The 41,512-nt window shown below is 70.2% G+C and carries 39 protein-coding genes and 1 pseudogene (1 of these 40 running past the window's edge); 32 read left to right on the forward strand and 8 right to left on the reverse strand.

Annotated elements, in window-relative coordinates; all coding sequences use genetic code 11:
- The 6 genes from VT50_RS20805 to VT50_RS20830 all read left to right on the forward strand — a co-directional run.
- Positions 1-26, forward strand: the end of a protein-coding gene (locus VT50_RS20805; protein WP_046089997.1) for a phosphatase PAP2 family protein. Its footprint begins 823 nt before the window's first position; only the last 26 of its 849 coding nucleotides appear in the window; its start codon lies off the left edge, out of view; it ends in the stop codon at positions 24-26.
- A gap of 271 nt (positions 27-297) precedes the next feature.
- Complete coding sequence (locus VT50_RS20810; protein WP_046090009.1) at positions 298-1,086, forward strand: HAD family hydrolase; 789 nt, start codon at positions 298-300, stop codon at positions 1,084-1,086.
- Positions 1,087-1,184: 98 nt separating this feature from the next.
- Positions 1,185-2,327, forward strand: coding sequence for a threonine synthase (locus VT50_RS20815; RefSeq protein ID WP_107424850.1), 1,143 nt, complete (start codon positions 1,185-1,187; stop codon positions 2,325-2,327).
- Complete coding sequence (locus VT50_RS20820; RefSeq protein WP_046089998.1) at positions 2,324-2,983, forward strand: helix-turn-helix transcriptional regulator; 660 nt, start codon at positions 2,324-2,326, stop codon at positions 2,981-2,983. Before VT50_RS20815 ends, VT50_RS20820 begins: the two co-directional genes overlap by 4 nt.
- Before the next feature lie 52 nt (positions 2,984-3,035).
- Positions 3,036-4,064 (forward strand): S41 family peptidase, encoded by a 1,029-nt coding sequence (locus tag VT50_RS20825; protein WP_046089999.1) that lies wholly within the window; start codon positions 3,036-3,038, stop codon positions 4,062-4,064.
- Between the two features lie 117 nt (positions 4,065-4,181).
- Positions 4,182-4,883, forward strand: a complete 702-nt coding sequence (locus VT50_RS20830; RefSeq protein WP_046090011.1) for an MBL fold metallo-hydrolase — start codon at positions 4,182-4,184, stop codon at positions 4,881-4,883.
- A gap of 262 nt (positions 4,884-5,145) precedes the next feature.
- Here VT50_RS20830 and VT50_RS20835 read toward each other — a convergent pair whose 3' ends face one another.
- A complete protein-coding gene (locus tag VT50_RS20835) occupies positions 5,146-5,355 on the reverse strand; it encodes a DUF397 domain-containing protein (RefSeq protein WP_075200534.1) in 210 nt (69 codons plus the stop codon).
- A gap of 10 nt (positions 5,356-5,365) precedes the next feature.
- Positions 5,366-6,259 carry a helix-turn-helix domain-containing protein gene (locus VT50_RS20840; protein ID WP_046090000.1) on the reverse strand — a complete coding sequence of 298 codons (894 nt, stop codon included), beginning with the start codon at positions 6,257-6,259 and terminating at the stop codon, positions 5,366-5,368.
- A gap of 174 nt (positions 6,260-6,433) precedes the next feature.
- Between VT50_RS20840 and VT50_RS20845 the strand changes: the two genes are divergently transcribed.
- The 3 genes from VT50_RS20845 to VT50_RS20855 all read left to right on the forward strand — a co-directional run bounded on the left by VT50_RS20845 (position 6,434) and on the right by VT50_RS20855 (position 9,254).
- Positions 6,434-6,868 carry an ATP-binding protein gene (locus VT50_RS20845; protein ID WP_046090001.1) on the forward strand — a complete coding sequence of 145 codons (435 nt, stop codon included), beginning with the start codon at positions 6,434-6,436 and terminating at the stop codon, positions 6,866-6,868.
- Positions 6,869-6,951: 83 nt separating this feature from the next.
- Positions 6,952-8,052: a hypothetical protein gene (locus VT50_RS20850; RefSeq protein WP_053048815.1), complete on the forward strand. Its 1,101-nt coding sequence runs from the start codon at positions 6,952-6,954 to the stop codon at positions 8,050-8,052.
- Positions 8,049-9,254, forward strand: a complete 1,206-nt coding sequence (locus VT50_RS20855; protein ID WP_046090003.1) for a hypothetical protein — start codon at positions 8,049-8,051, stop codon at positions 9,252-9,254. The genes VT50_RS20850 and VT50_RS20855 overlap by 4 nt, the downstream gene beginning before the upstream one ends.
- Positions 9,255-9,322: 68 nt before the next feature.
- Here VT50_RS20855 and VT50_RS20860 read toward each other — a convergent pair whose 3' ends face one another.
- Positions 9,323-12,568: a bifunctional [glutamine synthetase] adenylyltransferase/[glutamine synthetase]-adenylyl-L-tyrosine phosphorylase gene (locus VT50_RS20860; protein WP_046090004.1), complete on the reverse strand. Its 3,246-nt coding sequence runs from the start codon at positions 12,566-12,568 to the stop codon at positions 9,323-9,325.
- Positions 12,569-12,758: 190 nt separating this feature from the next.
- Positions 12,759-13,013, reverse strand: a complete 255-nt coding sequence (locus VT50_RS41420; RefSeq protein ID WP_420822209.1) for a LysR family transcriptional regulator — start codon at positions 13,011-13,013, stop codon at positions 12,759-12,761.
- 276 nt (positions 13,014-13,289) lie between these two features.
- Here VT50_RS41420 and VT50_RS20870 point away from each other — a divergent pair, with 276 nt between their 5' ends.
- Positions 13,290-14,456, forward strand: a complete 1,167-nt coding sequence (locus VT50_RS20870) for an MFS transporter (RefSeq protein ID WP_240529241.1) — start codon at positions 13,290-13,292, stop codon at positions 14,454-14,456.
- A gap of 52 nt (positions 14,457-14,508) precedes the next feature.
- On the opposite strand, the pseudogene VT50_RS41425 reads toward VT50_RS20870, so the two are convergent.
- A pseudogene (locus VT50_RS41425) lies at positions 14,509-14,595 on the reverse strand (glutamine synthetase); the annotation flags it as partial.
- A gap of 382 nt (positions 14,596-14,977) precedes the next feature.
- Here VT50_RS41425 and VT50_RS20880 point away from each other — a divergent pair.
- The 3 genes from VT50_RS20880 (at position 14,978) to VT50_RS20890 (ending at position 18,584) form a co-directional block, all read left to right on the forward strand.
- Entirely contained in the window at positions 14,978-16,630 is a 1,653-nt protein-coding gene (locus VT50_RS20880; RefSeq protein ID WP_158083218.1) for a DUF6119 family protein, read from the forward strand.
- Positions 16,631-16,788: 158 nt separating this feature from the next.
- On the forward strand, positions 16,789-18,024 hold the full coding sequence (locus VT50_RS20885; RefSeq protein WP_046090005.1) for a helix-turn-helix domain-containing protein: 1,236 nt from the start codon (positions 16,789-16,791) through the stop codon (positions 18,022-18,024).
- A complete protein-coding gene (locus VT50_RS20890) occupies positions 18,021-18,584 on the forward strand; it encodes a flavoprotein (protein ID WP_240529239.1) in 564 nt (187 codons plus the stop codon). Before VT50_RS20885 ends, VT50_RS20890 begins: the two co-directional genes overlap by 4 nt.
- Before the next feature lie 216 nt (positions 18,585-18,800).
- Here VT50_RS20890 and VT50_RS20895 read toward each other — a convergent pair whose 3' ends face one another.
- Positions 18,801-19,187, reverse strand: a complete 387-nt coding sequence (locus VT50_RS20895) for a GntR family transcriptional regulator (protein ID WP_046090693.1) — start codon at positions 19,185-19,187, stop codon at positions 18,801-18,803.
- A gap of 1,059 nt (positions 19,188-20,246) precedes the next feature.
- Here VT50_RS20895 and VT50_RS20900 point away from each other — a divergent pair.
- The 17 genes from VT50_RS20900 to VT50_RS20975 all read left to right on the forward strand — a co-directional run bounded on the left by VT50_RS20900 (position 20,247) and on the right by VT50_RS20975 (position 34,875).
- Entirely contained in the window at positions 20,247-21,020 is a 774-nt protein-coding gene (locus VT50_RS20900) for a DUF4097 family beta strand repeat-containing protein (RefSeq protein ID WP_046090692.1), read from the forward strand.
- A gap of 97 nt (positions 21,021-21,117) precedes the next feature.
- Positions 21,118-21,423 (forward strand): hypothetical protein, encoded by a 306-nt coding sequence (locus tag VT50_RS20905; RefSeq protein ID WP_046090691.1) that lies wholly within the window; start codon positions 21,118-21,120, stop codon positions 21,421-21,423.
- Positions 21,420-21,791 carry a hypothetical protein gene (locus VT50_RS20910; RefSeq protein ID WP_046090690.1) on the forward strand — a complete coding sequence of 124 codons (372 nt, stop codon included), beginning with the start codon at positions 21,420-21,422 and terminating at the stop codon, positions 21,789-21,791. The genes VT50_RS20905 and VT50_RS20910 overlap by 4 nt, the downstream gene beginning before the upstream one ends.
- Positions 21,788-22,447, forward strand: coding sequence for a GGDEF domain-containing protein (locus VT50_RS20915; protein WP_046090689.1), 660 nt, complete (start codon positions 21,788-21,790; stop codon positions 22,445-22,447). Before VT50_RS20910 ends, VT50_RS20915 begins: the two co-directional genes overlap by 4 nt.
- Positions 22,448-22,458: 11 nt before the next feature.
- Positions 22,459-22,935: a Pycsar system effector family protein gene (locus tag VT50_RS20920; protein ID WP_046090696.1), complete on the forward strand. Its 477-nt coding sequence runs from the start codon at positions 22,459-22,461 to the stop codon at positions 22,933-22,935.
- Positions 22,932-24,569, forward strand: coding sequence for a hypothetical protein (locus tag VT50_RS20925; protein ID WP_046090688.1), 1,638 nt, complete (start codon positions 22,932-22,934; stop codon positions 24,567-24,569). Before VT50_RS20920 ends, VT50_RS20925 begins: the two co-directional genes overlap by 4 nt.
- Positions 24,566-24,901, forward strand: a complete 336-nt coding sequence (locus VT50_RS20930) for an RRQRL motif-containing zinc-binding protein (RefSeq protein ID WP_046090687.1) — start codon at positions 24,566-24,568, stop codon at positions 24,899-24,901. The genes VT50_RS20925 and VT50_RS20930 overlap by 4 nt, the downstream gene beginning before the upstream one ends.
- Positions 24,902-24,959: 58 nt before the next feature.
- Entirely contained in the window at positions 24,960-25,163 is a 204-nt protein-coding gene (locus VT50_RS20935; protein ID WP_046090686.1) for a hypothetical protein, read from the forward strand.
- A gap of 923 nt (positions 25,164-26,086) precedes the next feature.
- Positions 26,087-26,935 (forward strand): hypothetical protein, encoded by an 849-nt coding sequence (locus VT50_RS20940; RefSeq protein ID WP_143645243.1) that lies wholly within the window; start codon positions 26,087-26,089, stop codon positions 26,933-26,935.
- A gap of 78 nt (positions 26,936-27,013) precedes the next feature.
- Positions 27,014-29,347, forward strand: a complete 2,334-nt coding sequence (locus VT50_RS20945) for a P-loop NTPase family protein (RefSeq protein ID WP_079343866.1) — start codon at positions 27,014-27,016, stop codon at positions 29,345-29,347.
- A gap of 236 nt (positions 29,348-29,583) precedes the next feature.
- Positions 29,584-29,775: a hypothetical protein gene (locus VT50_RS20950; protein WP_046090685.1), complete on the forward strand. Its 192-nt coding sequence runs from the start codon at positions 29,584-29,586 to the stop codon at positions 29,773-29,775.
- Positions 29,776-29,816: 41 nt separating this feature from the next.
- On the forward strand, positions 29,817-30,140 hold the full coding sequence (locus VT50_RS20955; RefSeq protein ID WP_046090684.1) for a hypothetical protein: 324 nt from the start codon (positions 29,817-29,819) through the stop codon (positions 30,138-30,140).
- 14 nt (positions 30,141-30,154) lie between these two features.
- Positions 30,155-30,331: a hypothetical protein gene (locus tag VT50_RS39330; protein WP_158083219.1), complete on the forward strand. Its 177-nt coding sequence runs from the start codon at positions 30,155-30,157 to the stop codon at positions 30,329-30,331.
- Positions 30,332-30,417: 86 nt separating this feature from the next.
- Positions 30,418-31,293, forward strand: coding sequence for a bifunctional DNA primase/polymerase (locus VT50_RS20960; RefSeq protein WP_046090683.1), 876 nt, complete (start codon positions 30,418-30,420; stop codon positions 31,291-31,293).
- 2 nt (positions 31,294-31,295) lie between these two features.
- Positions 31,296-32,771, forward strand: coding sequence for a hypothetical protein (locus VT50_RS20965; protein ID WP_046090682.1), 1,476 nt, complete (start codon positions 31,296-31,298; stop codon positions 32,769-32,771).
- A 505-nt stretch (positions 32,772-33,276) separates the two neighbouring features.
- Positions 33,277-33,519: a helix-turn-helix domain-containing protein gene (locus tag VT50_RS20970; protein ID WP_046090681.1), complete on the forward strand. Its 243-nt coding sequence runs from the start codon at positions 33,277-33,279 to the stop codon at positions 33,517-33,519.
- A 90-nt stretch (positions 33,520-33,609) separates the two neighbouring features.
- Entirely contained in the window at positions 33,610-34,875 is a 1,266-nt protein-coding gene (locus VT50_RS20975) for a tyrosine-type recombinase/integrase (protein ID WP_046090680.1), read from the forward strand.
- A 75-nt stretch (positions 34,876-34,950) separates the two neighbouring features.
- Here VT50_RS20975 and VT50_RS20980 read toward each other — a convergent pair whose 3' ends face one another.
- A complete protein-coding gene (locus VT50_RS20980) occupies positions 34,951-36,312 on the reverse strand; it encodes a glutamine synthetase family protein (RefSeq protein WP_046090679.1) in 1,362 nt (453 codons plus the stop codon).
- A gap of 427 nt (positions 36,313-36,739) precedes the next feature.
- Here VT50_RS20980 and VT50_RS20985 point away from each other — a divergent pair, with 427 nt between their 5' ends.
- Both VT50_RS20985 and VT50_RS20990 read left to right on the forward strand, forming a co-directional pair.
- Positions 36,740-38,482 (forward strand): multicopper oxidase family protein, encoded by a 1,743-nt coding sequence (locus VT50_RS20985; RefSeq protein ID WP_046090678.1) that lies wholly within the window; start codon positions 36,740-36,742, stop codon positions 38,480-38,482.
- 111 nt (positions 38,483-38,593) lie between these two features.
- On the forward strand, positions 38,594-40,348 hold the full coding sequence (locus tag VT50_RS20990; protein ID WP_046090677.1) for an NAD+ synthase: 1,755 nt from the start codon (positions 38,594-38,596) through the stop codon (positions 40,346-40,348).
- Between the two features lie 56 nt (positions 40,349-40,404).
- On the opposite strand, the gene VT50_RS20995 is transcribed toward VT50_RS20990, so the two are convergent.
- Positions 40,405-41,190 carry an alpha/beta fold hydrolase gene (locus VT50_RS20995; protein WP_046090676.1) on the reverse strand — a complete coding sequence of 262 codons (786 nt, stop codon included), beginning with the start codon at positions 41,188-41,190 and terminating at the stop codon, positions 40,405-40,407.
- Between the last annotated feature and the right edge of the window lie 322 nt (positions 41,191-41,512).

Genomic DNA, 41,512 nt, shown 5'->3' on the forward strand with positions numbered 1-41,512 from the left:
AGGTGGCCGTGATCTGCACGGTTTGATCGTCTCCGGCGGAGCCGCCATTCTCTGTTCCGCAAGGTCGACATGGGCTGACGGGTCGACATGGGTTCAGGGGCTCCCTGTGTCGCGCTGATCGACGCGGAATGAGCACGATGAGCGTGACGAAAGGGACCACCGGCCACCGTGCACACCGCCGACGCCACTTCTTCCGTATCCACGTCGGGATCCGCGTCGGGATCCGCTTCCGGATCCCCGCCCGCTCCGCGCGCGCCGCTCCCCCGCCCCCGTACCGCCGGGCGGCCCCACTTCCCGCTGGTGGCCACCGACCTCGACGGCACCCTGCTGCGCGGGGATCTGACGGTCTCGCCGCGCAACCGCGCGGCGCTCGCCCTGGTCGGGGCCGCCGGGGCGCGGCATCTGGTGGTCACCGGGCGCCCGGCCGCGTCCTGCCGTGAGTTCCTGGTGGCGATCGGCTACCGGGGGCTCGCGGTGTGCGGACAGGGCGCGCAGTTGTACGACGCCTCCGCGGACCGGCTGCTGGTCTCGGCGTCGCTGGACCGGGAGCTGGCCCGGTCGGTGGTGGAGCGCACCGAGGAGGCGCTGGGCGCCGGGCCGCTGGAGCTCGCCGTGGTGACCGCGGCGCCCGAGAACCGCTTCGTCGTCACCGCCCGCTTCACCGACCGGATGCGCCCGGAGTGGGGGCTGGCCGAGCGGGAGGAGCTGTGGGCGGCGCCGATCGAGAAGGTGCTGATGCGTCACCGTACGGTGGCGGACGGGCTGGTCGCGGCGGCCGCGGAGCGGGTGGGCGGGGGCGAGGTGGCGGTGGCCCACTCCGAGAAGGGCATGATCGAGGTGCTTCCGGCCGGGACGGACAAGTCGGTGGGGCTCCAACTGGCCGCCGACCGCATGGGGTTCACCCCCGCCGGGACGGTCGCGTTCGGCGATATGCCCAATGACATCCCGCTGCTGGGCTGGGCCGGATACGGGGTCGCGATGGGCAACGCCCACCCGGATCTGAAGGCGATGGCCGACGAGGTGGCGCCCGCGAACGAGGACGACGGGGTCGCGGTGGTGCTTGAACGGCTGTTCGCCCACCCCTGAGCACACCCCTGAGGGGTTCTCGTACGGCACTCGCGGCGGCCTTGAGCCGCCCCCGCATGCCCTTGACTGACTATATACAACTAAACAAAATATCTAAGGTGCGAACCGAACCACGATCCGAAGCCCACTACCTCGACGAGCGCTCCGGCGCCACCTACCCGATCGATGACCCCCGCTGGTGCGGCGATGACGGGGCCCCGCTCACCGTCTCCGCGCTGCCCGGCATCACCCGCGAGCAGGTGGACACCGGGGCCCGGTCACTGTGGCGCTACCGAGCGGCCCTCCCGGTGCGCATCGACGCCCCGGTGTCACTGGGAGAAGGGTGCACCCCGCTGGTCGAGAAGGGCTGGGGGGAGGATCGGATTCACTTCAAGCTGGAGTGGTTCAGCCCCACCGGCAGCTTCAAGGACCGCGGCACCAGCGTGATGATCTCGCTCCTCGCCCAGCGGGGCGTACGCGAGGTCATCGAGGACAGCTCCGGCAACGGCGGGGCCTCCGTCTCCGCGTACTGCGCCGCCGCCGGTATCCGGGCCCGGATCCTCGCCCCCGCCGCCACCTCCCCCGCGAAGGTCCTCCAGAGCCGGGCCTACGGCGCCGAGGTCCAGCTGGTGCCGGGCGACCGGGACGCCACCGCCGCGGAGGCGCTGCGCCAGTCGGCCCATACGTACTACGCCAGCCACAACTGGCACCCCTTCTTCCTCCAGGGCACCAAGACCCTTGCGTACGAGCTGTGGGAGGACCTGGGCTTCACCGCACCGGACGCCGTGGTGACCGTGGCGGGCGCGGGCAGCACCGTACTCGGCTGTGACCTCGGCTTCTCCGAGCTGCTCGGCGCGGGCCAGATCGCCCGCCGCCCCCGGCTGCTGGTGGCCCAGCCCGCCCACTGCGCCCCGCTGCACGCCGCGTTCCGCGCGGGCGCCGAGGCCCCCGTACCGTCTCTCCACGCCCCGACCATCGCCGAGGGCACGGCCATCCGGGAGCCCGTCCGCCTCCCCGAAGTGCTGCGCGCCATCCGCCGCTCGGACGGCGACATGGCGGCCATCCCGGAGGACGCGATCGCCACGGCGGTCCGCCGGCTGGCCGCGATGGGGCTCTACGCGGAGCCCACCAGCGCGACCGCCGCCGCGGCGATCGAGGTCTTCCGCGCCCGGGGCGCGATCCGCCCCGGCGAGACCACGGTGGTGCTGCTGACCGGGTCGGGCCTGAAGGCGACCCCGACGATGACGGAACTCTTCGGATGACCGGGGAGGGCGTCCGGAAGACGACGGGAACCACCGAGGACGAACTACTGCTCCGCGAGGCCGAGAAGATCGTGGTCGCCCTCGGCCGGATGTTCCCCGGGCTGTGCGAGGTGGTCCTCCACGATCTGCGCGACCCCGACCAGTCCATCCGCGCCATCGAGAGCAATCTCTCCGGCCGCGAGGTGGGCCAGCCCGCCACCGAGCTGGGCCTGGCCCGGATGCGGGACCCCGGCTTCCCCGACATCGTCCAGAACTACGCCAACACCTTCCCCGACGGCCGCCCGGCGAAGAGCACCTCGGTCGGCATCAAGAACAGCGCGGGCCAGTACGTCGCCGCCATCTGCCTCAACCTGGACGTCTCCCTCTTCGCGAGCGCCGCCCGAAGCCTCACCAACCTCGTCCGCACCGATGAGCAGGAGCAGCCGCTCACCGAAACCCTCCGCGCCCGCACCGCCGCCGAGCTGCGCACCGTCATCGAGGAATTCGCCGCCGCCCGCGGCCAGACCTCGCGCAGCCTGGGCACCCCCGCCAAGAAGGAACTCGTCCGCACCCTCAAGACCAGCGGCTACCTCCAGGTGAAGCACTCCGTCCAGGTGGTCACCGAACTGCTGGGCGTCTCCCGCGCCACCGTCTACAACTACCTGCGCTCGCCCTAGACGTCGCTTTTCGCCTCCTCACCCGATGAATCCGCCTCTAGGCTGAGAACTCATGAAGCGCAGCAGTCGGTTACCACGGTGGGGCGCGCTGGCCCTGATCCTGCTCCTCGCGCTCGCGACCGCGTGCTCCCACCATGAGGAGACAGCGCCCGACGACCGGATCGCACCGAAGGCACGCACGTATCTCACGGCGGCACTGGACCTCGTCCAGAAGCGGGCGCTGAACCGGGGCGAGGTCGACTGGCCCGAGGTGCGGCGCGCGGCGTTCGCCCAGGCGGCGGGCGCCCGGAAGCCGAGCGACACCTATCCCGCGATCGAGGGGGTCCTCCACGCCCTCGGCGACGGCCACAGCCGGCTCCTCACTCCGGCCGCCGCCGAGCGGGCGCTGGGGACATCCCTGGACAGGATCCCCGGCCTGACCGCCAAGCGGCTGCGGGACGGCCCGGGGTACGTGGCCCTGCCGGGCGTACAGGGCTCGGCGCACACGTATGACACCTATGTGCGTCAGGGCCGGGGCGCGGTGGCGGCGGCCGACCGGAAGGGCGCCTGCGGCTGGGTGGTGGATCTGCGCGGGAACAGGGGCGGGAGCATGTATCCCATGTTCGCCGTCATAGCGGGAATCTTGGGCGATGGGGAGGTGGGCGCCTTCGTGGGGGCTGACGGCAAGCGCACCGTGTGGACGGTGAAGGACGGAACACTCAAGGTCGGCGCCAAGCCGCTCCCGTGGTCGGCGGCCAAGCCACTGTCGCTTACCCGCCCGGCCGTGGCCGTCCTCACCGACGACGGCACCGCGAGCGCCGGAGAAGCGGTTGCCGTGGCCTTCCGGGGGCGCCCCGCGACCCGGAGCTTCGGAATGGAGACGTCTGGCGTCCCCACCGGCAACAGCCCCCACCGCCTTTCCGACGGTGCGGAGCTGCTGCTCACCGAGGTGAAGGAAGCGGACCGAACCGGCCGCACCCACGACGGACCGATCGCGCCGGACGAGGAGTTCCTCGTCGAGCCCAAGGACATCGGCACCGCCCGCGACCGCGCCCTGGACGCGGCCGTCCAGTGGCTTACGAAGCAATCCGGCTGCCCGTGACCGGAGGCCCCGCGCGGTGCCGCCTCAACAGCGCCGCGATGGGAAGCGCCTTCTTGGCCGCTCTGCCCGCGGCAGAGCGCCGAGCGGGCTCGCCCCGTGCTGCGCGACCATGACGGGATGGCCAACGACATCTCCGTGCGCCGCCTCGACCTCGGCTACTTCGTCCGCCCGGCCTCGGAAACGGGCGGACCGCACCCACGAGTCGAACCCGTACTCGCCTACCTTGTACGGCACGACCGTGGGCTGATCCTCTTCGACACCGGCATCGGCGCCGCCGACCCCGAGACCGAGGCCCATTACCGCCCGCGTCGGCGCGCCCTGCCGGAGGCGCTGTCGGCGGCCGGGCTCGCCCTCGCGGACGTCTCCCTCGTGGTGAACTGCCACCTCCACTTCGACCACTGCGGCGGCAACCCCTTGCTGGCCGGTACGCCGATCCTGGTCCAGGACGTGGAGCTGGCCACCGCGCGCGGCGGCGACTACACGTTTGACGAGCTACTGGACTTCCCCGGCGCCAGCTACGAAGAACTCACCGGCGAGACCGAGATCTGGCCGGGCGTCCACATCGTCCCCACCCCCGGACACGCCGACGGCCATCAGTCCCTGGTCGTCCGCCAGTCCGACGGCACGGTGATCCTCGCCGGACAGGCACATGACTTCGCTTCCGAGTTCGCCTCGGACCACCTGGCGCGCAGGGCCGCCCTCGATGGCGTGGCGCGCCCCCTCCCGTACCGGAGTTGGCTGGACCGTCTCATCGACTTCGACCCCCGCCGCGTCCTCTTCGCCCACGACTGTGCGGTCTGGGAGCCGTCGGGCGACTGACGGGGCCGTCTCGCGCCTTCGGCGCCTTTGAGCATGGGGCCGGGGGTGCCGGGCTCGCGCCTTCGCCGCCGGGCGGCGGGCCGGTGGTGGCAGGGGCCGGTGGCGGCTTCCGTGCTCAGGGGCTTGTGCCGATGCCGGACTGCCGGGGGGTGGGGTACCCCCCTGGAAAACGTTTGATGGATGAGTTGCTTTAGATCAAGCGTTTTCGGGAGGGGTACTTGGAGGGGCGAAGCCCGCACCGGCCCCGCCGCCTCAGCCCCGGTCACGCGTTCCCCGACAGATGGTCGAAGTCCCCCCGCTTTATCCCCCGCACAAACGCGCCCCACCGGGTCGGGTGGGTGGCGATGACGACCGCCGGGTCATCGCTCTCGCGTAGGTGTATGCGGCCGTTCGGTGTTGCGGCGACTTCGACGCAGTCTTGGCCTCCGACTCCGCTGCTATAACTCGACTTCCGCCATTCGGACCCGGACATGAGGTTCTCCTCAGAGCGTGTACAGCAGATGCTGCACGAGCCTAAGTGAGTCGCTACGCATATAGGACTCGCGTTCGGGAGTCGGGTCAATCGGTGGCAGCGCCGCCGTCGTGAGACGTTCGAAAGCGGTGTCGTACTGCGCGAGATGCGCTTGGTTTCCGAGGAACGCCGAGGACACGGGGTGCTCCACGTAGACCGTGTTCAGCTCGGGCACCTCGGCCTCGAAGAGGATGAACGCCGCCGCAGGAGTCGCCGGGGAGAGGGCCGCCTTGAATGGCAGGAGCCGAATGTGGACATGCGGCAGCCGGGCCATCTCCACAAGGTGCTCGAGCTGGCGGCGCATGACGCCGTTCTCCACGAACTGCATGTGGAACGCCGCCTCGTGGATGACCGCGTGAAAGGCGGGTGGGGACTCCCCGGCCAAGACCTCCTGACGCTTCAGCCGGAACTCGACGTAGGTGTCCAGCAAGCTGCGATCGGCCTCTGGCTCAGCTCCGGTCGTGAGAGCTCGCGCGTACTCGGGGGTCTGGAGCACCCCGGGCACGTACATCCACTGGAACGAGCGGTGAGCAACCGCCGTGGCCTCGAGCTCCGCGAGATCATGTGCGCTCTGAGAGAGCGGGGATTTGCGGTAGTCCGACCACCACCCCTTCCCCTTGGACTCGCTCATGGCGACGAGAGCGTCAACAAGTGATTCATCTTGGCAACCGTATCCGGCGAGCAACGCGCGGAGCTTCGCCTCGGGAATGGCCGTTCGACCCGCCTCGATATGCCCGAGATGCGGCGAGCCGAGCCCGGCGAAGACTCCGGCTTCCGCTGCGGACAAGCCGCGCTCGTTGCGAAGCCTTCGCAGTTCCGACCCCAGACGCCGTTGCCGCTGCGTCGGGTTGGCCCGTAGCCCCATGACGACCTCCTCGTGATCGTGAGCAGTCTGCCCGCTGGGGGATCCCGAGGCCACTCGTTGGAGGTAATCCAGCCACATGGGTTGCAGTATGGAAACCCAAATCTCTATCGTCGAAGACGAATCACCCAACCGGCGTCCGCCCAACGGCCGCTGGCCGAAGGAGGCAACATCACCGTGAGCGCCCAGCTCCCCCGCGCCGACTTCTCCCTCGTCTTCCCGCCCGACCCCGGCTGGGTCCGTACCGCCCGGGAAGCCGTCCGCACCGCTCTGCACACCGCGAAGCGCACCGACTTAACGGACACCGCTCTGCTGCTGACCTCCGAGGCCGTCACCAATGCCGTCAACGCCTGCCGGGCCAACGGCTGCTCGGCACCCGTCACCCTCTACGCCGAGTGGGGACCGTACGGCACGCTGCGCGTTCTCGTGAGCGACGACGCCCCCGGGCTTCCCGCGCAGCGCACCCTCGCCGGGGACGCGGCCGATGCCGAGAGCGGCCGGGGGCTGCTCATCATCGGCAGCTCAGCCACCGACTGGGGCGTCTGCCACCACGGGCCGGGCCCGGGAAAGTCGGTGTGGTTCCAGGTCAGCGGGGCCGGTCCGGGAGCCTGACGGGTACGGAACTGCCATGACCTCTTCACGTCGTACGCGGAGCCGCTGAGTAGGATCGGCGGCCACACGGGGGAAGGTCGAAGATGAAACAGTTGATGGGCGGCGCACGCCGCCGACGCGTTCTCATAGGTGGCGCCGTCGCGGTGCTGGTGGCCGGGGCCGGGACATGGGCCACGGACACCTGGCCGTTCGACGGGAAGGACACCTACTGCTGGGGTGCGTGGAAAGAGGACAGCGGACCGGACTTCCTGAGTAGCGACACGCTGGACGAGGACAACGCCAGCCGTACGTCCAAGGAGACCGCGCCGACGAAGGCGCGGCAGCGCGGGCGGTGCGCCGTGAAGCTCCACTCCGAGCGCACCAGCAGCGACGGCAGCAATGTCGCGGAGGAGACCGAGATCACGGTCACCTACGGCCCCGCGCCCAAGGGCGCCGCGGAGCGCATGGAGTGGATCGGCGGCTACCTCGGCGACACGTCGATGCCGCTGCCCGACGGGCTGCCGGGCGCCACCGACGGGCGGCAGGGGCTGCTGGTGCTGCCCAAGGGGTGCGACACCGAGGACGGACGGCCGACCACGGTGACGCTCGACTCGTTGGCGCGCTCGGACTACGGCGACTCCACCGTGTCGAGCGACGCCGGGCTCGGCGGCTCACAGTCCGTGGCCCGGTTGCTCGCCGCGGTGGCCAACCGTGCGATGGAGAAGGCGGGTTGCGCCCCGGACAAGCCGCTCGAGGCCAACTCGCCGATGCCCACGCTGCCCGAGGACGACGAGGACTTCTTCACCCGGGCCTGCCGGATCAGGGGCCTGGAGTTCAGCGAGAAGGCGTCCCGCGACATGGAGTACCAGGTCGGCGCGGTCACCCGGGATCTCCAGTCCTGTTCGGTGCGGACGGACCACGGTAACGGCCGGTTCTTCGACGCCCTGATGGTCGCCCAGCCGCGGCTCTCCGCGCTGTTCGACGGCGCCACGGGCAGCGAGGCACCGGCGCGCGGGTGGCGCGGTACGGGCGTCTTCGCCGACGACTACAAGGTCGTACGGGCCGAGTGCGCGGGGCGCCCGCTCAACGTGCTGATGCTCGCCTCGTCCGTACACGAGAAGACTCCGTACTTCGCCGCCTTCGCCAACGCCGTGGCGCGGCGCGTCGGTTGCGCGCCCGTCGCACCTGGGGGTTCCAGCCGATGAACGACTCCGAGAACGAGAACAACAACGACAACAGCAACGAGAACGGCAACGAGAGCGCGAGCAGCGCCCGCGTGCCGCTGCACGAGCGGCGCCGCCCCTGGTGGCACTGGCACCGCGTGGCCCGCTCCCGCCAACGGCTGGCCGTGATCATGGCCGTGGTCGGGGCCCTGCTGGGTGCGCTGCTCGGCGGCGCGGGTGTGGCCTGGCAGGCCGAGGCGGGTCCGTTCGCGGACGACCGGGCCTGCTGGGGAGCGCTCGGCAGGGACGATGTGGCGGCGCTGTTCGACGGCAAGAGGGACATCGAGACGTCCGAGGTGCCCATCACCTCCGATCGCATCGGCAGCGAGGGCCCGTCGGGCGAATGCCGACTGACCTCGCCGCGCGGGCGGCGGATCACGGTCCAGGCACACCAGTTGGACACCCGGTTCGGCGGTGCGGGCGGCCAGTGGGCGGATGAGTTCCTGTCCGCGCGGCTCACCCCGCTGGGTGATGGGCTGCTGGGCATGGCCTCGGACACCCGGGCCTGGCTCGCGGTGCCCGACGGCTGTATCGGGCGGCCGAGCGGAATCGACACCAGCGGCCCCACGGTGATCGACATGGAGACCGGCTGGACGGTCTACGACGACGACGTGAACACCGAGGACCGCGACGCGCTCGCCCGCGCCGTGGTCAAGCTGGTCAACCACTACATGGCCGACAAGGGGTGCACGAGCAAGATCGCCGACCCGGTCCCTCAGATGTCCGGGCCGCCGCGGTTCCCGGACGAGAAGAAGGACGCGATGTGCGGCATCAAGGGGCTACGGCTCCCGGCGGCGTTCGTGCACGACGGGAGGGGCGACACCGTGGTGACCCGGGGCGGCGGCCCGGTCCGCACCTGCGACCGCGATGTGCTCTTCAACCACCCCGAGCTGCGGCTGATGACGATCGAGGACCCCCGGCTCGCGATCCTCTACGAAAGGATGTCCCTGGACGGCGCCAAGGATGAGGTAAGCGCCGATGAGCAGGACGGATACGGTTTCGTCCGCGACGACATGGGGCTGTTCCAGGCCAAGTGCCAGACCGGCCAGGTCACCTTCCTGGTCCGGGCCGAGAACGGCCGCCACCCCAGCGACATCCGTACGATCCTCCCCCGCTATGTGGCCGCCGAGGCCGACCGGATCGGCTGCGGCCCGCTGCACATCACCGTCCACCCGCACGGCTGACATCAGCCCGTCGGCGACTGAGGACCGGGGTTCCGGGGCGGAGCCCCGGTTACGGCGCCGGTCCCCGGTCAGCTCTCGTAGTCGTAGAAGAGCCGTTCCACCACCGCCCGCGCCCGCCGGGTGGTGCGGCGGTAATCCTCGAGCATCTCGCCGACGTGGCCGGGGCCGTAGCCCAAGTGGCGGCCCACGGCGGCCAGTTCGCGGACGTCCGTGGGGAAGGTGTCGCCGGGGCGGCCGCGGACGAGCATCACGGCGTTGCGGACCCTGCTGGCGAGGATCCACGCCTCGTCGAGGGTCTGGGCGTCCTCGGTGGAGATCAGCCCGGCGGCGTGGGCGGCGGCCAGGGCCTCCCGGGTGCGGGTGGTGCGCAGCCCGGGCTCGGCCCAGCCGTGCCGCATCTGGAGCAGCTGGACGGTCCATTCGACGTCGCTGAGACCGCCGCGGCCCAGCTTGGCGTGGGTGGTGGGGTCGGCCCCGCGGGGCAGCCGCTCGGACTCCATCCGGGCCTTGAGCCGCCGGATCTCGCGGATCGCGTCCTCGCCAAGACCCTCGACCGGATACCGCAGCGGATCGATCAGCTCGATGAACCGTCGGCCGAGATCGGGGTCGCCCGCCACCGGCTCGGCGCGCAGCAGCGCCTGGCTCTCCCAGACCAGCGACCAGCGGCGGTAGTAGGCGGCGTACGAGGCGAGCGTGCGCACCAGCGGCCCGGACTTGCCCTCGGGGCGCAGATCGGCGTCGATGAGCAGGGGCGGGTCCACGGTGGGGAGCTGGAGCAGCCGCCGCATCTCATTGGCCACGGCGAAGGCGGCGCGGGCGGCCTCCTGGTCGTCGGCCCCCTCGCGCGGCTCGTGGACGAAGAGCACATCGGCGTCCGAGCCGTAGCTGAGCTCATGGCCGCCGAAGCGGCCGAGGCCGATGACGGCGAAGCGGGTGGGCAGCTCATCGCCCCAGGTGTCGCGGACGGCGGCGCGCAGGGCCCCGGCGAGGGTCGCGGCGTTCAGATCGGAGAGGGCGTCTCCGACCATGTCGATCAGCATCGCGTCGTCCACGGCCGGTTCGCCGGCGGGGGCGGGGGCGGCGGGCCGGGCCGGTACGTGGGGTTCGGATTCCCGCAGGGCGCTGGGGACCTCGGGCGCCTCGGCCGGGGCAGCGGCCTTGGCCGGTACGGGGGCGGCCGCCCCGGTGGCCCGGCCCGGCGTCTGGTCGCCCGACGGCGGCCAGCTCACGGTGGGGCGCACCTCGCCGTTGGCCAGCCGGGCGCTTTCGATGATGTCCGCGGCGGCCGTACGGAACATCTCGCGCCGCCGCACCCCGCGCGCCGCCGCGACCGCCTGCTCGGCGCCGTCGGCGCGGCCGACCGCGGCCAGCACCTCCTGCTCCAGATGGGCCCGGCCGCGCGGGCGCAGCCCCTCCGGGTCGCCGAGCAGGGCGACCGCCTCGGGGGCGCGCAGCAGCAGGTCGGGGGCGAGCCGCCCGGCGGAGAGCACCCGGGCCAGGTTCTCGGCCGCGGCTCCCTCGTCGCGCAGCAGCCGCAGGTACCAGGGCGTCTTGCCCAGCGCGTCCGAGACCTTGCGGAAGCCAAGCAGCCCGGCGTCCGGGTCGGCGGAGTCGGCGAACCAGCCCAGCAGCACGGGCAGCAGCGTCCGCTGGATCGCCGCCTTACGGGTCACCCCGGACGCCAGGGCCTCCAGATGGCGCAGCGCACCGGCCGGATCCGCGTACCCCAGGGCGGTGAGCCGCTGACCGGCCGCCTCGGAGCTGAGCCGGATCTCACCGGGCTGGAGCTGGGCGACGGCGTCCAGCAGCGGCCGGTAGAACAGCTTCTCGTGCAGCCGCCGCACCTCGCGGGCGTGCCGCCGCCAGGCGGCGCCCAGCTCGGCCACCGGCTCGGTGCGGAAGCCGAGCGAGCGGCCGAGGCGGCGCTGGTCGGCCTCGCCCTCGGGCATCAGATGGGTGCGGCGCAGCCGGTAGAGCTGGAGGCGGTGCTCCATGGTGCGCAGGAAGCGGTACGCGGCGTCCAGCGCGGCGGCGTCGGTGCGCCCCACATAGCCTCCGGCGGCCAGGGCCTCGAGCGCGTCCAGCGTCGTACGGCTGCGCAGCGACTCGTCGGACCGCCCGTGCACCAACTGCAGCAGCTGGACGGCGAACTCGACGTCGCGCAGGCCGCCGGGGCCCAGCTTGAGCTCGCGGTCGACCTCGGACACCGGGATGTTCTCGACCACCCGGCGGCGCATCTGCTGGACGTCCGGGATGAAGTCCTCGCGCTCGACGGCCCGCCAGACCATCGGCGAGAGGGCGTCCACGTACGCCTGGCCGAGCGTGGCGTCGCCCGCCATCGGGCGGGCCTTCAGCAGCGCCTGGAACTCCCAGGTCTTGGCCCAGCGCTGGTAGTACGCCAGATGGCTGGAGAGGGTGCGCACCAGCGGGCCGTTGCGCCCCTCGGGGCGGAGGTTGGCGTCGACGGGCCAGATGGTGCCCTCGACGGTGACGTCGGAGCAGACCCGCATCAGCCGCGAGGCGAGCCGGGCGGCGGCCCGTACCGCCTCGTCCTCCTCGACGCCCTCGACGGCCTCCGCCACGAAGATCACGTCCACATCGGAGACGTAATTGAGCTCGCGGCCACCGCATTTGCCCATGCCGATCACGGCCAGCCGGCAGGCGGCGGCGTCCTGCGGCTGCTCCTCGGCCGAGATCTCCAGCGCGGCCCGCACCGTGGCGGTCGCCAGGTCGGCCAGTTCGGCGGCCGTCTGGGTGATGTCGGTGGTGCCGCACACATCGCGGGCGGCGATGGCCAGCAGCGCCCGGCGGTAGGCGACGCGCAGTGCGTCGGGGCGGGGCGTCCCCGCCCCGGGCGCGCCCCAGACGCCCTCGGCCAGGGCCCGCTCGAACTCGGGGGTGGCGGGGTGCAGATCGGCCGATTCGTAGGTCACCAGGGCGTGCCAGTCGCCCGGGTGACGGGCGAGGTGGTCGCCCAGCGCCTCGGAGGCGCCGAGCACCCCGAGCAGCCGGTCGCGCAGCGGTTTGGCGGTGACGAGGGTGTCCAGCAGCGCCTGCCGGGAACCGGCCCGCTGCCCGCCGTCCTCCTTCCGCTCCGCGTCCTCCTCGGGCAGCGCCTCGACGAGCCGCAGGAGCCCGCGCAGCGCCAGATCGGGGTCGGCGGTCGCGCCGAGCGCCTCCAGCAGTACCGAATCGCTCCGCACCGCGGCCAGCTCGGGCGCGTCCAGCAGCCGCTGCGCGGCCGAGGCGTCGGTGAAACCGTGCCGCAGCAGCCGGGTGATATTGCTGCTCCTGCGTCCCTGCGGTACGGCCATCCCGCCGCCTCCCGTCCGTGTCGAGCGCCGAGCTCCGTCGGTCCTGCGTCCTGCGTCCTGCCGTGATCAAGGGGCGTTGACGAGCCTAAGCGACCCCGGCCAGGATGCGGCAGGTGTCCGCCCCGGGCCGCCGGTGCGCATCCGTCTCAGGGGGATGCCCAGTGGTGGCGGGCGAGAGCGGTCAGGGTCGTCAGGACAGCGGTCCATGACGTCGCGTTGGGCACAGCCGGGTTCCATGAGCAGAAAGGGGGGCGGCGATGCTCAGGGGGCCGCGCATGGCACGGGGATCGCTGCCGGCGCCCTGGACGGCCTCGCGGGCCCGTACCGCCTGGTGGACCATCTGCTGGACGCGGGGCGGGAGTTCGCGGCCGGCGTCGGTGAGCGTGACGCGGCGGCCCAGGCGTTCGAAGAGCGGGACGTCCAGGTCCGTTTCGAGGGCTTTGATGTGTGCGGTGACGCTGGACTACACGTAGTCCAGCTCCAGGGCGGCGCGGGTGAAGCTCATATGGCGGGCGACGGCGAGGAACGTCGTGAGGTGCTTCAGCCCCATGAACCCATCGTCATCACTGATGGGCTGGATCGGTTATGTTCATTGGACCCGATGGATATGGGTGCCTACAAAGAGATCATGGCCCTTTTCACCTCCCCGCGCCGCTCCCCGGACGGGCGGCCTCCTCCCACCGGACTGGCGGGGCGGGACTTCCTGCTGCTGATCGCCGCCATGCTGGGGACCTTCTCCAACTACACACCGTTGCTGTCCGTGGTGTCCCTGTGGTCGGCGAAGGGCGGTTCCGGACCCGGCGGCGTGGGAGCGGCCACCGGAGTGACCATGGCCAGCACGGTGGGCGTGCAGCTGGTCATGGGCGGGCTGCTGCGCCGGTACGGGCTGCGCCGGCTGCTGGCCGCCGGGGCCCTGCTGCTGGGCCTGCCCACCTTCGCCTACCCCCTGTCCTCCGGTCTGGGGTGGGTCCTGGGTGTCTCGGCGGTGCGGGGCATCGGTTTCGGGATGGTCGCGGTGGCCGGCAGCGCGCTGGTGGCCGAGCTGGTGCCGGCCCGGCAGCGGGGCCGGGCGGTGGGCCGGTACGGCATCGCGGTGGGGTTGCCCCAGGTCATCTGTCTGCCCCTGGGTGTGTGGTGTGCCGAGCGGTTCGGTTTCACGGTGGTCTTCGCCGTCACCGGCGCCCTGAGCGTCGCGGCCGCCCCGCTGGCCGGGCTCATGTCGGGTCAGCGGGTCGAGGAGGGACCGTCCGAACCCCACCGGCTCCGGGCGCACGGCGGCCCGGACCGTCCCGCGGGAGGCCTGCGCCCCCTGGCCGGGCCATGGGCGACGCTCATCGTCTCGGCGTGCGCCCTGGGAGGGGTGACCGCGTTCCTCCCGCTCGCCCTGGAGGGCGGTACGGCCGCGCCCAGCGCACTCTTCGCCCTGTCCGCGGCGATGATCGCGGGCCGCTGGGCGGCCGGAGCCTTCGCCGACCGCGCCGGGGCGGGGCGCCTGCTGGTCCCCGGAGTGCTGGCCTGCGCCCTCGGAACAGGGGGTCTCGCCCTGTCGGTCAGCGGCGTTCCTGGACCGGCCGTGCTGGCCACGGCGGCGGGGACCGTGTACGGCGTGGGCTTCGGCGCCCTGCAGAACGACACCCTGGTGGTGATGTTCCGTCGCGCCGGCCCCGAGGGGCACGGCACGGCCAGCACCGTGTGGAACATGGCCTACGACGCGGGTACCGGAGCCGGAGCCGTGGCGGTGGGCCTGGCCTCCCAGGCGCTGGGAGTGGGCGGCGCCCTCGCGGCGACGGCCGCCCTGATCCTGGCCGTCACACCCCTCGCCGTGGCCGACGGCACCGTCGACCGCGCCCACCGGCCCGCCCGGACGCGGGGCGGTACGTCCCCCTGACCCGCGGACCCCGGCCACGGACTGCCGCCCTGGCCCGCCCCTACAGCACCGGCTACAGCACCGGCAGGTTCTTCCGCAGTTCGAACGGCGTCACCTCGGAGCGGTACTCCTCCCACTCCTGCTTCTTGTTGCGCAGAAAGTCATGGCGCGGATCCGCCGCCTGGGGGCACCCTGTCGGAGCCGCTTCCGAGCGGGGTCGGCACGGTCGTCGTTGGTCGTTGTTGGTCGTCGTCGGGCCCCCTCGGACGGCCCACCGACGGCCCCAACGAGGCGCGTGACCGATCTTGCCACCTAGCGGACCACCCGACCGAGATGAAACTGACAGGCCAACAAGGGGCTTGCTAGCCATCTTCGATGGTTCTCCGCTGAGGCAGGAGCACACCACGCACTCCGCTGCCGCCATCCAACTCGCCCAACCACACAATTCATTCGAATAGCTTGTTCGAGTGCCAAGCAGTCAGGTTGCATGTACTATCGCCCGATTCTGGTCAATAGAACAGAAGGGTGAGCTCATGTCCGATATGGCACGCAACACCACAGACACCGTGCGCCGGACTACCCTCTACAGGCTGATTGACACAGAACTCAATGAGGCCGCGCTACAGAGTGCACTCGTCGACTACTACGCAAACAGTCCAGATTTCACGCTCGAGCTCACCCAGATAGAACAACTCCCCGCCATAACAGCATGGGGAATCATGGGGAAGAAGAACCAGGCAGACTGGTGCGCGACGTTCAAATCCCTTACTGGGAAGAACGCAAAGGTATCCAATGTTGCCGCAGCAGGCGCGATTCTGATTGCTATCCCGGGAGGCCCCTATGCCATCACGTACGGAATGGGACACCTCCTGATCGACCCTTCTAGAATCGACCCGGGTTTCGGCCTTTCGTTTTCCATACGATCAGTCGAGCCGGATTACATCCGACAGATTACCCGCAATATCATGGATAGCCGGGCAAGGGTGGACCGCAGTAGCGTTGCCGGAGGACAGTCAATCCGCGGATTCGGGATTGAGTATTACGGCGAGATAGTAAGTCGCCTAGCCGGAACCCTGGGTACGGTCTCCATGACCTTCAATAGGTCGAAGTCGCGCAAAGTAACTATTGCCGCCGCAGACTCTCTCAAAATTCCCCTCGGAACACGGCCAGCAGATCTAATTGGCGACCTCAAAGAAATAACAAGGGTCAGCGATACGGCTTCACCTGTCCCCGAGCTTGGCTTCATCGACCAGATAAGGGCATTGAAATCCAGCAACAAGAAAGTGAGTGAACTAGAAGACAGACTGTCTGCCGCACTCGCCTCGAACGACGGAAGCCCACTAGCCCTCACACTGCCCGCCGAATGCGAGGAGCACGAGCACGCAGCTCACTCGTACCGTATCAAAATCGCGTCCGACCGATTCGAAGTTATTGAAGATCTGGACATTTCTGCTGTATTGGATCGACTTTCAAGGCTCAGCCCGAACAAAAAGCTCGAAGCCTTACGAGCGGGCTACATACAGATCTGCTCAGACGCATCGGGCCAGGAGAAGGCAAGCAGGCAGGTAAAGGCCCATAAGTGGCTGGCCTTTGAAGCACCCCTCGATTCCGACCACTACTTTTATCATCAAGGGCGCTGGTTCGAGGTTGGCGACAACTACTTGAATTTTCTAAGGAATCGACTAGACGAGGTGTTTGCACGTAAACCCTCAATCGCACTGACAAAATGGAAGAGTGAATGGCAGGACGAAGAGACGTACAACTTTGAGGCTGCCAAATTGATCCCAGGGGCGGTTTGCCTGGACCGCAGAAGGATCCATACCAAGCTGCATCCGCACGGCATTGAGGGGTGCGACATAATCGGCCCACAGAACGAGCTGATTCACGTCAAGAGGGCCTCTAGCTCTGCTCCCCTCAGTCACCTATTCGCGCAAGGCTGGACGTCGATAGACGCACTCAGATCGGACCGAGAGGCCCGGAATAAGCTGCTCGAGAGGGTTCGCGAGCGAAGCCTAAAACATCCATACGACCCGGCCACCAAGCCCAAGAAACTCATCTACGGAATTGCCATTAAACGAGACGCCACGGTGTCGCGGGCAAATCTATTCACGTTTTCCCAGGTGGCTCTAATGCGAGCAATAAATGCTCTGGAAAATGCGGATGTTGACGTAGAAGTGGTCCCCATCCCTCAATAGGCGCCGTGACACAGGGGACCGGGACAGACTGTCCGGGTCCCCGCCTCCCGATCTGCTCATGCTGGATCCACATCGAACGACAGAGCAGAGCGCCTGTCCGTCCCCTTGGGCGGATCGGTACCGTGAGGGAAGCCTTAGACGCCAGGAGGCAGCACGCAATGCGTGGTCTTGGAGATCACCTCAGCATCGGGGAACGGATCGCCTTCTACCGCAACCGCCGCGGCTACACCCAGGAGGTCCTGGCCGGGCTGGTGGGCCACAGCACCGACTGGCTGGCCAAGGTGGAACGGGGTCGCCGGAAGCCGCCTCGCATCGACAAGCTTGCCGAGCTAGCGCGCGTCCTGCGGGTGCCGCTCGGAGACCTGATCGGACAGACTTCGCTGCTGGAGGACGAGAAGCAGCAGGACGACGTCCCCGCCGTGCGTGACGCGCTCATGAGCCCGCGTCGCCTTTCTCGGCTGCTCTTCGGACCGGAAGCCGAGGCACAACTACCGGTGCCGGGGCCGGTCGTCTCGATCGTGGAGCAGCGCTGGAACGACTACCAGACCGGCCACCTCGGCAAGGTGGTGGCCGCGCTCCCCGGTCTTCTTCAAACGGCCCAGGAGCTGGAGGACCGGGCCGCGCGCTCACCGGAAGAGCGGCGCGACTGCTGGGCGGTCTCCGCCCGCACTCACCATCTCGCCGCGACGACGCTCGCGAAGATCGGCGAATCCGATATCTCGTGGCTCGCAGCCGAGCGGGCCATGCGGGCAGCGGACGAGTCGGGTGATCCCCTTGTGCTGGCGTCGGCGGCCCGCTCGGGGACGCATGCGCTGTTGGCCAACGGCCGATACGACGACGCCATGGAGCTCGGCGAGACCACGGCGGTGTGGCTGTCGTCACGCATAGAGGAGGACGACCCGGCCGCGCTGAGTCTGCTGGGGATGATCCACCTGCGTGCAGCCATCGCGGCAGCGCGGCACCAGGACCGAGCGACCGCGACGAACCTGCTCGGCCGGGCCGAGACTCTGGCCAACCGGTTGGGCTCGGATGAGAACCACTGGCAGACCAGCTTCGGGCCGACGAACGTCGTACTGCACAGGCTGTCGGCGGAACTGGACCTTGAGAACGTCTCCTACGTCGTCGAGCGCGGAAACATCGATGTGGACCACATGCCGCCGGAACGTGGCGTGTCCCACCGCATCGACTTCGCCCGCGCGCTCACTCTGGCGGGCAAGGGGGACGACGCCTTCGCCGAGCTGCGGACCGCCGAAGGTACGTCGCCGCAGCTTGTGCGCAACAATCCTCGTGTGCGGGAGACGCTGCGAGACCTGATCAAACAGGCCCCGGTCACAGGGGGTACTCGCTCGTCCGAGCTGTTCGCGATGGCCCAGCGATGCAAGGCGGTGCAGTGAGTACGGAAGGACGCGGAGTCCTCGGAGTCGTCGGCACGGGTGCTGGCGGGGTGGAGGCGCTGCGTACGGGGCTGGTCGAGCCCGCGCTGGCGCGCGGCTGGCAGGTGGCCGTGACACTGACCCCGACCGCGGGTGAGTGGCTACGGGCCATCGGCGAAGTCGAGCGGCTGGAGAAGGTGACAGGCCTCCCCGTTCGAGACGCCCCCCGGCTGCCGGGCGAGGCGCGGCCGCATCCACAGGTGGACTGTTACGTCGTGGCCCCGGCGAGCGCGAACACCATCGCCAAGCTGGCGACCGGGGTCACCGACAACCAGGCGCTCACGCAGGTCTGCGAGGCGATCGGCACCATTGGCCTACCGGTCGTCGTCTTCCCCCGTGTCAACGCGGCGCACGCCCGGCATCCCGCCTGGCGGGGGCACCTCGCTGCCCTTCGCGAGGCAGACGTACGGCTTGTGTACGGACCGGACGTCTGGCCGTTGTACGAGCCGCGTGAGGCGCCGTCCGGCCGTGACCTGCCCTGGACGGCTGTGCTGGACGCGGTGAACGAGACCGCTACCTGAGGGCTCGTCAACCCGTCTGACCTGCAACGAAAGAGGACCCGGACAGTCTGTCCGGGTCCTCTTTCGTTGGCGCCCGCATGCTCATTGGCATGTCAGGGAGCAACGAACACCGCACCACTGAACTGGGCATATCGGCCGCCGAATTCGCCTTGCTCAAGGCGAGTCTGCGCACGGCGCGAGCGACAGCGGAGAACCTGCTGAGCCGCGCCAACACGCTCATTGAGCGGGCGGAGCTCCGTTGCCCTCGACAAGCCGCTCCAGGCGGTCGAGCCGATCACCAAGCTGTCGGAGGGTGTCGTGAATCGTGCTGAGTTCCGACGCCAACGCGGTGAACGCGGGGCTGCTGCCGGATTCGGTGCCGAGGGGCACAGCAGGATCGCGGACGAACGTTCCGCGCCCCTGCTGGGTGATGACCAGCCCCTCAGACCGGAGCTGTCCATAAGCACTCTGCACGGTCATGAGCTGGACGCCGAGCTGCTTCGCGAGCCCGCGGGCTGCTGGCAGCCGGTCCCCCGGCCCGTAGGTCTCGTTCGCGATGTCCGCTCGGAACCTCGCGGCGATCTCCTTGGCCGTCGGCTTGGGCGCATCAGGGCTTAGCTCCATGTCACGAGCGTAGCTGTCCTAGGTCAATCCAAGATCCGTGGACCGGCTTGACTTTCAGATTGACCTAGGTCAATCTGAAATCACTTCGCGACGGCCCAGCGAGACGGGCCGGAAGTGCCTGTTTGACCTGTTCAACAACTCAACAGCGTGATCCACCACAGCGTGACGGCCGTGACCACACCGGCCGAGGTGAGTGGAGACCAGTCGGTCGAGACCGGGCCCGGCGACAACCGGAGCCCCACACCCCGTGCAGGGGGACACGCCACCGACTCAAAAGAACGGATCTGCTTAAGGGAACAAACGCCGCGCCAAGAACCCGAGTTGCGAACTCCTCGGGCGAGCGGGATGAGGCACAGATCCAGAGCCGCGTACGACGGGCACATCGCCTCCCGGAAAAGGCGATCACACGCGATGGAAGAGATCACGTACCTCGTACCACGTCTTGAGCACCAGTGCTCACAGTCCCCGACAACAGCACGTCAGTGCCGGTTTGCCGGGTGGCTGTGGCCACTCGTGAGACGAGAGGTCAAAACAGATGCGGCCCCCGGGTGGCACCCCGAGGACCGCGTACAGGCACCTGAATGAGAGGCAACCTGTGATCACCAGCATGGCATGCGGCTTACTCGCCGCGAACCCCGGTGACAGCGATCCGGATATGGACGAGGCGCTGCGGCGTGTCCGGTCCGGGGGTGAGCGCTGATGGCAGCGTGCGGCTCCTGTGGTGGCGCTGGCGGTCGGACCGAGGACACCTCGGAAGGCGGGGTCACCCGCCAGACCTGGCGGACCTGCGGTTCCTGTGGCGGAAGCGGGGTCAAGTGATGGATATCCCGATCCGCTGCACCACGTGCAACGGCACCGGTGAAGGCCAGTGGGTCATCACCGGCAACGGTTCGCAGACCCGCCAGCCCTGCGGCTCCTGCGGCGGTAGCGGACAGCGATAGAACGCCGCTCGCGAAATTTTTCGCCCTGCTCGCCGGGGCGGCGGCCTCCGACCAAAGGGCAGCCCGCCGCCCCGGCCCCCTTGCTCCCTCCCTTCGTCTCTTTCCAAGGAGTTCCGGCATGACGGAACGCACGTTTCAGATGGCCCTGCCCGGTCCGGTGGTGCTGGGCCTGCACCTGCCGATGGGCAGCGTTGACGCCCAGGTCATCGACAGCCTCACCGCCGCCTCGGTCATCCTGAGCACCCAGGACAGCACCGGCCCGGCCGCCGACGCCATCCACCGGGCCCACGCCCGCCAGGACGGCCAGACGATGGCCGTCGAAGTCCCGGAGATCCCCGGCAACGTGATGACGCAGACCATCCGGGGCAACCGGACCGTGCAGCACATGAGCGTGGTCAGCGGGTCCATGACCGGTGTGACCATCGTCAACGGCCGCGTCTTCCACGGCGGCGGCATCCAGGGCCCGGTGGTGAGCGAGATCCGCGCCCGGGTGCTCCTGCCGTCGCATTCCTCGCTCGCGGTGGTTTCCCAGTCCGCCGACGCCGTAGTCAACGGCTACCTGGACCGGATGGAGTTCCGTTCCGTCTCCGGTGATCTGCGGCTCAACGGCGCCTGCGAGCTGCGGGCGCAGACCACCTCCGGTGACCTGGACATCGTCCGCGTCACCGATCGGCTCAGCGCCCGCACGGTCTCCGGGGACATTTCCGTGGACCTCTACAGCGGCGATGACGCGGACCTGAACACCACCTCCGGCGACGTCGTGGCCCGAGTCGCGGATTCCGCCTCCGGCTTCCTGCGGGCCGAGACCGTCTCCGGTGACATCCGCGTTGGCGGCAGCCGCAACCTGCGCGTCAGCGCGCACAGCGTCAGCGGCGACGTCTACACCCGCTGACCCCCCTTTGCCCCCATCGCCGGGGCGGCGGCCTCCGACCAACGACAGCCCGCCGCCCCGGTCTCCCCTGCCCATCCGATGACTTCGGAGCTTCCCCATGAAGAGCTTCATCGGCCACCACGAGGTGGCCACGGACGCCGACTACCTTGAACTCGCCCTCGGCACCCCACTTGAGCTGTGGCTCGGCGAGGAGGGAGAGAGCGCCGAGGAGCGCGCGGCCCGCCTCGACGCGGCCCGTGACATCCTCGCCGACGACCCCGAACTGGTCGACAGCGTCAGCCGGATCGCCGCCGAGGCCATCGAGGCCCACGCCCCCACGCTGTTCCCCAGCATCGGCCGCCTCCCCCGCCCGGCTCGCAACACCAGCCGGACCGCGACCGCGCCGAAGGCGGTGGCAGCGTGAGCGCGACCAACACCGCAGCCGCGCAATCGCCGCTGGAGATGATCGCCGCTGATGAGCGGGCCCTGCGGCGTACCGGCGAGGTGGCTCGGGAGCTGGTGACTCAGCATGCCGACCTGCCGTTGAAGGAGGCGCGTTTGCGGTACGGCGGTGAGATCCGCCTCAACGTCCCCACCGCTGAGGACGTGAGGGCGTGGGCGGCCCGTCTGGACGCCGACATCACTGAACACACCAATGACCCCGGACACGGCACCTACCAGCACACCGACGTCGACACGGTGATCGATGGCATCCGGGTGCATGTCTGGCACTGCCGGATTCTCTCCGAGGCCGAGGCCGCCGCCTGGCGGGAGAACAGGGGCCGGTCATGAGTCACACCCTCACCGCCCTGTCCGCCGCCGCCCCTTTGGCCGCCGGGTGGGCCGTTCACGGGCTGTGGCAGCACCGCCTGATCGACCGCGCCGAACGTGACGCCCTGACCGGCCTGCCGCGACGGGCCGCGTTCGAGAAGAGCGCCGCCCGGATACTCCGCAGGCCCCGGCGGGACGTGGTGGCGACCCTGGTGATTGATCTGGATGGCTTCAAGCAGGTCAACGACGTCCACGGGCACGCGGCTGGCGACACCGCGATCTGCGAGACCGGTCGGCGCCTGGCCGAGTGGGCCGAGCCCCTGGGCACCGTGGCACGGCTGGGCGGGGACGAGTTCGCCGCCGCGATCCGCTGTGCGGACGTCGAGACACTGCGCGGAGAGCTGACCCACCTGCATCAGTGGCTGTGCTCCACGGTCACCTACGAGGGGCTGCCGCTGCCCCTGGGTGCCTCCATCGGCGCCTACCTCCACGTCCCCGGCCCGGCTGTCGATCTGTCGGCGGCGCTGCGGGTGGCGGATGAGGTGATGTACGGGGTCAAGCAGACCGGTGGCGGCTGGTCCCTCACCCACACCCTCACCCCCGCCTACCGCACCACCAACGGCCGCCGCGACGGCCGCCGTGGCACCGACCTCGACGCCGAGGGAGGTGCGAGGTGACTCCGGAGACGATGACAGCCCCGAGTGCCGACACCGTGCTGGTCGCCGCGCATGCGGAGGTGAAGATGGAGATCGGCCGCACCGACAGCAAGGCGTCGTTGCTGCTGGCCTTCGATGGCGCCCTGCTGGCAGGGGTGTGGACGGTCGCTACCAGCCTCCACCTCCACCCGGCGGCCCTGGCCGTCGGCGCCGTGGGGGTCGGGCTGCTAGTGGCCTCGATCGCCATGCTGCTCGCCGCGGTCCGCCCCAACCTCGGTGGCGCCCACCTGAAGGGCTTCCCGCTGTGGGCGACGCTGCGCGCCGAGCAACTGCGCGCGGCCCTGCTCGCCGATGACCTGGCCGAGCATGTGGCCCGCCTGTCCCGGCTGGCGGTGGGCAAGTTCGACCGGCTCCAGCGCGCGGTGGACCTCACCCGAGCCGCCGGTGCCGCGTTCACTGCCGCCGCCCTGGTCGCGGCCATACTGGCCCTGGTGGGAGGCGTCCGATGACCTCCTGGCTGTTCGAGCTGTTCCCGGCCGCGCCGGGCTGGCTGTCCTGGGCCGCTCCGCTGGCCGCCGCCGTCCTGGTACTCGCGCTCGCGGCGTGGGCGGTGGGGCGGCTGCGAAAGTCGGTGTGGCTGTCCGGGATCGGCCCCCAGGCCGTCGTCGCCCTCGGCGGGGTCGCGGTCTCCGTTCACGGCCTGTGGGGGTTCGCCACCGGCACCGCGGGGCTGATGCCGGTGCTGGCAGTGGCGTTCATCGCGGTGTTCGACGCGGCCGAGATGACGCTGCTGGTCATGATGTACCGGGCGGCCGATCCGGAGGTGGGGTGGACGCCGGAGCTGCGGCTGATGCACCGCACCGCCTGGCTGCTGGTGTCCTTCTCCGCCGCGATGAATGCCGTCCATGCCCCGAACTGGTGGGCCCGCCCGGTCCTGGCCGCCATCCCCGGCCTGGCCGCCTGGCTGATCGAACTGCAACTGCGCAGCAAGCTCCACCACAAGCGCCCCGACGAGGACGAGACGGGTGGGCGGCCGGGCCCGGTCCGGCTGGTGGTGCTGCTGTGGCAGCACGCCTGGGCCTCACTGTTCGCGCTGCTGGGCCTGAACGCTCGCACCTCCTCCTCCAGTGTCGCCCGCGCCGCGCTGGCGCAGCGGGCCGCGCACCGCGTCTACCGGCTCCGCCTGGCCCTGGAAACCGGGCCAATCAGCGGGAGCTCGCGGCGGGCGCGGCACCGGTTGCGGCGGCTGCGGGGCCGGGCACAGAAGGCGCTGGATCGTGCCGATGTCGCCACCGACACCGGCCAGTCACTGGCCCTGGTCCGCCGCCTGGCCGCGCTCACCCGGGCGGATGAGGTGGCCCGCCTGAACTACGCGGACACGCCTGCGGTGCTGGCGCTGATCGAGGAACTGGCAATTACCCCGGCCGCGCAGCGGCTGGAGTCCTCGGCTCTGGCTGAGCGCGCGGATGCCGCGCGGCAGGAAGCCGAGGCGGCACAGCAGCGCGCGGATGCCGCGCGGAAAGAGGCCGAGGCCGCGCGGCAGCGCGCGGAAGACGCCCTGGACGCCGCGCGGCTCGAACTCGAATCGGCCCGCGATGAGCACACCGCGCTGCTCGAGCAGCGGCAGGGTGTGGATGGTGCGGTGGAGGCTGCGCGGCAGGCCGAGCAGGCCGCGCGGAAGCGCGCGGATGACCTGATCGCTGCCGCGCAGCAGGAAGCCGACCGCATCCGCGCCACCGTCGAAGGCGAGCAGCAGCGGCTGAAGCGGCTTACCACCGACACCGATGCCTCCCAGCGGGCCTACAGCGAGACACAGACCGCGTTGAGGCAAGTCAGGGACCAGATCGAGGAGGCCGCCGCGCTGCGGGACCGGCTGTTGGGGGACGTGGCCGAGCACGCCAGCGGCGATCCGGACCCGGTGTTCAAGTCCGAGGCCAAGCAAGCCGGATGGCAGCTCTACCTGTCCCAGGTCACCACCGGGAACGGGGCCGAGCCAAGCGCCGGGGAGCTGGCCGAGCGGTGCTCGGTGGACCCGGGGAACGCGCGGAACTGGCTGCGCGACTTCCGTGCCGCGCGCGCCGCGCAGCTCACCGCGCACCAGCCGCGCGCCCTGACCGGCGTCAACGGCACCGACCGCTCATGACCGCCCTGCCGGTCTACCGATGGCACCTGGCGCCGGACGGGCTGGCCACGCGCCGACAGCTGGGCGCGATGAACCTGCGCCCCGGCGGACAGGACGTCGTCGCGGAGCTCCAGCGGCCCCGCAGCAAGCGCGGGCCGCTGGTCGCGTACCTGTACCGCATCGACCGCGCCAAGCCCGTCCGGCCCATGACCCCGGCGAAGCGGGCAGCGCTGGCCAAGGCGAACACTGCCCGCCGCACCTGCCCTAGCTGCCGACGCGATGCCGGATACGTGATCCCCACCTCACTCGGAGCGTGCGTGACCTGCGCACATCCGCTCAGCCTCGCTGCCTGACCCGCAGCCACCCGATTCCCAGTTCTCCACCAGCCCTGATGACAGGAAGGACCCTACGGTGATTGCTCGGCTGTTCTCCGGCCGTACCTCCGTCCGCGAGCTGAAGCGTCTGCGGCCGGATGAGCTGGCCGCCCAGGCGTACGACCACATCCAGAACGCGCAGATCGCCCACCAGAGCCACGACCCCGCCACGCTGACCACCGAAACGCAACTGGCCACCGCGCTCCTGGCCCTGGCGGCCTACCTCAACGACTCCAAGTGACGTCGCCGGGCGGCCCCGGCCCGCTGTCCAGGCCCGGCCAGGGCCGCCCTTGTTGCTCCTGGAGAGGAGTGTGACCAGTGTCCGACACCATCCTGACCGCCGACGAGACCGCGACCGAGGACGAAGAGCTCCCCGACGCACCTCCCACACCCGACCACGCCCCGGCGGCCGAACGGGATGCTCCGGGTGGTGGGCTGGCGCACACACCGGGCGGCCTTCCCGCCGTTCCGCTGACGGTCATCGGTGCCAACAGCACCGTGGCCGCCGTATCCGCCTCCGTCCTCACCGCCGGAGCCCCGGTCACCGGGCTGGCAGCCGCTGGCATCGCGGCGACCGCGGCCGGCGTCGCAGCCCTGCGCCACCGGTCAGCAGCCAAACAGCGCACAAACCGGGCTGGCAGAGGCCCCCGAGGTGGGAAGACCGGCCCCCGCGCCGGTCGTATCGGCTTCGGGGCAAGCGGCGCCCGGGCCTGGCACGGCTCCAGCGCGAGCCATGGCGGTACCGGTCTCCGGGGCCGAGGCGGCCTCCGTACGTCTCCGGGCAGTCCGAGCCGAAGTGGAGCTCGGTCGCTGCGCGCGGCAGGTCAGGCGGCCAAGCTCCGGGCGGCTGAAGCTGGCCGCAACCCCAGGGGCGTCAAGGGCGCGTTCGGCGCGGTCAGGGCGGCCCGTGCGGAGCGGCAGGCGGCTGCCCCCACGCGTGCGGAGCGGCGCCGTCAGGACACCGCTGACCGGCGCAACCTGAGCGACGCCCGGCGCGCGGCCAAGGCCGCCCGAAGGGCCGATCAACGGGCTGCCAGGGGCAAAGCACCCTCCGGCGGCCGGGCGGGATCGGGCCACAAGCGGTTGGGCTTGTCCAAGTCCCCGAGGTCTGAGACGGCTGGCGGCCGCAACCCGCGTACCAGGAGTGGGGGCATCAGGGGTCTGGTGGGTTCGGCTCGGGAGCGGATGCGGCAGGCCATGCGCCGGATGCGCTCACACGTCCGCACGGCCAAGGATGAGCGCACCGCGCGGCGGCTGGCCGGGATGCGGGAGCTGCGGAAACGTGCGTGGGCCCGGTGGCGGTTGTGGCGGCGGCTGACCGCCTCCGCGCTGCGCTGCTACGGCCGCAAGATCGTGGCCGCCGCGATCAGCGTGCCGTTCTTCACCATCGGGATGATCACCCACCCGATCGGTGTCCGTCTCCGCTGGCGCTGGTTGATGTGGCCGGGCCAGCGCGTCTACGCCCGGCTGGCCGCCGCAGCGCGGTGGGCCCGGGAAGACCGCGACATCACCATCCGCGCCGAGCACAAGACCACGCTCGAAAACGCCGCCGCCGACGAGGACGAGGAGCCGATCGCGGCGAAGGTCCGCCGGGCTCCCCGCAGCCATCACGCCTACGCAGGCACCAGCACAGGAGGTTCCACCACCATGTCCACCACCGCCGGGCCCGGCTTCCTGTTCAACGAGACGGCATCCGAGATGGAAGCCGCGGCGAAGAACTACGACCCCGACGGGATGATGCACGTCCACGACACCATCAAGGGCTTCCCCGAAGCCCTGGCGAGCGTGGCGAACACCTTCGCGATCCTCGCCCAGAAGTCGGACGAGGAATTCCCGCTGGAGCCGGAAGTCGGCACCTCGCTCGACGCGATCTACGAGGCGCTGCAACTGGCCATAGATGAGGCCGAGGACGCGTTCACGACCTTCCGCACCGTCCATGAGCAGGACATCCGGCGCCACGAGGAGCCCCGTAACAACGCCGAAGAGGGCTGGGACACCACCAACAACCAGTAGCCCCTCACCGCCATCCCGCACGGGCCCGTACACCGCTGGTGTGCGGGCCCGGCCCCTTTTTCCGTCTGGAGTCCCCAGGTGACAGAGAAGACGATGCGCCGAGAACGCCGCAGCCACAAGGAACTCAACCTCGCCAGCACCAAGAAGACCAAGACCCCCGGCGCCAACAGCACGCTGCCGCCGCTAGACTGGGCCCGCAGCCACGGCCCCATCACCGGCGCCCTGTCCGCGACCACGGGCGTGGCGGCGGCCGCGCTGCTGGGCACCGCGACCGGCATGCCCGAGGGCTGGCCGCTGCTGATCGGCGCCGCCGGAGCCGTGGGCCACGGCATCGGCCACAGCGTCCGCCGCAAACTCACCCTCCGCACCGCCGTCGCCCGCGCCGCCTCCTGGCTGGTAGCCGGAGGCTGGACCACCTGGGCCATGGCCCACGGGCCACTGTCGTGGGCGGCGGCCGGATCGCTGACCGCCCTCGGCGTGGGCATCGGGGCAGCCGCCTCCCACACCGCCGCCTGGGAAGAAGCCGCCGAGGAAGAGCGATTCACCGCCGAAGCGCGAGCCGCCGCCGCTGAGATGGACGGCCGCCGCCGCACGATCGCCGCCGAGTGGCAGGACCGCGTCCGCCGGGTTTGCATGGCGGACGTGAAGGTCGTCGCGGTGGAGTTCTGGGAGACCGGCGCCGGATACTCCGTCGAGGCCGAGCTGCCCGGCGGCGGGGTGACCTGGGACCGCATCAGCTCCCGCTCCCGAGCCCTGGCCGCCGACGCCCGCCTGCCGCTCGGCTGCACCGTCCACGTCGAGGAAGGCGCCGCACAAGGACTGGTCGTCTTCGACGTGATGACCAAGAACATCATGCGGGAGGAAAGGCCCTACCCCGACGACTACAGCCCCCTGTCGATCCTCACCGGGATTCCCTGGTGCCTGCGCCCCAACGGGGAGGACATCCGAGTCTTCCTCCGGGAGGCGTGCGCGCTGCTGCTCGGCCCGCCCGGGTCGGGCAAGTCGACGTTCATGGACGTCATCCTCGCCGGATTCGCCCGCTGCACCGACGTCCTGACCTGGGTCATCGACCTCAAGCAGGGCGCGATCGGCATCCCCTGGGTCACTCCCTGGCTGGAGGCACAAGGGCTCATCGAGCCCGACGACCCCGACAACCCGGCCCCGGCTGGCACCAGGTCGGGGGTGGACTGGCTCGCGGCCACGCCCAAGGAAGCGATCCGGATGCTCAAGGCCGCACTGCGCATCAACAAGGCGCGCCAGCTGCGGTACCAGAAGCTGATGCGGCAGCAGGACACCACCCTCCTGCCCATCTCCCCGGAGCTGCCGCAGATCGAGATCGTCATCGATGAAGGTGCCGAGGCTCTGGCACACGCCAACAACCGGCGCGAGCCGGAGAAGCGGCAGCTGGCCGAGCTCATCAAGGAAGTCATGCGCACCACCCGCGCGATGGGCATCCGGAAGGTGCTCACCGCCGTGGACGGCAACCTCAACACGATCGGCGACACCGTGGTCAAGCGGTTCTCCCCGCTGTCCCTCGCGCTGACCTCCGGCGAGAACTCCGGCCACAACGTCGGCAAGCTCTTCCCCAAAGTCCGCATCGACAGCACCCAGCTCAACGAGAAGGGCGCTGGCATTATCGGCGACAGCGGCGCCAACGGCTTCGCCCCTACCGAGTTCAAGGGCTGGAAGTCTCTGCCGTCCATGGTGCGCCGCGTGGTCCTCGCGACCAACGACCGCCGCCCCACCCTGGACTCCGTGTCGGTGGAGGCGGCCGGGGCCGACTACCGCGAGCGGTGGAGCCCGGCGCGGGCAGGCTGGCTGGCCACAGCCGCCGAGGCCGTCAGGAACGGCGAGCCCGGCGACGACCAGGCGCCCGGCGCGGCCGGTACGGCGACCGCCGTCCTGGACAAGCCCGAACAGCTTGCGTCCGGCGACGACAGCGAGCGTCGGCACAGGTCGCTGAACCTGTCCTACCAGCGCCGGGCCGAGGATGACCCGGATGAGCTCGCGGCCCGGTTCCTCGCCGAGATCGATCAGACCTACGGCACCACCGAGGAACCCGACCACACCCGTCGCGAACGGCCCCGCGGCCTCAACCTCTCCTACAGCCGCACCGAACCCCAGGAGACCAGCGACACCCCCGAGGACGAGCCCAACCGCGTGCCGCCCCTGCTCGAGCAGGCATACGACGCGGTGACGGCCGCGGGCGGGCGCATGCACACCGCCGACCTCGCCGAACAACTCGGCCTCGGCGCCACCGAGCTGGGCACCGAACTCGGCCGCATCCTGCGCGCGGTCGGCGTCGAACGGCCTGGCAAAGGCACCGTCCGCGTCGGCAAGAGCGAACCGCGCACCGGCTACCTCGCCGAAACCCTCGCCGAAGCCATCCACCGTTACCGCGACGCACGGTAACCGGCCCCCTCCCACGCCCAGACCCCCACACCCCCCACAACGACCCCCACAGGCCCTGTGGGGGTCCCACACCCTGTGGGGGCCTGTGACCTGCATGTGGGGTCTGTGGGAGTCCCACACAGCCGCCCACGAATCCACCCCTTAGGCGGTTGCCGCGGCTTCAACTCCCTTCCACAAGAACCGTGGGACCCCCACACCCAGACAGCCTCACTCATCACGTTCAGTAAGGATCCGCCGTGATCGTCTCCCTGTCCTCCGTACTCCTCCTCGGAGCCCTCCTGGCCCTCATGCTCCGCAACCGCCACCTCGGCCCCGGCGGCGCCACCATCGCCGCCCTCTTCGGCTTCTGCCTCGCCTCCACCGGCGCCGCCCCCACGATCAACGACGCCCTCCAGTCCCTCGCGGACTCCCTCAGCCGCATCGGCTGACACACCCCGACCACCTGCACCAAACGGCCCCGGAGGCGGCTATGCAGCAACCCGACCCGCACCACACCATCCCCGGGAACCTCGCCCCACACATACCCGCCGACGTCTACCAGCGCGCACAGGCCACCGGCCAGCCGGTCGTCATCGTCATCAACGACACCACCCCGACCGGCTTCCCCTGGCAGCGCGTCCTGATCCCGTTCGCCATCGCCGGGGCGGTCGTCGCCGGAGGCTGGGGACTGGCCGCCGCCCTGTGCTGGCTGCTGGACGTCGCCACCCACACCGCAACCGTGATCGCCGGGGCCACCGCCGGACCCCTCGGCGTCGGCGGCATCACCCTCAAGCTCATCCGCTCAAAGAAGTGAGGAACACCCACCGCATGGAAGTTCCATACGCCCCGGGAAGTCTCATCGTCTTGATCGGCTCACCCGGCGCAAAATGCGTTCCCCACAAGGGACAGACAGACCTGCTTGCCGACTGGCGCGACAACGGCCTGATCACCGCCAGCCAGTACGACACCTTCACACGCCAGGACAACCACCCCGCCCGACGTTGACGCCCGGGGCGGCGGCCTCCGACCAAGGACAGCCCGCCGCCCCGGCTTCCCCTGCCCATCCACAACGGAACAGGAGAACCCCAAGCATGGCCCAACCCGCCCCCATCCGGCGAGACCACCCCGCCCACGACCACCTACGAACCGCACTCGAACTGGCCAAGACCGGTGTGCCGGTGCTGCCGCTCCGCCAGGGCAAGGTGCCGTTCGGGAACTGCCGCACCTGCGCGGGGAACGCGTGCGGCGGCAGGCCCAACATGAAGGCCCCCGGCCCCTGCCAGTGCCCCTCCGTCTGCCATGCCTGGGCAGCCGCCGCCACCGACCCTGCCGTGATCACTTCCCCGGCCTGGGCCCGCGCCTGGCGCCTGGCGGTGGCCGTCGCCTACCACCCCGGCGGCGCCGGACTGACCGTCGTGGACCTCGACAACCCGGAAGCCATCGCCTGGGCCCACCAGACCCTCCCACCCACCCGGACCGTGCCCACCACCCGCGGGGAGCACTGGATCTACCAGGGCGCCATGCGCTCGGTGAACGGCGTCCGCGAGGGAGTCGACCTCAAGTCCACGATGGCCTACGCCCGCTGGCTCGGCCCCGGCACCGGCCCCACGACGGCATTGCCAGCGGCCGTACGCGCGCTGGCCACGAAGAGCCCCACCCTGGCCCAGGCGGCACCGCGCGCCGTCACTACGCCCGCACCGGCAGGAGGCGGAGAGTGCCGCCACCGCACACCCTCCTATCTGGAGCGCGGCATCACCATGGCGGAGCAGCGCATCACCGATGCCCGCAGCGCGGTCCATACCACCGTGTACCAGACGTTCCTCGCCGTGCTGGCCGCCCATGGCCGGTGCGGCTGCCTGACCGACACCCACATCGTTCGGCTGTTCACCGCCGCTCAAGCCAAGGGCGAATCGCCCCGGCACTGCACCGACGCCTGGACCAACGCCCGCGCGAAGTTGGGACTGTGACCATGTCCGACGACGACAAGACCCCGGCCCGCGAGGTCATCGCCGACTACGCGCAGCAGCACTTCCGGTACTTCCGCACCGCCGACGGAACCGTGTTCGCCCAGAAGAACGGCCACCCCGTGGCCCGCCCGATCCGCTCCCAGGGCACCTCGGGCAGCCACCGCCAGGAGCTCATGGTCGGCCTCTTCCACGACGGCCACGGCGTCTTCAACGGGACCGCGCTCAAGGAGGCGTTGGACTTAATCGAAGCACTCGCGATGGACGAGGACGTACAAACCGTCCACATCCGCGTGGCGCCCGGATTCGACGGGGCGACGTGGCTTGACCTGGGCCGCAGCGACGGAAAGTCCGTCCGCATCCACCCCACTGGCTGGGACATCGCCATCCCCGACACGCGCGAGGTGTGCTGGCGCCGCACCCAGCTCACCGGCGAACTCCCCCCGCCCGCCAAGGACACCGACGGCAAAGGCATCGACCTCCTGCTCAGGCTGTGCAACTTCGCCAGCGCGGAGACCGAGTGCCTGGCCATCGCCTGGCTGATCGGCTGCCTCGGGCCGTCCGTGCCCGTCCCCGCTCCCTTCCTCACCGGCCCCCAGGGCGCGGGCAAGTCCACCGGCGGGCGGATGCTGGTGAGGATCATCGAGGGCATGAGCTGCGACCTGCGCCGCGCTCCGAAAGACGAGGAAAACCTGATCGCGGCCGTGGCGGCCGGTTGGGTCACCGCGCTGGACAACCTCTCGCACCTGGCGCCGGACCTGTCCGACCTGATGTGCTGCATCGTCACCGGCGCCGAGACCATCAAGCGCGCCCTCTACACCGATGGCGATGTGGTCCGTGCCCGCTACCGCCGCCCCATGCTGCTGACCGGCATCGACGTGGGCGTCATCCGCCCCGACCTCGCCGAACGCCTCCTCCCCCTCCGGCTGGAACGCCCCCGCCTCCGGCGGACCGAGGCCGAGTTGTGGGCGGAGTTCGAAGAGGTCCTGCCCGTCGTCCTCGGGTCCCTCCTGGATCTGACCGTCAAGGTCCGGGCGGCCGAGGCCGAGACCCCCACCGACCTGCGGATGGCCGACTTCGCCCACCTGTGCGCCCAGCTCGACGCGGCGACCGGCCTCGGAGCGCTCAACGCCTACCGGACCTGCCTGGACGACCTCAACGACGACGTCATCGAGGGAGACCTCCTGGCCCAGACGGTGCTGAAGCACGCCGCCAGCATCGATCCGGGCGTGGAAATCCGGATGACCTCCTCCGAGTGGCTGCACTGCCTCACCGGCCTGTACACCGGGGACGACTTCCGCCCCCTGCCCAAGGGCTGGCCCACCACCGGCAAGGTCCTCTCCGACCGCCTCAAGCGACTCCAACCGACCCTCGCCGCCCGTGGCGTCCTGATCGACTGGGGCCGCACCAAGGAGGGCCGCTACATCGAGATGACCCGACGACCGACCCCGCCGCCGCATCAGCAAGAGCCGATCCTCTGACCGGCACCCCACGACCGCGCGAACAAGCAAGAAGAGCACCACGCGGCGGGTGCTCTTCTTGCTGTTCGGCGCAACGCGCCGCCCAATGGTCGCGCGCGAAGCGGCTCCTTCTTCACGCCTTGAGCCATCACCACAACAGACATCCCCCCTTCTCTTGTCCGAAGAGGAGAGACGCTGCGTCACCTGCGTCACCCGAGGGTGGAAAACGACCCGTGACCAGCCACTACAACGGTGACGCAGGAGGGCCGGAGCTGCGTCACCCCGCGTCACCCGCGTCATCGGATGACGCACGCCTGCGTCACCCGATGACGCACCCCAAAACCTCTGCGTCACCCAAAACACCAGGTCAGGAACACGAATGACGCAGATGACGCGGTGACGCAGAATCCCGCGCTTCGGACAGACACGAACAACGGCATCCCCTCGAACTCAGGGCAGCGGCCCCCGACCAAGGACAGCCCGCCGCCCTGCTCGCCCATCCCGACAGCCCCATCAGGAGGGCCAGGTGAGTCCAACCACCACCGCCCAGGCCGACCCCCGCACCACCCTTCGGGCCGGACTCCCGGATCGCTACCTCACCCCCGACGACATCGCGGAGCTCTTCGAGGTCCCCCTGGAGACCGTCTACCAGTGGCGTAAGAAGCGCGTCGGCCCGCCCGGCTTCCGCATCGGCAAGCACCTGCGCTACGACCCCGCCGACGTCCAGCACTACGTCAGGGAGCGCAAGGACGCCCCCGAGGCCGCCTGACAGCAGACATCACCCAGCACGCCCACCAGCGGGGCGGGACCACACGGTCCCGCCCCGCTCTCGTGCATGCGAGAAGGGACCACCGCCTCAATGGCAGGTCACATCCAAGACCGCTGGTACAAGACCGAGATCGACGCTGACGGCAAACCCCGGCGTGTCAAGACCGACCGGTACGGCACCGGCATGCGTTACCGCGCCCGGTACATCGGCCCGGACGGCACCGAGAAGAGCAAGTCGTTCCCAGACAAACAGAAGCGGCTCGCCGATCAGTGGCTGGCCCACATCGAGGCCGATATGTCGCGCGGGCAGTACATCGACCCACGCGCCGGACGCATCACGTTCCGCGAGTACGGCGAGAAGTGGCTCGCCGCACAGACCACCGACCCGAACACGCGGGTTCCGGTGGGCGTACAGCTCAGGCTTCACGCCTTTCCGTACATGGGCTCGCGCCCGCTCGACTCCTTTCAGCCCGGACACATTCGAGAGTGGATGGCCGAGCTCGAGCGGGCAGTGCCAGCATCGTCGTACCGCCGGGTGATCTTCGCGAACGTCTCGTCTGTCCTGAACGCTGCGGTGGACGACAGCCTGCTGCTCAAGAACCCGTGCAAGGCGCGATCGGTCCGTGCGCCCGAGCGCGGGGCCCCTCGCGTACGCCCATGGCCCACAGAGCGCGTCTTCGCGGTGCGCGCCACGCTCCCCGAGCGCTATCAGGCGATGGTCGACATCGGGGGCGGCTGTGGCCTCCGGCAGGGGGAGATCTTCGGTCTCCCCGACGATGAGGTGAACTACGAGGCCGGATGGCTCCACGTCGCCTGTCAGGTGAAGGTGGTCAACGGGCACCTGATCTTCGCGCCGCCGAAGCGCAACAAGGAGCGGGACGTGCCGCTGCCGGAGCGCGTCGGTCACGTACTCAACGAGCACCGGAAGCACTTCCCGCCCGTGGAGGTGACGCTGCCCTGGCTGCGGCCGGACGGCCCGCTCATAGCCAAGAGCCTGCTGTTCTCCCTCGCAGGGGGCGGCGCGGTCCGCCGGACCGACTTCAACACCCGGGTGTGGAAGCCCGCACTCGTCGCGGCCGGGGTGATCCGTGAGCCCGAGAAGGGTCAGCGGCACGAGGCGGCCCGCGAACACGGCATGCACGCGCTCCGGCACTTCTACGCGTCGGTGCTGCTGGACGCCGGGGAGAGCATCAGGGCCCTGAGCAGCTACCTCGGCCATACTGATCCCGGCTTCACTCTCCGGACGTATACGCACCTGATGCCCAGCAGCGAGGGGCGTACCCGGAAAGCCGTGGACCGGCTGTACGAGGCGGCCGAATCCACGCCGGACGGCCCACAGACGGCCCAGGAGGGATGAGACGACTCCGGGCCAGCGTCGCCACGACGCTGGCCCGGATCATCGTAACGACGGGAAATGCACGCTGACCTGCGCCTACAGCACCGGCAGGTTCTTCCGGAGCTCGAACGGGGTCACCTCGGAGCGGTACTCCTCCCACTCCTGCTTCTTGTTGCGCAGGAAGAAGTCGAAGACATGCTCCCCGAGGGTTTCGGCGACCAGTTCGCTGCGCTCCATCAGGTCGATGGCCTCGCCCAGGTTCTGCGGCAGGGGCTCGATGCCGAGGGAGCGGCGTTCGGCGTCGGAGAGGGCCCAGACGTCGTCGTCGGCTCCGGCCGGGAGTTCATAGCCGCCCTCGATGCCCTTGAGCCCGGCGGCGAGGAGGGCCGCATAGGCCAGATAGGGGTTGGCGCCGGCGTCGAGGGAGCGGACCTCGACGCGGGTGGAGCCGGTCTTGCCGGGCTTGTAGAGGGGGACGCGGACGAGGGCGGAGCGGTTGTTGTGGCCCCAGCAGATGTAGGAGGGGGCCTCGCCGCCCGCCCCGGCGGTCCGCTTGGAGCCGCCCCAGATGCGCTTGTAGGAGTTGACCCACTGGTTGGTGACGGCGGAGATCTCCCCGGCGTGGCGGAGCAGACCCGCGATGAAGGAGCGGCCCACCTTGGAGAGCTGGAACTCCGCGCCCGACTCGTAGAAGGCGTTGCGGTCGCCCTCGAAGAGGGAGAGGTGGGTGTGCATGCCCGAGCCGGGGAACTCCGAGAACGGCTTGGGCATGAAGGTGGCCTGGACGCCCTGCTCCAGCGCGACCTGCTTCATGACCAGGCGGAAGGTCATGATGTTGTCGGCGGTGGAGAGCGCGTCGGCGTAGCGCAGATCGATCTCCTGCTGGCCGGGGGCGCCCTCATGGTGGGAGAACTCGACCGAGATGCCCATCGATTCGAGCATGGTGATCGCCTGGCGGCGGAAGTCCATGCCGATGTTCTGCGGGGTGTGGTCGAAGTAGCCGGAGGAGTCGGCGGGCACCGGGCGGGTGCCGTCCACCGGCTTCTTGTTGAGCAGGAAGAACTCGATCTCGGGGTGGGTGTAGAAGGTGAACCCCAGGTCGGAGGTCTTGGCGAGGATGCGCTTGAGGACGAAGCGGGGGTCGGCGAAGGAGGGTGAGCCGTCCGGCATCAGGATGTCGCAGAACATCCGGGCGGTCCCGGGGGCCTCGGCGCGCCAGGGCAGGATCTGGAACGTGCCGGGGTCCGGCTTGGCGATCATGTCGGACTCGTAGACCCGGGCGAAGCCCTCGATCGCGGAGCCATCGAATCCGATGCCCTCGTCGAAGGCGCCCTCGAGTTCGGCGGGCGCGACGGCCACGGACTTCAGGAAGCCGAGCACATCGGTGAACCAGAGCCGCACGAACCGGATGTCGCGCTCTTCGAGCGTACGGAGCACGAACTCCTGCTGCTTATCCATGGTCCCCAATCCTTGCAGGTCAAACGGCTCTTTGCGCGGGCGCGGGGCACCTTCCGCAACCCCAGTATCACGCGGTGGGATTTCACGGAGGTTTCACCCCGGTCGCCCCGGTCCCCCTCACCTCACCACGATGAGTGCATCGTACGTTCACCCGGCCGGTCCCGGACCCGGCCGTTCCGTCCCCTCCGTGGCGCCTGCCGGGGCTCCATACCCCTTGGGGGTAGGCTGCCGAATATCACGATGATCAAACGGTCAGATGATGATCTGAGCGGTCAGATGGAGGCGGCGATGCACCGAAGCCTCTCACCCCTGAGCCGATCGCTGATGCGGCGCATATGCGGCGCGTCGGCCGCCCGCCCTCCCGGCGGGGCGGTGGACGCGCCGACCCTCACGCAATCGGCACACATCAGCATTGGGGTACTGACTCATGTACGAAAAGACTCGCCGTGCCGTGCTCGGCACGGGCATCGCCGCCGCGGGCAGCGGTCTGCTCGCCGCCTGCGGCTCCTCCGGCCCCCGCCACCGCACCGGCGGCCCGGACGGCAACGCGATGGGCGCCCCCGGGCCCGGCGCGCCCGCGGGTGACACCCCGGCGCAGTACGTCTCCCCCCACGGCCCGGAGGTCGCCGCGACCGAGCGGGAGCGGGGCCCGGGGCCGGTGCGCACCTTCCGGCTCACCGCCACCGCGACCACCCTGGACATCGGCGCCCGCAAGGTGACGTCCTGGGCGTACGAGGACCAGATGCCGGGCCGGGAGATCCGGGTGACCGCGGGCGACACGATCGCGCTCTCCCTCGCCAACAACCTGCCGCAGCCCACCACGCTGCACTGGCACGGCGTCCGGCTGCGCAACGACATGGACGGCGTCCCCGGGGTGACCCAGCGGCCGATCAAGACCGGCGCCGCCTTCGACTACCGCTTCACCGCGTTCTACCCGGGCACGTACTGGATCCATCCGCACTCGGGCGTCCAGCTGGACCGGGGGCTGTACGCACCGCTGATCGTGGAGGATCCGAAGGAGCCGCTGGCGTACGACAAGGAGTGGGTCGTCGTCCTGGACGACTGGCTCGACGGGGTGGGCGGCCGCACCCCGGAGAAGGAGTTCGCACGGCTCACCGCGGGCAGGGGCGGCGCGATGGGCCATGCGATGGACGACGGCTCGGCGGACGACGACGGCAAACGCGGCGCGACGGCGACGGCGACCGCCAAAACCACCGCCAAAGCCACGGCCAAAGCCTCCCCCAAAGCCACCGCGACAGCCAAAGGCACCGTGACGGCCAAAGGCACCGCGACGGCCAAAGGCACCGCCGCTGGCGGCACCAAACACGACCGGTCCCCGTCCGCGGCGCGGAAGAAGGCCGCGCCCCTGGGGAGCCGGCTGCTGGGCGGCCGCGCGGGCAATGTCGCCTACCCCTACTACCTGGTCAACGGCCGCAGCTCCCAGTCCCCGCAGGTCTTCCGCGCCAAGCGCGGCGACCGGGTCCGCATCCGCATCATCAACGCGGGCGGCGACACCGCCTTCCGCGTCGCCCTCGGCGGCCACCGGATGACCGTCACCCACACCGACGGCTACCCCGTCGTACCGGCCAAGACGGACGCGCTGCTGCTGGGCATGGGCGAGCGCTACGACGTGCTGGTCACCGTCAAGGACGGGGTCTTCCCGCTCGCCGTGATCGCCGAGGGCAAGGGGCGGTCCGCGATGGCGGTGCTGCGCACCCGTGGCAAGAGCCCGGTGAAGTTCCCGCGCCCCAAGGAGCTGGACGGCGAACTGCTCACCGCGGACCGGCTGAAGGCGGCGGAGGACGTCCGGCTGACGCCCAAGGAGCCCGACCGCATCATCCGGATGCGGCTCACCGGCTCGATGCGGCGCTGGGACTGGGCGATCAACGGACGGCCGTACGACCCCTCGCAGCGCTACCCGGTACGGGAGGGTGAGCGGGTGCGGATCTCGTTCATCAACGGCACGGACATGTGGCATCCGATCCATCTGCACGGCCACACCTTCGCGCTGACGGACGGCGGCGCCCGTAAGGACACCACGGTCCTGCTGCCGCACCACAAGGTGAACGTGGACCTCGACGCCGACAACCCGGGGCTGTGGATGGTCCACTGCCACAACGTCTACCACTCGGAGTCCGGGATGATGACCATCCTCGGTTACCAGAAGTAGCCGCCTCCTGCGAAGCGTGGCTGAGAAGGCGCGCGAGAAGGTGCCTGAGAAGGTGCGCGAGAAGGGAGACACCCCCGGCTATCGCGTCAGACAGACGATTACACTGGGCGGGTGCCTCAACTTCGCCTCGCTCTGAACCAGATCGACTCGACCGTCGGTGACCTCGACGGCAACACCGAATCGATACTCCACTGGACCCGGCACTCCGCCGAGCAGGGCGCCCATCTGGTGGCGTTCCCCGAGATGGTGCTGACCGGCTACCCCGTGGAGGACCTGGCGCTGCGCTCGTCCTTCGTCGAGGCGTCGCGCGCCGCGCTGCACGCGCTCGCCGAGCGGCTGAGCGCCGAGGGGCTGGGCGAGGTGCCGGTGGTCGTCGGCTACCTCGACCGCAGCGAGGGCGCCCGGCGCTACGGCCAGCCCGCCGGGTCGCCGCAGAACGCGGGCGCGGTGCTGCACCGGGGCGCGGTCGCCCTGACCTTCGCCAAGCACCACCTGCCGAACTACGGCGTCTTCGACGAGTTCCGCTACTTCGTACCCGGCGACACCCTGCCCATGGTGCGCGTCCACGGCATCGACGTGGCGCTGGCCATCTGCGAGGACCTGTGGCAGGACGGCGGCCGGGTACCGGCCAGCTGCTCGGCGGGGGCCGGGCTGCTGCTGTCGATCAACGCCTCGCCGTACGAGCGGGAGAAGGACGACACCCGGCTGGAGCTGGTGCGCAAGCGGGCCCAGGAGGCGGGCTGCACCACCGCGTATCTGGCCATGATCGGCGGCCAGGACGAGCTGGTCTTCGACGGCGACTCGATCGTGGTGGACCGGGACGGCGAAGTCATCGCACGGGCCCCGCAGTTCGCCGAGGGCTGTGTGCTTCTGGACCTGGAGCTGCCCGCCGCCGACCCCGGCCCGGCCCCGGAGGGAGTCGTGGACGACGGGCTCCGCATCGACCACGTCACCCTCTCCGCCGACCCGCTGCCCCACTATGAGCCGGAGCTCGCGGGCGGCGAGGCCGAACGGCTCGGGGACGACGAGGAGATCTACACGGCGCTGGTCGTGGGGTTGCGGGCCTATGTGGCGAAGAACGGCTTCCGCAGTGTGCTGATCGGGCTCTCCGGCGGAATCGACTCCTCCCTCGTCGCCGCCATCGCCTGTGACGCGGTCGGCGCGCAGAACGTGTACGGCGTCGCCATGCCCTCGCGGTACTCCTCCGAGCACTCGATCGACGACGCGGCCGAGCTGGCGCGGCGCACCGGGCTGAACTTCCGCACGGTCCCGATCGCCCCGATGTTCGACGCCTATATGGGCTCCCTGCACCTCACCGGCCTCGCCGAAGAGAACCTGCAGTCGCGGCTGCGCGGCACGATGCTGATGGCGATCTCCAACCAGGAGGGCCACATCGTCCTCGCCCCGGGCAACAAGTCCGAGCTGGCCTGCGGCTACTCCACGCTCTACGGGGACTCGGTGGGCGCGTACGGCCCGATCAAGGACGTCTACAAGACCTCCGTCTTCCGCCTGTCGAAATGGCGTAACCGTGCGGCGGAAGAGCGGGGCCAGACCCCGCCCATCCCCGAGAACTCGATCGCCAAGCCGCCGAGCGCCGAGCTGCGCCCCGGCCAGGTCGACACCGACTCGCTCCCCGACTACGACGTACTCGACCGGATCCTGGAGCTGTATGTCGACCGTGACCAGGGGCGTACCGAGATCGTGGCGGCGGGATACGAGGACGCGCTGGTGACGCGGATCCTGCGGATGGTGGACACGGCCGAGTACAAGCGGCGGCAGTACCCGCCGGGCACCAAGATCTCGGCGAAGGGCTTCGGCAAGGACCGCCGGCTGCCCATCACCAATCGCTGGCGGGAGCGCGTCTGAGCTCATCGGGTGCTCGTCGGGCGGCGTTGCGCGCGGGGCCCGTCGCGCGCGGGGCCCTATGACCGCGGCTGGGCGTCCAGGAACGTCCTGATCAGGTCCAGCCACGCGGCGGGCGCCTCCGCGAACGGCAGATGGCCGGACTCCAGCTCGGCGAAGCGCGCCCCGGGGATCGCGTCCGCCACCTGACGGTGGTGGTACGGCGTGGCCAGCGCGTCCAGCGCCGTGGAGATCACCAGGGTGGGCACCCGGATCCGGCCCAGGTCCGCGCGGACGTCGACCCGCCCGACCAGCTCGACCTGCTCGATCGCACCGGGCGGCACCGAGTCCCGGGCGCCCTCGATCACGGCGGCCAGCTCCTCGGGGGTCATCCGGTCCAGATAGGGCGCGCCCGGGCCGATGAGCGCCATCCAGCGGGCGGTCGCCTCCTGGTCGTCCGAGCGGAGGTGGCGCAGCCAGTCGTCCACGAGGAGCCGCATCCGGGCGCTGGGGTGGGCGAAGGTCGCGGTCAGCACCAGCGAGGTGACCCGCTCCGGATGGCGAGTGGCGGCACGCAGGGCGACCGGCCCGCCGAGGGAGTATCCGACGATGGCGAAGGTCTCCAGGTCCTCCTCGACGGCCGTGGCCACCAGCTGATCGGCGAGCGTGTCGAGGTCCAGCGGCCCGTTCGCGCGCGGGGTGCGGCCGGAGCCGGGATAGTCGGGCCCGACCACGCGGTGGCGCTCGGCGAGGCCGTCCAGGATCGGGCCGTAGTTCCCCTCGATGGAGCCGGTCCCGCCATGGGCGAGCAACAGTCCGGGACCGGTGCCCCGGACGATCCGGGCCAGGGGTGAGGTGCTGGTCATCAGGTGGTGTCCTTACGTCTGACGAACGTCTCACGAACGTTTCAGGGCTGATGACGGGACGCTAAAGCCTCACACTCATGTCAAAGTCAAGCGAAACGGATTCGGCACCGAAAAGGCCGTCTCGACGGTGGCCCCGGCGATGCCTGCGGCGCGCTACTCCCCTCCCCGCCCCTTCCCGAAACTGGGGCGCCGCCCCAGCCCCCGAACCATGGGCTCCGCCCCTGGAACCCCAGGACGTTCCGGAAGCCCCGGAGCCCCCTGAGAACCCAAGGCCCCCAAGAACCCCGGGAGTCCCGGGCCCGGGGGCCGGGGCCCGGGGGAC

It is taken from the genome of Streptomyces antioxidans (genome assembly GCF_000968685.2).
Taxonomy (GTDB): domain Bacteria; phylum Actinomycetota; class Actinomycetes; order Streptomycetales; family Streptomycetaceae; genus Streptomyces; species Streptomyces antioxidans.

Excerpts from the sequence above, each read along its gene's own strand:
- VT50_RS20900 (WP_046090692.1), top strand. The coding sequence starts at position 20,247 with ATGACGGAACGCACGTTTCAGATGGCCCTGCCCGGTCCGGTGGTGCTG.
- VT50_RS20995 (WP_046090676.1), bottom strand. The coding sequence starts at position 41,190 with ATGACCAGCACCTCACCCCTGGCCCGGATCGTCCGGGGCACCGGTCCC.
- VT50_RS20895 (WP_046090693.1), bottom strand. The coding sequence starts at position 19,187 with ATGGAGCTAAGCCCTGATGCGCCCAAGCCGACGGCCAAGGAGATCGCC.
- VT50_RS20870 (WP_240529241.1), top strand. The coding sequence starts at position 13,290 with ATGCTGGGGACCTTCTCCAACTACACACCGTTGCTGTCCGTGGTGTCC.
- VT50_RS20835 (WP_075200534.1), bottom strand. The coding sequence starts at position 5,355 with ATGTCCGGGTCCGAATGGCGGAAGTCGAGTTATAGCAGCGGAGTCGGA.
- VT50_RS20905 (WP_046090691.1), top strand. The coding sequence starts at position 21,118 with ATGAAGAGCTTCATCGGCCACCACGAGGTGGCCACGGACGCCGACTAC.
- VT50_RS20975 (WP_046090680.1), top strand. The coding sequence starts at position 33,610 with ATGGCAGGTCACATCCAAGACCGCTGGTACAAGACCGAGATCGACGCT.
- VT50_RS20915 (WP_046090689.1), top strand. The coding sequence starts at position 21,788 with ATGAGTCACACCCTCACCGCCCTGTCCGCCGCCGCCCCTTTGGCCGCC.
- VT50_RS20980 (WP_046090679.1), bottom strand. The coding sequence starts at position 36,312 with ATGGATAAGCAGCAGGAGTTCGTGCTCCGTACGCTCGAAGAGCGCGAC.
- VT50_RS20985 (WP_046090678.1), top strand. The coding sequence starts at position 36,740 with ATGTACGAAAAGACTCGCCGTGCCGTGCTCGGCACGGGCATCGCCGCC.
- VT50_RS20830 (WP_046090011.1), top strand. The coding sequence starts at position 4,182 with ATGGCCAACGACATCTCCGTGCGCCGCCTCGACCTCGGCTACTTCGTC.
- VT50_RS20885 (WP_046090005.1), top strand. The coding sequence starts at position 16,789 with ATGCGTGGTCTTGGAGATCACCTCAGCATCGGGGAACGGATCGCCTTC.
- VT50_RS39330 (WP_158083219.1), top strand. The coding sequence starts at position 30,155 with ATGGAAGTTCCATACGCCCCGGGAAGTCTCATCGTCTTGATCGGCTCA.
- VT50_RS20840 (WP_046090000.1), bottom strand. The coding sequence starts at position 6,259 with ATGGGGCTACGGGCCAACCCGACGCAGCGGCAACGGCGTCTGGGGTCG.
- VT50_RS20850 (WP_053048815.1), top strand. The coding sequence starts at position 6,952 with ATGAAACAGTTGATGGGCGGCGCACGCCGCCGACGCGTTCTCATAGGT.
- VT50_RS20880 (WP_158083218.1), top strand. The coding sequence starts at position 14,978 with ATGGCACGCAACACCACAGACACCGTGCGCCGGACTACCCTCTACAGG.
- VT50_RS20955 (WP_046090684.1), top strand. The coding sequence starts at position 29,817 with ATGCAGCAACCCGACCCGCACCACACCATCCCCGGGAACCTCGCCCCA.
- VT50_RS20855 (WP_046090003.1), top strand. The coding sequence starts at position 8,049 with ATGAACGACTCCGAGAACGAGAACAACAACGACAACAGCAACGAGAAC.
- VT50_RS20860 (WP_046090004.1), bottom strand. The coding sequence starts at position 12,568 with ATGGCCGTACCGCAGGGACGCAGGAGCAGCAATATCACCCGGCTGCTG.
- VT50_RS20925 (WP_046090688.1), top strand. The coding sequence starts at position 22,932 with ATGACCTCCTGGCTGTTCGAGCTGTTCCCGGCCGCGCCGGGCTGGCTG.
- VT50_RS20960 (WP_046090683.1), top strand. The coding sequence starts at position 30,418 with ATGGCCCAACCCGCCCCCATCCGGCGAGACCACCCCGCCCACGACCAC.
- VT50_RS20920 (WP_046090696.1), top strand. The coding sequence starts at position 22,459 with ATGACAGCCCCGAGTGCCGACACCGTGCTGGTCGCCGCGCATGCGGAG.
- VT50_RS20965 (WP_046090682.1), top strand. The coding sequence starts at position 31,296 with ATGTCCGACGACGACAAGACCCCGGCCCGCGAGGTCATCGCCGACTAC.
- VT50_RS20930 (WP_046090687.1), top strand. The coding sequence starts at position 24,566 with ATGACCGCCCTGCCGGTCTACCGATGGCACCTGGCGCCGGACGGGCTG.
- VT50_RS20825 (WP_046089999.1), top strand. The coding sequence starts at position 3,036 with ATGAAGCGCAGCAGTCGGTTACCACGGTGGGGCGCGCTGGCCCTGATC.
- VT50_RS20820 (WP_046089998.1), top strand. The coding sequence starts at position 2,324 with ATGACCGGGGAGGGCGTCCGGAAGACGACGGGAACCACCGAGGACGAA.